Below are 57671 nucleotides of genomic sequence, written 5' to 3'. Positions count from 1 at the left end.
AGCCCGAACATGCTACACAACAACAATTATTTTAACTTGTAATCCACCCAATTTATGAAAATGAAAGAAATCCCCTACTTCACTCGGTCAGTAGACCGCGCAGAAAAGCGATTCGCCGACTATAAAGCCCGCACCGAAGCGCAAGCTCGCAACCTCGGTTTTGTCTGCGCAGGAAACTTGGGGAAAGGTAGCCGCAACCGTTTGAATACCATAACCGACAAGAGTGTACGCCTATATTCGGCGTACACCCTGCGGCGGCTGTTTCTGAAAATGTATCGGCTGGAGGATAACGGCACACGTATATTCTGGGCGGAATTGAACGACATTCTGCGAATCTGCCAAACAGAAGCGTCCCCTTTCCATAATTACGATTATTCGTCCTTTGCTTGGGACGATAGCGATCTTGAAGATAAATACAACGCGGTGCGACACTTCATCGACCAATACGGCACGGCAACCGACAAAAAATATTTACTCCCCAAATTCATAATTTAGGCCGATGAAAGATCAGCAAATAGACGCTCTTGCGTTATACAAAGCCTATTATCGCTTTTTGCACGAGGAACCCCGCGACAATGCCGGGGACATCTGCGAAACGAATCCCCATCGTATAAACATCCGGCACTTCGAAAACATGGTCGGGATAGAAAAAGAGAACTTTTTAGGGCAGTACGGGTATGCAAAGCACATCGGAGCCATGGCCGAGCGTATGCGCGTTATGGTGGACGATCCTCGGCTGGGCGGTCATTACGAGGTGATGATCGACGAGCAGGGAGAAATCAACCCAGACCGTTACGCCGAACTTTGCCGCCAATACCGCGAGGAAATGCAGAAAGCCGCCCGGATATACGCCTCGATACTCCAGTACGAGGAATGGATAAACGAGGAACTGCGGGCCATCGACGCGGAACGGGCAGCCGCTGCGCTGGATAAAGTGAACCTTCAACGGGCACGGAACAGCATCGTTTATCCCGCATCTCCTGGCATTGAGCAAACCCTATTTTAAACCATAAACATTTTAACCATGCAAAAATATTTCGAAGAACAACCGACAACACGGCCCGAACAAGTGGCCCTTTTGAAAGAAAAACTCAAAGCGCAGTTCAAAAAACGTTTCCCCACCCTCGACGACATAGCTCCCGGATGGAAGAACGTGAAAGCCCCCGACCCCTATGCTTATGCGATGATGAACTATGTATATACGCGGCTATTCCGATTTATCCGGGTGGAAGATAATAGCATTGTCGGGTTTAAGACCCGCTGCACAACATCGTTTTACAGTAAGCCCGAAATCGTAACCGAGCAACCCAAACCCCGGAGTGAGTGAGCAGCGCCGGGGCTGCGGCCCCGGCCTACTTTCGAACTCGATCTGCAATTCCCGCGTCTGACCGAAGTTATCCATAACGATATTATCTAAACCTCACTTCTTTCTCCGATTCGTTCCGCATCAAAGAGATAAACCCAATATTTCACATCACCCCATATTAACGGACATTCTACAAATTTTTGAATTTTGATAAAAAAGTTTACCTTTGAATTAATCTACACGCATGTCAGAACTGGATGAACATATCACGCTCGAAGATTTCGAACGATTATACTCCGAGTATAAACCTCGTTTTATCATTATTGCCCGGTCATACATCCGCAATAATATGGCCGCGGAAGACATCGTTACCGACAGTTTCCTTTATTTTTGGGAAAACAAAGACAAGCTCAATATTACTACGACTATTCCCGCATATATTTTAGGTTCCGTAAAGCATGGTTGTCTTGAATGGCTGCGCAACCAGAAAAACAGACTCAAAATCCAGCAACAAATACATACGACGGCTTACCGCAGCATCAAAGCTAAAATCACCGTTTTGGAAAGCACCAATCCGCAAGCATCCTTTACAGCGGAAATAAAATCCATCATCGAAAGCCAGATCAACAAAATGCCCGAACCTATGCGGCAAATCTTCCTATACAACCGCTTCGAGGGCAAGACTTACCAAGAAATCGCCGAAATTACTGGAATCAATGTGCGCAACGTCACAGCCAATATCCAACGGGCTTTGGCCATAATGCGAATCGCACTGAACGACTATCTCATCATTTTAATTATCGTCCTGTATTCCAGCGTTATACGATAATTAAAAAAAATACCATTTTTTAAGAAAATTTATTTAACGGAAAATGCACTTTTTCGATGTAAATGTCGCGCGCTCACGCACCATATAATTGTAAGCAGACAAAGTATAATTATCAAGAAAATTACCAACAGAAAAATTATGGATTAGCCACGGGCTGCCAAAATTCATAACGCACTCGCCACACAATGTAAAAAAATGGACAAGAAATTATTATATAAGTACATAAACGGACAAACTTCCGAGCAGGAAGAAAAAACGATTGTAGACTGGCTTGATGCCGACCCCAATAACCAGAAAGAATTAAATGCTTTATGGTCTATGCAGGACGCGATTATCGCAAATGCTCCTTATCAGCACCACAATCGTCTGCACCTGCCGACCAGACGCCCGAAATGGTATCGCCAACGCTTTATTCGTATCTGCACCCAGGCTGCCGCAGTATTACTATTGGTCGCAGGCAGTTGGTACGCTTCCAGAACCGTCATTATCGAAGATACCGCAAAACAATATCTGTCCGTTGCCGCACCGGCAGGACAACGTATAGACATTACACTTCAGGACGGAACCAGCGTTTGCCTGAACAGCGGGGCAAAACTGGAATATCCGATACGGTTCAATAGAAATCGCCGTGTGAAACTCTCCGGCGAAGCCATGTTCAACGTGGAGCATGATGCCGCCCATCCGTTCATCGTGGAAACTTTCGCCTGCGACGTGGAAGTGCTGGGAACGAAGTTCAACGTAACGGCAAACGAGCAAGCACACGACTTTACAACCGCATTATTAAATGGTAAGGTAAAAATAACCAACAAATTAGCAAGCGGCGACCAGATTATATTAGACCCGAACGAAAAGGTATGCCTAAATGGGAATCGTCTGGTATTGACAAAGATTAAAAATACGGACGACTATTTATGGACAGAGGGTATTCTGAATCTCGTTGGACACCCGTTTGCCGACATCATCGCCAAAATGGAGAAAACATACGGTGTGAAAATCCAGATCGAAACGGCCGATCTTCCGCAGATCGACGTTATCCGGGGCAAAATCCCCGTCAATATGGGGCTGGATTATGCGTTAAGATCCTTACAGGAAATATCTCCATTTAAATATGAGAAAGACGAAAACAATGTAATCCATATAAAATAACTATGCCAAAATCAACTAATAAGAATCTAAAAAACTGCGATGCCTATGAGATAAGACTATGAATCTTCAAAGTCGCAAAAAAAGCCCGCAGGTGTAGCAACCACCCGCAGGCATAGCGGCTAATAGAATTTGAACCAATCTAACAACCACTAATCTACAAATCTATGAATAATAAATTTATTCAGCAAATTAAATGCTGGTTTACTTTTCTATTCATAATTTGCTCCACGTTCTCCGCATGGGGAGCGTATGCCCAGACCGCGAAAGTAACATTGCAGATGGACAATGTTCGCATGGAGCAGGTTATGAATGAAATAGAAAAACAGACCAGCTATTTCTTCATCGTAAACAAAGGCGTAGATATTAACAGAACCATCAGTATCAATGTCGCCGATAAACCGCTCGGCATAGCGTTACAGGCGATGGTCGCAGGAACGAAAACCGAGTACAAAATCTACCAGCAAAACATTTATCTTTCCGTATCCTCGGACAAGAAAGCCGCAAACAACGGCTCCACAAAGGTCAGCGGTGTCGTGCGCGACACCAAAGGGACACCCGTTGTCGGGGCATCGGTGGTCGTAAAGGGAACGACCATCGGCACAAGTTCCGGACTTGACGGCGCTTTCTCGCTCCAAGTCCCCGCACCTGCCCAAACCGCTGAATTGTATGTCAATTTCATCGGCTATGACCCCGTAACAGTAAAAATCGGCACACAAACCTTTTTTGCCATAACACTCAAAGAAGCAGCAGAGCAGATTGAAGACGTGGTGATCACGGCCCTGGGTATCAAACGCTCGGAAAAGGCACTGGCCTACACCGTGCAGCAAGTGAAGTCCGAAGCCGTAACAACCGTAAAATCCGCGAACTTCGTGAACAGCCTCGCAGGTAAAGTCGCCGGAGCCGTTATCAATACCAGTTCGTCCGGCGTGGGCGGTTCGGCCAAAGTCATTATGCGCGGTATGAAGTCGATTATGCAGACCTCGAACGTACTGTATGTGATTGACGGTATTCCTATGCACAACTTCACCAGCGACGGCAGCATGGAGTTCGGATCACGCGGCACAACGGAATCCATCGCCGATATGAACCCCGATGACATTGAATCTATATCCGTTATGACCGGAGCCGCAGCCGCGGCATTGTACGGTTCTGACGCCGCGAACGGCGCAATGCTCATTACCACCAAAAAAGGTAAGGCCGGAGCAACACAGATACAGGTTTCGAGTAACACGGAATTTATGAACCCGCTGCGCCTGCCGGACTTCCAGACCCGCTACGGCACGGGGCGTAAAGGCAAAGCCAGCGGTTCGACAATCCATAGCTGGGGCGCACCGCTCAACCAAGCGGCACGTTACAACTACTCGCCCGAAGATTTCCTGCAAACAGGTCACATACTGACAAACTCCGTAACACTGTCCGGGGGTACGGAGAAAAACCAAATCTATTTCTCGACCGCAGCAGTAAACTCCAAAGGACTTGTCCCCAACAACAAGTACAATCGTTATAACTTTACATTCCGCAATACGTCGAACCTGCTGAACGACCGTTTGATACTGGACGTAAGCGGAAGCTACATCATCCAGAAAGACCGCAACATGATAAACCAGGGCGTGTACTCAAACCCGCTCGTATCGGCTTATCTCTTTCCCCGCGGCGATGATTTTTCGCTCGTAAAGGCATTCGAGCGCTGGAACCCAGCACGCAAAATCTATGCACAGTTCTGGCCGCAGGGCGAGGGCGGCGACCTGCGCATGCAGAATCCCTATTGGATCGCCTACCGCAATCCTCGCGAAAACAGCCGCAAGCGCTATATATTTACGGGCGGCATTACCTATAAAATCACCGACTGGATGAATGTCGCAGGACGTATCCGCATCGATAACACCAATAGTTTATATACGGAAAAACTGTACGCAACATCGAACCCCACGCTGCTGGAGAACAGCAAAAAAGGTAAATATACCGAAACCCGCGGCGAAGAACGTCAGACCTACGGCGACGTAATGCTCAACATCAGCAAAACGTTCAAAGAGAAATTCGCGCTCGACGCACATATCGGCGCGTCGATCAAAGACAACCGCTTCGACGAACTCTCGGTATATGGCCCCATTGCCGGCGCTCCCAACATCTTCAATGTCGTGAACCTCGATAAGAGCCAGAAGAAAACGCCGAAAACCGGCTGGCACGAGCAAACGCAGTCGTTTTTCTACTCCCTGGAACTGGGCTGGAAGTCGCAACTGTTCGTAACGACGACCGGACGTAACGACTGGGCGTCGCAGCTTGCCAACTCACCCCAAAAGTCGTTTTTCTACCCCTCGGTCGGCGTATCGTGGCTGCCCAGCAGTACATTCAATTTCCCGGAGAAGTTTAACTACCTGAAAATCCGCGCTTCGTGGGCTTCGGTAGCAAACCCCTTTCCGCGGGAACTGACAATCGCCACACACCCCTACGACGACACCATTTCCGGTTGGGACGACAAATCGAACTACCCCATCGGCCAGCTTTACCCGGAGCGGACGAAAACATGGGAATTAGGATTCGACGCCCGGTTCCTCAATGGATTCACACTCACGGCATCGTGGTATCGCGCCGACACCTATAACCAGACTTTCAACCCGAATCTGTCCGCATCGTCCGGCTACTCCGACATTTATATTCAGACCGGCCACGTGCGCAATACGGGTGTCGAGGCAAGCCTGGGTTACAACCACCAATGGAAAAACTGGAATTGGAACTCGCAGTTTACTTTCTCCTGGAACAAAAACAAGATCATCGAACTTTGCAAGGAGTGGTACAACCCGATCACCGAGGAAACAATCAGCATGAATAGGCTCCAGATCAGTAAGCTGGGGCGCGCTAAATTTATTCTCAAAGAGGGCGGTTCGATGGGCGACCTTTATTCCACGACCGACCTGCGGCGCGACGACAAAGGCAACATCGAGATCGACGAGGGCGGCAACGTCGTCGTAGAGGACAACCTGCCCGACATGAAACTCGGTTCCGTATTCCCGGACTATAACCTCGCATGGCGCAACAGCGTATCGTGGAAGAACCTGAACCTCGGATTCCTCGTAACGGCACGCATCGGCGGCATCGTCAATTCACTCACGCAAGCCAACATGGACCTATTCGGCGTGTCCGAAGCAACGGCTGCCGCGCGCGATGCCGGAGGTGCTTTGGTAAACGGCCGCAGCCTGGTAAACCCGGAAACCTGGTATACGGCCATAGCGTCGCAGGGCGGAATACCCCAATATTACACCTACTCGGCAACCAACGTCCGCCTCCAGGAACTTTCACTGGGCTACACGATTCCCCGCAAATGGCTGCACAACGTATGTTCGATCACCGTATCGTTCGTAGGCCGCAACTTGTGGATGATGTATTGTAAAGCGCCGTTCGACCCCGAAGCCGTGGCATCGACAAACAATTTCTATCAGGGAATGGACTATTTCATGATGCCCTCGACACGTAACCTGGGATTCAATATTAACATTAAATTCTAACGGCTATGAACAAAATAAAGACAATAATTCGTGCCGTTGCTCTTATCGCAGTAGTAAGCGCATCGACGGGATGCCTTGACAACTTCGAAGATTACAACCGTAATCCGAACGAAGCGACAGACGACGAACTGGAACGCGACAACTACCTCGTGGGGTCGAAACTCACCAAACTGCAAAATATGGTGATCCCCTCGGAAGAACACCTATACCAATTTGTCGAAGCACTCGAAGGCGGCAGCTACGGCGGCTACGTCGAAGCGACGGTAGACAGCTGGGAAACGAAATTCTCAACGTTCAATCCCACCACCGACTGGCTCAAAGCGCCGTTTGTGGATGTCATCACCGAAACTTACCCCGCTTACCGCGGCATCATCAACAAAACCGACGACGAAGTGGCGGTAGCCCTGGCCAACGTCCTGCGCGTGGCGATTATGAACCGCCTGGCCGACGCTTACGGTTCGATACCCTACTCCAAGATCGTAGAGGACAAAAAAGAACGCCTGACCGTCCCCTATGACACGCAACAGGAAGCATATACGCAGATGTTCAAAGAACTGGACACCGCGCTGGAAGCGCTGGAGCGCAACCGGGATTTGAGTACGGAAGCCTTCGGCGAATACGACCAGGTTTACAACGGCAACCTTAAAAAGTGGATCAAATACGCCAATTCGCTTAAACTGCGTATGGCGATGCGCCTTTCCTATATCGACGAGCAGACCGCAAAGGCAAAAGCTGCGGAAGCCATCGCCGCCGGGGTCATCACCGAGAATGCCGACAATGCGAAGCTTCAGCCCGAACTCAACCGCACGACATTGCTTTGGAACAGTTGGCAGGACCACGCCATCGGAGCCGACATCCTCTGCTACATGAACGGCTACAAAGACCCGCGCCGGGCAAAGATGTTCACACAGGGAACCGTCGGAGAGGGCGATGCCGCAGTGAAAGGCTATTACGGCCTGCGCATCGGCACGACACCGGCCAACAAGTCCAAGGCCGTAACGGCATGTTCCTCGATGCTCATTACCGACACCGACCCTATTTTATGGATGAACGCAGCGGAAATCGCGTTCCTGCGCTCCGAATATGAACTACGCTGGGGAAGTGCGGTATCGGCACAGAGTTTCTACGAACAAGGCATTCGGCTTTCATTCGAGGAACGCGGCGTAGCCGGAGCAGAGGATTATATCGCCGACGAAGCGAACGTCCCCGAAGCCTACACCGACCCTCTCGGCGTTATCGAAAACAACACCGCATTACCGCAAAGCCGCATCACGATCAAATGGAAAGAAGATGCACAGTTCGAAGAAAACCTCGAACGCATCATCACCCAGAAATGGATTGCGATTTTCCCGCTCGGAAATGAAGCGTGGGCGGAATACCGGCGCACGGGCTATCCGAAACTGATGCCGGCCAAAGACAATAAATCCGGTGGAACGGTGAACTCCAAGTACGGCATGCGCAGACTTCCCTACCCATCCGAGGAATATTCCGAGAACCGCACAAATGTCGAAGCGGCGATAACTTCGCTCGGCGGCCCCGACAACGGCGGTACGCGCACATGGTGGGATTGCAAACCCTTAAATTAAACCGAAGCTATGAAACAGACTATAAAATACCTGATTCTGGCGCTGCTCATTCCCGCGGCCTATTGTTTCACGGCCTGCGACACGGACATAGAGCCGATAGACCAGCAGATCATAAAACCCGACCAGCAAGACCCGGCACAGTATGCCGCATATCTGGCAGCCCTCAAAGCGTATAAGGCAAGCGAACACTACGTCGTTTACGCAAGCCTGGCAAATGCTCCGGCCGTACCGGGTTCGGAAAAGGCATTTCTGCGCTCACTGCCCGATTCACTCGACATCGTGGCACTTGAAAACGCCGGTAACCTGACCGAATACGACATCGAGGATATACCCCAGGCGCAGGCCAAGGGCACGAAAATCCTCTATACCGTAGATTACAACACACTCGCGGAATCTACGGACGCCGCAGCGCTGGGGACATATCTCGACAAGGTGATCGAGGTCGTAAACCGGTATAAGTTCGACGGCGTAACGGTACGTTACGGCGGCGCTATGGATGCCGCAGCGACCCAAGCCGCTGCAACGATTGTCAGCAAACTGTCGTCCCTGACCGGAAAAATTCTCATGGCGGAGGGTAACCCGCTCTTTATCGCAAAGGAGAATCATAGTGCCGTAACCTATTTCGTACTCACGACTACGGATGCCGTCAATACGTTCAATATCCGCAGCCAGCTTGCATACGCGACCGATTATGCCGGCATTGCGCTCGAAAAAATCATCATCACGGCCGAGCCGGGCGGGAAACTCACGGATGAAAACCTTGTGCAGCAACCCGCAATCGCCGAAGCGGCAAAAAGCGTAATTACAATGGGGCCGTTAGCCGGGCTGGGTATTTACAACATTGGGGACGATTACTACGACGCTTACATAAATTACAAACAGACCAAGCATGCCATCGGCCTGCTGAATCCGGCAAACCCTAAATAATGCGCCTTATGAAATTGAGAAGAATATATCTGTATTTTGTATCGGCTGCCTTTATCCTGCTGGCCGGGTGTGAATCGGACTATGAAAACCGTTACCCGTTCGACAACGCAGCATATATCGACGCAGCCGAAACGTCGAGCGACAACAACGTAACTTTTAAAAAGACTGTTACGCAGCTCGACCGCGAACTCTCCGCCGTACTGATCTCCCCGGCAAAAGAGAATATCGAGGTGACATTCGCCATCGACCCGTCGCTCGTGAACACCTACAATGCCAAACACGATACGAAATATGCGGTACTCGATGACAGTTACTACGAGTTCCCCGAACGGACGGCAACCGTAGAAGCCGGGAAATCCGTATCGGAACCTCTGACTATCCATTTTAAGAACCTCGACCGGCTCGATATAGATGCAACACAGTTACTTCCGGTAACTATCGTTTCTGCGGGGGGGGGACTTTCGACCCTCTCCGGTTCCCAAACCGTCTATTATCTTGTGCGCCGTTCTTCGGCCATCACGACCGCCGCCGTACTCACCGACAACTGGATAGACGTACCCGCGTTCGACAAAGCCGGAACTGCCGACTGCGTAAATGGACTGACAGCCGTAACCTATGAAGCTATCGTCCGCGTTCACGATTTCCACTATGCAGGTCCTACCTCGTCCTACATCGAAGAAAAGCTCTCTACGATCATGGGTGTGGAGCAACACCTGCTGCTGCGTATCGGCGACACGAATTTCTATGCCGACCAGCTCCAGGTAGACGGATCGGGCGTAAGCCTGGGCAAATTCCCCGAAAAGAACAAGGGTAAACTTCTGTCGCTCGAAGAGTGGTATCATGTCGCTTTCACATACGACCTGGAAACCGGTATCGCCTGCATCTATCTGAACGGACAACTCCAAAGCCAGACGCAGGTAGCGCCGACCGTGAAGGTCATAAATCTCGGACTTCGCGCCATAGACCCCGACCCCGAAACGGATGCCCGGCAATTCTTCATCGGGTACAGCTACGACGCTTTCCGCCAGCTCTGCGGCGATATTTCAGAGGTGCGCGTATGGTCCGTCGCACGCACGCAGGCCGACATCTGGCGTGACATGTACGACGTGGAAAACCCGGCCGAAAAGCCCGAATTACGCGCTTATTGGAAATTCAACGAGGGAACGGGAAACATCATCAAAGACTGGTCGCAGTACGGAAACGACGCCGTAGCGCATACCGATCTGAAATGGAATACCTCGGTGGAAATTCCGCAGCTCAACAAGCAAGAATAAACCGTAAATCTTGAACTATGAAAAACATGAATAATATATTAGGTCTACTGCGCACTTCGGCACTTTGCCTTACGCTCGCAGTGATGGCCGCGTGCGACGCCGAGGACTTCACCCGCACGGCCGGGGATATTCCCGGTAAGGACGACCTTGCTAATGTCGGCGGAGTGCTGCGCCGGGAGAAAACGCCCGATCAGATTTCAGCACTCAAACTCGGCGAAGAGCAGACGACCACAGACGCCGTGTTCTACCAACTGACCCAGCCTGCAGCCGTAGACGTGACGGTTACGGTCGATGCGGACGCAACGCTTGTGGACGAATACAACAAAGACAAACAAGGTGACGCAAAACTGGCGCTATTTCCGTTAGAAAAGGTGACTTTTGAAGAGGGCAAGACGGTGACGGTCAAGAGGGGAGAGAAAATCTCTCCTGCTCTTGCCGTCACGTTGAGCCGCGAAGGAGTCGAAAAAGGCGCCTACCTGCTGCCACTGCGGGCGACCGTTGCCAATAACGACATTTCCCCATCCGCGAAAGGCCAGGTAATCTACTACCGAATCCTGGTCGGGGAGATCGTACCCGAAACGCAGCTCGATGCCTATGCTTTCAAAGTCGTCGGATATGTCAATACCGAGGAAATGTCCCCGCTGATGGGAACCAAATTTTATGTGGAAACATTTGATCTCGATTTCAATACGATAATCCAAACATGGATCGACATCGAAGTACTCCGCCCCGCGGCGCTAAAATTCGACAAGACGACACGGCGGGCCATGCTCGACATCGGGCCGGATCTGCAATATGTCTTGAGCAACCGCGACAAATACCTCACGCCTTTGCAGAAAAGCAGTCGTAAGGTACTTATTTGCATCACCGGCGGAAATACGGGGCTGGGGTTCTGCAATATGACCGACGAGCAGATCGCTGATTTTGTTTTTCAGCTTAAATATGTCGTGGAAACATATAAGTTGGACGGCGTAAACTACTTCGACATCGAAGCGTCCTACGGCAAAGACGGTATGCCCGGTGTAAATCCCGCATCCTACGCCAAACTGATAAAGGCGACAAAGGAAGCATTGGGCGACGGCAAACTCGTCACCGTGGCCTGCGACGCGGAGAGCACCGACCTGCTCGCTACGGCACACGACGGCATCGAAGCCGGAAAATACATCGACTATGCCTGGTCGGGAATTTTCGATGAAGTCGTGGATGCTTACACCGACGGTGCAAAGCTCAAACCCATTGCCGGGCTGGAGCAATCCAAATACGGCGGCGCGCTGCTGAAAACGCACAATACGCAGGAAAGCGCACAATTAAATCCAATTTTGACTCCAGCGGTTAAATCGCTGTACCGCGAAACCCAATCGGGGAACGTATTCGCATTCTGGGATATGCCGACAAACTCGGCAGGATATGAAGAAGGCCCCAAAAGCGCTTTCAATATAGTGGCAGATGCAGTTACCGATTGGGATTGGGAATACGACGGAATGATACTATTGATAAACGTAAATTTGGATTTTAACAATTACGGGAACTTCAGAAAAGACTGGTAAAAAACCACTTTAACTACAACCTATAATTCTCAAACCTCAACCTTTTAACCAAAATTAGCCTTATGAAAAGGCAATTCTTATTCGCAGCCTGCACCTTGTTCGCTGCATCCGCATTGTTGATGACCTCGTGCCAGCAGGCCGAGGAACCCATCGCAAACGACCCGACCGATCAGGCCGGCCCGATGACCCGCGCGGCAACGCTCGGCAACTTCTACCGCGTTGTTTACGTGGAAGTAAACGACGTCAATCCTCTCAACGCAGGAGAATATCTCCTGTCGGACGGCACTCCGTTCTTTACGCACGTCATTCTCTTTGCATCCAACATCCGCGGCGACGCATCGGGCAACGTTCACAACTACAACAACCCGAACAACGCCGCAATTCTCGCAAATCCGTCAACCTACATTGCTCCGCTTCAAGCCAAGGGCATCAAGGTGATTATGGGCAACCTCGGCGACCACACCGGAGCCGGCTTTGCAAATCTTACCGCAGCACAAATCGGCACTTACACGGATGATCTGGTTGCCTACGACAATATCGTAGACGGCTACGATTTCGACGACGAATGGGCGGAGTACGGAACCCGCGGCTATCCCTATGCTAACAGCACTTCGTACAGCAACATGATTATCGCGCTGGCAGGCAAGACCAACAAGTCGATCAGCGTATTCGATTGGGGTAACACCGGTACGCTCTCATCCACGGCTATCAGCCATCTCGATTGGGGCTGCCAGGGTTCGCTGAACGGCTATGGGTTCAATTCGTCGTTCGCGGCTGGCAAATACCTGCCGCTGTTCGTAAACCTGACCAGTCCGCTTTCGGACACCGCAATCAGATCTCGCACAACGCAGGCCAAGAACGCCGATGCACGTGGTATCTGTTTCTTCAACCTGCCGATGTCGTCCTATCGCCTTTCGTCGTTTAACGCAGCAGCCCAGGCTTTCGGTGAAACCGTTACGCACACCGGAACGACCTACACGAAAGACTATGGCAATTAATGTTTTACGCAAAATGAGAAGAAATAGGTTGTGATTAAAGTGTCCGCGCACCGCGAAAGTGGTGTGCGGTTTTTCATCCTAAACGAACTACGACTATGAAAAGAATGATAATAGCGTGTATGCTGTTCGCAGCAGCGGCATACACTTTTACAGCCTGCAATAGCGCAGAAGAACCCGTCATAGCCCAACCGGACGGACAAACTACCCCCATGACCCGCGCGGCGACAATAGAAAACTTCGCCCGGCATCTGATCGTGGAAGTCAACGATGTTAAATATCCTCAATGCCGGAGAGTATTACCTTTCCAACGGCGAACCGTTCTTTACCCATGTGGTGATCTATTCGTCCAACATCCGTGGAGATGCCAACGGGAATGTTTATGCCTACAACAATCCCAATAACGCAGCTATTCTCGCCGATCCCGACAAATATATCAAACCGCTCCAGGCAAAAGGTATCAAAGTCCTGCTCGGCTATCTGGGCGACCATACCGGAGCCGGGTTCGCAAACCTCACGAATCAACAAGCAGAATCGTTCTGCAACCAGATTATCGAGGTCGGGGAGGCCGCCGGTGTGGACGGCTATTTCCTCGACGATGAATGGTCGGAATACGGAACCCGCGGCTGGCCACCGGCAAATTCAACCTCATTCAGCAATGTTATTCTGAAATTGCGAAACAAAACCGACAAAATAATTACCCTGCTGGATTGGGGAAATACCAATACGCTTTCACCCGAAGCCGTAGCATGTATCGACCTGACGCACCAAGGTTCATTGAACGGTTATTACCTATCTTCAATGTTCCCGGTATCACACTATCTTCCGTTCAGTATAGATTTAAGAGGCCCATTAAGTGATAGTGCGGTCAAAGTTCGCACGATACAATCAATGCGAGCCAATGCCGGGGGTATCGGTATTTATGATTTGCGTATGGAACCTACGCGCCTTTCAACATTCAATGCCGTAGCGTGGGCATTCGACCTGACCTGTACACATACCGGAGTAACTTACCCCAAAGATTACGGCAACTGACCGTAATTACACCCCGGAAACAATGCACGTGAAGAAAATAGGAGAAGAACGGCAAAGATAGCCGTCCTTTCTTGTTATCATTGGCTTTTAAAATCACTCTGACACATTTTTATATTATTCGAGCCATGCACGAAAAAAATTCAGTCCTCAAACATATCACAGGTATTTGAAATTCAACAAATAAAAGCTATATTTGTTATACTGCTTTCTCTTTTTCATAAAACTTGTAACGTATGAATCTCAAAAGAAAATATGTGTTCGTGTACTTCAATAGAATTGAACTATGCAGCACACCGGAACAAGCTATCTATTTCATCAATTCCCTTATAAATCCGAGAAGTGCGAAACAACTGAAATGCAGCGAAACAGCAGAGTGTCGGATATACGCTATTTTCTTTGGCGAAATCGTGGGAAACGAAGCCGGAACCGTCGATTATTTCATTTATAAAACCAAAAAATATTCGGGATTGAACATGCTCCAAACAACGGGCACAGGTTCAACGCACATAAACTATTACCCGGCATTGGCCGACACTCTGGAAGAACACAACCGGCTTTATCAGACACAACTCGAAAAAATAAATCTGGAACGATTCGAACAGAATAAGGAATTAGTAAACAAGCGTCGGCAGGAGTTATCCGAAATCCGGGAGGGAATATATGCTGTACGATATTATTTCTATTTGACAGTATACACGAATGAACGCGGCACGATCAAAGGAATAGAATTGTATAAGGGAAACTTTTTTGCCAAAAGTGGCTACGATGCTTATGAAAAAATGGTGGAATATCTTACTAATAAATATAAATACAATCCTCGTGTAGCCCATCTCCGGCTACCCCGTGCCGAATGTGGTGATTTTCAATTTGAATATATTAAATACCACCTCGATTATGCGCTATGACAAATCAACGGCAATATTCAAAGGGCAACAAACGAATAAAGAGGGCTTTAAACAACATGAGCCCGGTGCAGTACCGAACTCATGCTATCTAAATTAATATTAATCCGGCCAATCTTTGGGGTGCACTTCATACCGGCCGCCTTTTCCCTTATATTTCACTTTCAAATTCGATCTGCAATTCTCGTGTCTGGCCGAAGTTATCCATGACGATGAATTTCAGCGTTGAATTTTTGTCCGACAGGCTCCGGTAATAGAGCGTGAAAACCCCGTCCTGCAGGTCGGATATTTCCTGCAAGGCACAGAACTCCCGATTTATAAGCCGTGAGTTTCCGGTATCATACACCACGCCGTCACCTTCGATCTGAACATAGCCGATTGAGAACTCCGCATCGGCATAATACCCCTCACGGGTCAGATAGAACCGTATTTCGACGGGTTGGCCCGGTTTGATCGTTTTTTGAAGATACCAGGTCGTTATACCGAAATCATAGGCTTGCTGCACGTCGATCTTATCGTTACACGAGAACAGCGACAGCAGCGCGGCAAAAATGCCGCAGATTTTTATTTTTCGCATAACTGTTCATTTTATTTATTATATCCCTTGAAAACTACTACCATGCTCGGAAACGGTGCGGGATTATTCTGACCTCCGAATTTCAGACGGCCCTTAATAAACCGTATTTCTGTTGCCTGGTGGTAAATAAAATCGTGAAAATAGCGCGTATCCGTGCGGGCCGGAATCAGCATTACGACAATTGTTCCCGGTTGTTTCGCTTCCTGCCAGCACTTGATAACCCACGCCGCGATATTACGGCCGTAAGGAGGATTACAAAACACCGTTTCGCCCTTTCAGCTCTGTAATAATCCGTTTGTCCGCTCTGTATAGTATTTCTTGCACTTTGCATTTTCAGGACTTGCACAAGGATCAAGTGTGAAGTGAAATTCCGCGTCGAGCGCATTGAAAAAATCCATAGGCGTAGCCCAGTCCATCCGAACGGATGAAAACATTGTTTTTCTTGTTGCTTCTTTCATAAATTGAGATAATAAATTACAACAATGTCGTTTGTTTGATTCTCGCAGCCACCCTTTCTACAATAGGCGGGCTGACAGCATTTCCCAGCAACGAATACCGCTGCGTGCGGGAAATCTCCCGCACCTCTCCGTCATAGACGCCATAGCGCGTAAAACCGTCCGGAAAGCCCTGCAACCGTTCGCACTCCGTTTCGGTCAGCAGCCGCAACTGTCCCTCGTGGATCGCCCGGAGCTTGCCGTCGAATTGTTCTCCCCGTTGGAGCTGCAATACGTAGGTAACCCAATTCGCAGTCCGGCCATAGGTTTTTATAAGCGTACCACAACAATCTTTGCTTTCCCTGTTGTTTCCAGATTCCTTTTCAGGCGAGAAAACGCTTTCGCAGACAGGAAATACTTTGTCCCGGCATTTTTCTGCAAGACGCCCGACAAGGTAGATTCTCTCCCGATTTTGGGGTAATATCCATGCAGTATTAAGCAGTTGCCATTCGATCTGATAAACCCCAATGTCGGCAAGGGCCTTGACGATAGCCCAAAAATCCCGGCAATGTCGTTCGAAGAGGACGCCCTTAACATTTTCCCAGATAAAAATGTCAGGTCTAAAGTAGTCAATGGCCTTAATCGCGTACCGTATGAGTGAACTTTCTGCTCCTTGCAATCCAAGGCCGTTTCCAGCAGCGCTGAAATTCTGGCAAGGCGATCCGAAAGTGATAATATCGGGACGTTCAATGGAAGTTCCTGTAATGTCGCAGACTGATCCGACGTGTTGTGCATGTGGAAAATTGTGTTTGAAGTTAGCAACGGCATGACGGTCTATCTCCGAAAAATAGACCTTATCAAAGGTAAATCCCGCTTGCCGAAGCCCCAGCGAGAAACCCCCGATGCCTGAAAATAATTCCAGTAGATTCATGCGCGGTTAATTGATGATGAATTTGAACCCGAACCCGATCTGCGTGTGAAAGGTCCCGACCGTGGACCCGGCCAGCACCCGCTCCCGGACGCTCACCAAGAACACGACCTTATCGCACAGATAGGTTTCGACTTCGGCCGTAAGCGCCCCGCCGTACAGGAAACAATCGGCATCCCGGAGCCGCGCCCCGTCATGCAGCAGTTTGTTGCCCCAATTCGAAGATTCGTACCCGGTCAGCGCCGAGAACCCCACCGACAGCACGACGTTTCGGCCCCGGTCTGCTGCAAGCGGAACGAAATATCCGGCTTCGCCCGTGAACTGCGCTTTGGGCACGACCTCGCCCCGGTAGGTGTAATCCTTTTGCAGATATTCCAGCCCCAGGAGCCAGCGCGTCGAATTGCGGTTGTATCTGGAGAACGCAACACTACCGTAGAAGTTGGCCCGCCGTCCGGCTTTCACGAACGAAAAACCGTCCACCCAGCCCGCCGTGATTTGGATTCCCTTTTGTTTGGGAAGCCCCCGCTGCGCGTGTGCCTGGCCGGGCCACAGCCCGAAAAGGCACACCGCCGCGAGTGCTATGATGATGTACTTTCGCATGACTACCGGGTTTTCAGGTCGTTAATGAGTTTCGCCCCGATCAGTTCCCCGTTGGCGATGTTGAACGACTGATGCCGTCCGCCGCCCTTTTCGAAGATTTCGACCGTCAGCACCTTGTCGTCCGGGAGCGTCATTTTCGGGAACACGAACACGTTGCGAACGGTTGCTTTTCCGTCCACGGTGTTCTGCTGGCTGAACACCCGCACCGGATTCACATAGGTTTCCTGAACAGCGGTTCGTTTGGCGACTTTCTTATCCACAACCTTAAAGCGGATGAAATCTATGTCGTAGGACACATTCGACATGTTACGCACGGCGATATGGAAATACATGAGGTCCTTGTGAATGTAGACCCCTTTCAGGAGGGTTTGAATCCCGAACTGTTTGGAGCCGACGGACTTAATGTCCGCAGCGTTTTTCTTGTAGATAGAATACATGATTCGATTTACCAGCACGGGTGTTTCGCCGCCCAACTCCGAGAGCCTGACGAACAGGCGGTCGTTGGCATACTCCGCCGTAGGGTTCTTGCGCAGCCAATCGTCCATTTCCACGGATAGCTGCCCCGGCTCGTCGGCGTAGGTTACATTGAACGTGTAGAAACACCCGTCGGCGGTTATGACCGAGAAATTCGTTTCGCCCGGAAATCCCGCGACGGCGGATTTGATGCGCACGACATTTTCCGCGCCGCTGGCACGGCCCGCGATGATGTCGTTGCTGCCCAGATCGACATACTGCACAGCCGCCGGGAACAGGACATGCACGGTTTTGTTATACGTTACTTCGATGTCGTAAGGTGCGACGATCTGGCTGGAGCGGAATGCTTTTGATTCGGTGCTTACACTTTGTGCGAAGCTGCCAAGCGACAGGCCCACGGCTGCCGCGAATGTCATAATAAGATTTTTCATGTTTGCTTTACTCTTTTGAAATTAATAATAGCTGATAACCTGCTTTGAGGTTGATTTTTACTTCCCGCATCTTTGCGTTCAGGTATTGGCTGCCCGCGGACATTGCACCCCGCACAAGGTCCATTGCGGCCTGCTGCCCGGCGTTGTGCGTAACCGATATGCTCGATATGCCCGACGAACCGACGCTTGCCACGGCTTCTTTGGCCGCTTCGCGCTCTAACGAGTTCGGGATATTAAGCCCCGGTTGTCCGTCCGTGTCGTGCGCCGTGAGTTGTACGGGGATGATGCTGCCCCCGCTTTCGATACTTCTCACGGTGATAGAAAGCCGCTGCCCCTCGATGGCCGCCACGCCGAACACGACCGTATTGGTCGGCAGGACATAGCGTGCAACCTGCATCGGCTCCAGCAGCCGCAGCCGGACAACGGCCCCCGCCGTTATGACCTGATCGGCGTCAATAGCCGCGCGGATTGCGTTGCGGTTCTCCGCGACACCCTCTCCGACGGCGGTGTTGAATCCGTAGTTGCGGGGCTTGCCGTATTGCGCCATGAACGCCGAATCGCTCACAGGCTGCGACAATCCCGAAACTGTTCCGTCCGCCGTGCGGTGCGCTCATGCCGCGCGGTCTTTCGACTTCTCGGAGGTCGTCCCCGGTTGCGGTTGCGCCTGCGGCTGGCCGCCCAGATACTTGGACGCAAGGGCATAGCTGCGTTCCATGTAGTCCAGCGGGTCGGGCTTTTTGCGTGACTGTTCCAGTTCGGCGGAGAGTTCCGCGACCTGCTTTTTCAAAGCCGCGATCTGCGGGTCGGGCCGTGGCGTGGCATAAAACGAGTTCATTTCCCGCGTCAGGTCCCGGTAGGTGTTGCGCGACTGCGCGATCTGGTCGGGCTGGGCCTGTTCACGCTTCGGGGCCTGCACCGTATCGCCCGACAGCGAGAAAGTACTTTCGGCCAGCGTCCGCACACGGGCGTCGTGCTGTTCGTTCATCTGCTCGCGCTCCATCGCTTTCTGCTTGTTGCCCTCGATATTCTGTGTCCGGCCGTCCGGGATGTTGAAATTCAACCCGCCGACCGTGGCGGGGGCTTGCTCCCCGCTGCCGCCGAAGATCAGGTACAGGCACAGCACGAACGGCAGGCACAGCAGCGCAATGACGAGATATTTATTTTTCTGCGGGGCGGATTGTCCGCCCGGATTCTTGGTCTTACCTAACATAGTTTACGGTTTTAATGGTACTGATACTTCGATGTGTTCCGCAGGCAGCGGTTCGGAGTGCCCCGAAAGGCTGCTGACGATCATCCATATATCCACGGCTGCGAACAGCAGCAGCGCAGTAAGGACGATATACAACCGCTGGCGCGGGGTGCGTTGCTCCAGATAGTTCTTCAGACGCCCCAACGCCCGGTCTTTCGCCCCGGCAAGGGTCGTGATACAATGCCTACCTTTCATAGCGTCCGAGGTCTTTATTCTCCAATACCATGAACCGCTCGATAATGAAACCCTGCGGGTTGTTGTCCGAACGAACGGTGTTGATAAGCTGGCACGAGGTGACAAGGCTGCGCTCGGTGATATAGCTTTCGCGGATGATCTGCTGCCGGGCATAGGTTCGAAGTTCATAGGGATAGTCATTGAAGTTCCCGGCGATGCTGTCTACCACGATGCGCTGGCTGACGTTGCCCGCGATCAGGCGATTGAAGAACCCCTTTTCCGAGAGGTCCCGGTAGTACGCAATCGCCGACTTGTCGGCCAGCATCATGGCACGGTTGACGTTGCTTTCGATGGCCGCCTTATCCGGGGCGAGCGTGAAGAACAGTTCGTGAAACCGTTTGACATGCTCGCGGGCTTCGACGGGGCGGTTTTGCCAAAGGTCCTGCGATAGGGCCAGCATCAGGCTTTTGCCGTTGTCCAGCACGTAAATCTTCTGACGCTGCTTTTCAGCGAAGCTGTACGACCTCCATACGGCGACGACCGTAATCAGGGCACACAACCCCAGAAACGCCATCGAATAACGACGTAACTGCTGGTAGGCTGTTTCGATGTTTTTTAATGCTTTAAATTCCATGTTTTACAAGTGTTATTATTTCATCAGTCCCCCGGACACATTGCCCGTGGCGGCTCCGGCGGCTCCGGCCGCGACGTTGGTAACGGTATTGCCAGCACCCGAAATCTTTTTGTTGTACGCTCCGGCTCCCGTGGACTGCACAATCCAGCTTGCAACGGTCGGAATCGTGAAATAGCCGATTATCGAGATAAGCAGGAAAATCAGGTAGACCGAGTTTGCCGAATCCGGCAGGAACGAGTGTTCGCCGATCAATTCGATGTCCCGGTCGAGCGACAAAACCTGAATCTTCGCAAGCATGGCGCTGAACAGGTCGGCAATAGGCAGCCACAGGTAAATCGAAATGTACCGCGAGAGCCAATAGGTCAGCGTAGATTGGAAGCCGTCGTAAATACTGATTGCAAAGGCAATCGGCCCCAAAATCGTTAGAATCACCAAATAGAAAGTCCGCAGCGTGTCGATCACCAATGCCGCAGCCCCGAACAGGATTTCCAACAGCCACCGGAAAAATTGAAGCACCCAATATTTCGTACTGAAAATATGCGTTACCTCATACAGCGCATCCATGACACTTTGCGTCGGAACATCCAGCCCCAGCGCCCGCAATTCCGCGTCGTAATCCTCGTTTGGGTCGATAACGCCGTATGTCTTGCGGCGTACAGCTTCCTCCCATTCCAAACGGTCTTTCTTCTTTTGAAGTTCTTTCATATCCAGCAGTTGATCTTTTAGAATCTGGTTCGTGCCGACGACAAACGGTTTTAATATCCCGTTGATCGAGTTGATAACGATGGGCCGGAAAGAGATAATGCACAAGCCGATAACGAACGGCCGCAGCAGACTGAATACGTCGATAGCTTCGGCCCGCGCAAGGGCCTGCCAGACCCGGTAGCAGATATAGAGCAGCGCACCCAGCCCGGCGACGGCCGTAGCGAACGTGGCAATATCGTCCGTAATAGGCGTCATCTGGTCGTACAGGTTCCGTAGGATTTTGTGCAGGCTGGTGAAATGAATATCCATCCCGTCAGATAAAGGCATTACCATAGCTACCAATATTTTTCGTCCGCTGAACCGTACAAATCCAGCACCCGCTGCGTGTCGTTTTTCCGCTGCGAACGCAGGTACGAAACGGAAATGTTCTTTCGCGTGTAGTAGACCATCAGATCGCGCGTGTGCGTGAGTTCGCCGTGCGCCTGGTCGATACGGTCCAGCCGTTCCTTGTCGGTCATGGAGTAATCCGTAGGATTGACGATTTCTTTCAGGTCTTTCAGGGAGTTCATGCCCCGTTCCATAAGTTTATTATACCCCGCGGCAATGGCCGAAAGTTCCTGCGACGAAAAATTGTCGTCCGTGAGCATTTTGTCGTAACTGGTGACGTAGATGTCCGAGAGTTCCCCGACCAGTAGAATGGACTGCTGCACCTTACGGGCGTCCCGGACAAGGTTCGTAACGTCCCGCAGGCGGTCGTAATACTCCTTGCCCTGACGGTAGATTTTCATGGTTTCCTTGAAGTTGCCGATCATATTCTCCGCCGTGGTCGAAGTCTGCACCAGCTCCGTAACGGAATTGACAATGCTTTGTGTAATGTTGGCCGCATCCGTCACCGGAATCTGCGCCCGCGCCACTCCCGACAGGAGCAGCGCGGAGAGAAGTGATAATAGGATTCTGCGCATGGCTATCCGAAAATTTGATCGTCCCGCAGGAATGTCCCGTAGCCGGGAAAGGTAATGCTGTCATGCAGCGGGTTCGTGGTGATCGTATGCTCCACACCGTCGTAGCAAGCTTTCAGCACGTCGCCGTCCACGCGGACGAAGACCCGCATCAGGCGCGTCCGTTTGCGGTTCAGCGGCGGCGTATAAATCGCCGCATTGTACCCCTCCGGCAGCTTGGAGATGATAAGTCCCCGGTTCAGGTCCGGGGTCGTCCAACCGCCGCAGATGTAATCCCGGCGGATTTCCGCACGGCTCACCCGCACGTCGTCGGCGACGGCGGCAAGGCTTTCGGCAGCATGGCGAAGCGTCGCCGAAAGATGTTCTATGGCCGATTCGATTGCTCTTTTTTTCTTACTCTTAAACATAATTTTAATTTTTAGGTTCGTGTTTTTCTTTGTTTTCGGCGAGTTGTTTGATCGCCAGTTCGATGTCCCCGTCCAGCTTGTCGGTGAGCGTGAACAATTCCATTTTCTCCCTTTCTTCCGTGGTGTAGGTGTAGTACTCGGCCGCGCTGACCTCCGTAGCGTAGACCGCAGACTGAACGCCGCCCATTCCTATCCAGACCTCCTTATACTTGCGCTTCGGGTCGTTCGCAAGGTTGATAGACAAGATTTGCGATTTCTCCTTATCGGTCAGCCCCAGCAGGTTTTGGATTGCGTCGAACTTATTCATGTACTTGCGCATGTCCAGCAGGATTTTCGTGTCGGAGTTGTTGATGATCGCCTCCTTTACAATCGGCGAGGAAACAATATCGTCGATCTCTTGTGTTACGACGAGGATTTCGCCGAAAAATTTGCGAATCGTTTTGAATAAATACTTGATGTACTGGCTCATAGATGCGCTTGTCAGGGCTTTCCAACATTCTTCGATCACGATCAGTTTGCGAACGCCTTGCAGCCGTCGCATTTTGGAAATAAAACACTCCATGATAATCAGCGTCGTAACGGGCAACAGTATCGGGTGATCCTTGATATTGTCCAGTTCGAACACGATAAAGCGTTTGTTCAGCAGGTCGATGTTCTGTTCCGAGTTGAGCAGGTAATCGTATTCGCCGCCCTTATAGTAGGGTTCCAAGACGTTCAGGAAATTCTCGATGTCGAAATCCTTTTCCCGAACCCGCTTGCGTTCGAGCAATCCGCGATACTCCTTGTCGATAAATTCATAGAACGTGTCGAACGACGGGCGCAGGTCGTCACGGTTCTGAATTTGCTGAATATACAGGCTCACAGCGTTCGACAGCGCGACTTCCTCGGAGCGGCGCGGGGGTTCGTTGTCCCGTTTCCACAGGGTAAGAATCAGCGTCTTGATACTTTCGCGCTTCTCAACGTCGTAGATATTATCGTCGCTGAAAAACGGGTTGAAACTGATCGGATTGTCCTCGGTATAGGTAAAATAAATTCCGTCCTGACCGCCCGTGCGATGGTTGATTAATGCACACAGCCCTTTGTAGCTGTTTCCCACATCGACCAGGACAACGTGTGTGCCCTGTTCGTAGTACTGACGAACCAAGTGATTGACAAAGAAAGATTTGCCACCTCCCGATCCTGAAATGACGATACGATTCCTGTTGCAGATTACACCCCGTTTCATCGGCTCGTCGGATATGTCCAGATGCAGGGGTTTACCCGTAATCCGGTCCACCATTTTTATTCCGAACGGCGACGGCGAATCCCGGTAATTCGTTTCCTCCACGAAAAAGCACAGGGCTTGTTCCAGGTAGGTATAGAAACTTTCCTCTGCCGGGAAGTCGCTTTCATTGCCGGGAATACCCGCCCAGAACAGCGCCGGAACATCGACCGTGTTATGCCGCGGCTTACACTCCATCGTCGCAAGCTGCGACCCCACATCTGCCTTAATGCGTTTCAACTGCTCCGCATCGTCCGACCACGCCAAGACATTACAATGACACCGCACGGGCGTAAGACCCCGGCTATGTCCCTCGTTCAAAAACTGATCGAGCCATTCCTTGTTGATCTGATTGGCGCGGCTATACCGCGAGAGCGATTGCAGGTTCCGGGTACGTTTCTCGAACTGCTGGAATGTTTCGGCAGGATTGTCCAGAAAAATGTCGAGTAGGTCGGGAGCATTACTGCTCCCTTCCCCTCTAAGAACCGTACGTGATACTTTCGCATCATACGGCTCAAGCAACTCAAAGTTTCTATTATGAAACCGGCTCATAAGCTCTAATTTTACGGGTAAGTGTACGACTGCATCTGTCATGGGCGATGATTTTGGATTTGCCGGACTTGTCGGATAACTCCGCAATAGTCCAGATTTTATCCGCGTCGATTATCTCGCCGCACAACGGACAACGCTGATTTTGTTTCTCCCACATTCTGAGAAAGCCCTGTTTGCCTTTGAGAGAGCTTAACATTTTCATCCTGTTACGCATCTCAAAGTATGGTCGCCATTCCGGGTCGAATGGGTTGGCTTTGCTGCGGATTTTGATAGGCTTGGTCTTCGTATCAATATCGGATAGATACTTCAGTGTGTACGGAAATGGTTTCCCGTTGTTCTTCAGCATCGTACCGAATGTCCACGCCCGGCCTTTCTTCGACAGAAAATACCTGTTGTAAACCCACTTCTTACCCTTGTGGCGGTGGCGGCGTAATGCCCACGCCCACAGTTTGTAGAAGATTTGTGCGTCTGCGTTCTTGAAGGTTTTGGCGGCTACGCAACCCTTGTAATAGTTGCCCCAACCGGTTATGACGGGGTTCAGAAGTCCGATAAGTTTATCCTGCCTGATGGCCTGATTCTTACGAATAATGGCTTTAATCTTGGCGAGGAATTCCTTAACATTCTTCTTTGACGGCTTGATAAGCAGCGTACCTTTATATTTCCTAACATTGAAACCCAGAAAATCAAATCCTTCGTCGATATGAGTAATCTTCGTCTTTTCTTCTGATAGGGTAAGCCCCCGTGCTTGAAGAAACTCACTGACTGCAGGTCTGACAAGTGTTTCCAGTGTTTCCCTGTCGGAACAGGTAATTATAAAATCGTCTGCATATCGTACCAGATTCACCATAGGATTGAAATATCCCATTTTGGTACGTCTCAGTTTGAAATTCTCTGCAAGCATTGCTTGCAGGCCGTCGAGTGCCATATTCGCGAGTGTCGGCGATATGATACCGCCCTGCGGCGCACCTTCCTCGGTGGGAAACAGTTGCCGGTTGAATACGAATCCACTTTCCAGCCATTTACAGAGCATGACCTTATCCGTAGGGATATTGTCGAGTAGCCACTGGTGGCTGATGTGGTCGAAACAACCTTTGATGTCTCCCTCGAGTATCCATTGCGGAGATACCTCTTTTGAAAGTATCGTATGGCATTGTACTATCGCATCGACCGTACACCTTTCCCTACGGAAGCCGTAAGAGTGTCTGTCGGCGGTAGTTTCTGCTACCGGGTTCAGAGCCATGAGGTATAATGCCTGCATGGCCCTGTCTTTCATTGTGGGTATTCCTAACGGACGGAGTTTGCCGTTACTCTTCTTGATATGTACCCTTCGTAACGGTTGCGGGTTGTAGCCACGTCTTTTCAGATCGGCGACAGCACCCATTTTTGCGTTGGGAGTAGTCCAGAGAACTTTATCCACTCCCGCCGTGTTCTTACCTTTGTTAGAGGTAACTCGTTTGACCGCCAACGCTTTGGCGTAAAACGAGTGGGTCAATGTCCATTGCAGGGCTTTTACCTTGCCCGGACGACCCTCTTTCTGAGCCTTTACAATACGTCCTTGCAGCTTCTGAACCGCAGCTTCGCATCCGGCCCAATCAATGTCGGTCCAGTTGTTCCACTGCCTACGGTCAGCAGGCGCACACGATAAATTAATCTCGTTCATTTGCATTCCTTCTTTTAGAAAGTTCTACATAGTTTCTTGTAAAGAGTCACCTCGCAGAAGTCTGCCCGCTTTCGCGGCGGAGTGACGTTGAAACTCCTATCCGCCCCGTTACAGGACGGCATTCGCTTTTTCTGCGTTCCCATACCCGCACCTCATTCGGCTTTCCTTGCGGTCGGCTTACCTGCCCGAAGGCAGGAGAGATACGGGTTTACCAAGTTTCGCGTAAGTAACAAATGAGCGGGTTAGGTTCTGTCCGTTGCGCCGGCAGTGCTTTGTCCGTGTAACCCCACAATACAAAGGGTTATCCGACTGCGTTACCTTTTGGTTCAAGCCTCTCAGCAACTTTGGCTTGTTCGTACATTACGACGCTTATAACAGTTCGCTTGTGCTAACCATACCGCCCAGCCTCGCTCCCCGACTCTTTTGTGCTAAGAGCAGTTGCCGTTCCCTCGCGGTTCGGGCTTCTCCTTGCGGAAGGGCTACTTTGTCCGGCCAGCTTCGCACCCCGCCTTTTGAGCGACGCACGTGACCGTAGGCTACTATTGACGGAACAATAGGTTTAATCTGATCTGAATGATATTTGTTACTTCATTTGATTGTTAAACAATTACTTACACGACCTCTTGTCGCACGTACTGGTTGTAGATATGGTCGCACGACAGCAGCAGACCCACCGGAGCCGCGAACGACAGGCGGCAGTCGCTTCGGTCCGTCGAGAGCCGTTCGAAACGGCTGTCCGTCGAAACCTTTTGCGGCAGGTCGTCCAAATCCGAGAGCGTGTGCAGGCACAGCGTATTGTCGCCGACCTGCATCCGTCCGGGGTCCAGCCGCATGTCCTGCAACGTGGCCGTGTCGTCCTGCGTGAGTGCGAAGTACTTTTCCAGAATCCCGGCCTTTTCCGCCGTGCCGACGATCTCCGCTTCCGTGAGCCGTTCGACCTTGAAAAGCCCGCTTTCGTTGATGATGCTTTCCGCCTGGCTCACGGCATCCAGAAACAGCCCCACGGCATCCTTATCCCGCACCTCTTTCGGGGTCAGGTAGCCCCGGCAGAGGGTGTTGAACGTAGATTGTTGCCGCGTGCGCTCCCGTGTGGTTTTGGTGATGAACAGGTAGCAGGTGTGATTCAGGTACGGACGTTCGTTGAAATGCCGTTCATAGCTGCGGCTTAAAAAACTCATGTCCTCCGAAATCTGGGGTACATACCGCTCGGAGATAAACCAGTCCTGTTTATGCACGACCGTAAAATCCGGCAGCACACGGATTGCCTTTGCTCATGTCGCGTGCATGGCTTCGTAATCCTCTCCTGTAACGGTGAACAGTTCCGGCAATTCGACACGAAACGCTACTGTAATGTCGGCTTCCTTGCTGACGATGCAGCCCTGTTCGACGGCCAGCAGCGGAAATTTCCGCTCCAGCGTGGTAGTTTTCAGCGTGCTATACATGGCCCATGCGGATTAGGCGCTGCACGCGGCGGCGGTTGGTGATACGGCGGGGATGCAGTTTTACGGCCAATGCTTTCATAAGCCCGTAGGTCCCGTATTTCTCATTCAGGCGGTAAGTGAGCATCACCGTACCGCCGCACAGCGCACCCCCGACGAACAGACAGGTTAATTGTCCCACGCCGCTCATATACAGAATGACGAGCAGCAGAAAGGACCCGATCAGGCCCCCGGCACAGATGAACAAGTACTGACTTTTCAGCCCCTTAAATTCGACGGGCGCATCCACGCCCTTATGAATTTCGAATGTTGCCATATACTAATACGTTGTGCCGAAAAATGATTTTAAGACCGTAGCGCAGACGATCAGAAAGACGCACGCACCCATCCAACTGGCACAGGTTTTTGCCGTGTCCGGGTCGCCGGACGAGAATTTGCCGTAGACCTTTACGGCCCCGATCAGCCCCACGACGGCCCCGATTGCGTAAATCAGCTTCACGGCAGGTTCGAAGTAGCCGTTTACCATTTGCGCAGCCTGACGGATGCCCGCCGAGCCGTCGCCCGTCTGCGCCGAAGCTGCCAACGTTCACAGCATGCCCCAAGCCGCGAAGAACAGAGCGGTAAGACGTTTGCGGTACGGAGGCCGGGCCGGATTAAGCGGAGTATTCATAAATTTTCTGTTTTTACTTTTCATAGATAATTTGTTTTCGTTTCGGTGAAAAACTGCCGACCGCCCATGACGGCCGGCAGCGAATTATGGAAAATGTTATCTGACGTATTTTCGCCGTTCATAAACGGCACTTCCGTCGTCAGCCGGAATCAAAAAAATCCTTTCTCATAGGCATTTGGTTTAAGTTAGACATCCGTTATACAAAATCTTCCAGACGAAAAGCCCGGTCAGATTTTTTATTCTCCCGCGGGGGTGTATCGTCCTCCGCGTGCAGGTCCTTTGTAATCATGTCGAGCATGACCGCAACATAGCCGTCTTTGCCGTTCAACTGGTCTAAAATCGACTGCTCGATCTGCGAACCCGAAACGGCCCGCATGGCCCGCCGTGCCGTGGCGATCTCCTGCGGCGTGGCACTCTTGCCTTTCGAGAAAACCGAGAGCAGAACCAGCAGGTCGTCAGCATCGACAGCCCCCGGCTGCGGCCCCTCGTCCGTATTTGCCATGTGCCGCATATATTCCTCGTCCTCGTTGTAATTGTCGCCCTCCGGAGGCGGTGTCGGGTGCGAAACGGCAGGAGCCGAATCATCCGGAGCGTCAGCTTCCGGGGTCGCAGTCGGCGGCGCTTCCGCTTCCGGTGGTTTCGCAGGCTCCGGAGGCGGTGTCGGTTCCGGTTCAGTTGCAGGCGGCGGATCGTACTGATAACTCCGGTGTAACGCAATATCTTCCGTCGGCCCGGCTTCCGGTTCCGGTTCCGGCTTCGCCGCCGGAGCGGGAGGGGCGGTAATACGATGCAGCCAGCGTTTCACCTTTTCCACCCGACGCCCGAAAAGCAGGTAGTTCAAACGTCCCCGGTACACGTAGCGGTCTAAAAACAGATAGACCGAATAAAGCAGTCAGCAGGCAAGCATTGCCTTAAAGTATATCGGCATGGCGGCGGCTGATTTCGTTAATGTCCGACTTGTGCGCTTCCAGGTGTTCACGCAGGATATTGTCGATATATCCGGCGGTGGTAAGTTCCCTGCCGCCGATACGCTTCACGATAACCTGCAAGGCATCCCGCACCTCTCGCTCCATGTAGACCGAAACCCGGTTTTTCAGGTTGTGCGGACGTAGGAATTTCGCAGCATATTCCGGGACGTTGTGTTCCACCTGCATCCGGACGCAGGTACAGCCCTCGTCCCGCGTATCGGGCGGACGCTTCTCTTTGCGTCCCGTGAAAAAGGCGATTCGCAGCAGTCCCCGCCGCATTCGTTTGTTCATGTGTTTTTTCGTCATAACTTAAATTTTTTTGTGGTTTCAATTAGTTCGTTTATCTCGTCCCGGTATTGTTCCAGATGATTGTCCAAAATATTATTTACATAGGCTTTCACGGACATATCATTAGGTCCGAGCATCCGGACAATCCATGCCAATTTTTCCCGTGTACTCCGTTTTATCCGGCAAGAGGTGTCCGGTAAGCAGTTTTGAGGACACAAGAAAGTACGTTTGTATTCGTTTCCGCGATCTTTACCTTTATTATGTCCTGTGTTTGTTTCGGATTGCCTAACGGACCGTGTGATTTGGGATTCCGTCTGAATTTCCGGTGGGGGAGTTTCCGGTGGGGGAGCCGTTGGCACTTGTTTCGGAACCAACCGCGGCGGTGCATCCACTCCGCCGATCAGGTTGCGAATCATATCCTCGTCAATCGGCTCATAGCGTCCTTTTTTCTTTGCCATAGCTTATATGCCGATTGTAGTACATATTTCATCCATCAGAGCGGCCATACCGCTTTCGCGGAGGAAAGTCCCGTCCGAGCGAAATAGCGTCGAGCGGTACACCGTGCCGTCCGTGTCAGCCAACTCCCGGCTGAACTTCGAACGCATTTGAATCCGCGACGTGTAAACTTTCATATCGAGCGTTCCCAGCATCCTTTCGTAGAGGTCATAGATGTTGGTCTTTTCGCGGCGGTCCTCCATGTTCCAGAACAGAAATACCTCTTGAATGTTCGTGGCCGGGTTTCCGACGAATTTATCGTAAACCGTCTGTGCGAAGTTCAGCGTACTTTGCATCACAAGACGGTCGGCCCGCATAGGGATAAAGAGATAGTTCAGCAACGAAATCGTATAGATTACGCCCTTTGTGCCCATAGTGCCCGGCAGATCATAAAGCACCACGTCATAGGGTTCCGATTCGCTGGTGAGGAATACCTGCACGTCGTTCTCTGCGTTTTCCGGCGTTGAGCGGATCACCGGGTAGGCTTTCTTTTGGAGCCGTTCGAATTGTCGCTGGAGCATGAGCTTGTAGGCATCGTTTTTCATAACAGCCTTTTTTTCGCGCTCCCGCAATTCGACGATACTGTTTTGTGGAAAGTCGCAATCCACGACCAGCACATTCAGGCCCCGAACGTAACGCAGCCAAGAAGCGGCCAGAATCGTAAGGGTCGATTTTCCAATGCCGCCTTTTTGGTTGGCGAATGAAATAGAAATAGGTTTCTTGTCCATAATTTTATTTTGGTTAAATTCTGTTTGTTTCACGTTTTAGCCGTTTCTGAATCTTCCCGCCCCGGCATCTTTTCGGCTCTTGCGTCTTGCCTGACCCTGCGTCTTACAAAACCCGGCATCTTTCCGGCTCTTACGTCTTGCCCGACCCTGCGTCTTACAAAACCCGGCATCTTTCCGGCTCTTGCATCTTGCCCGCCCCTGCGTCTCACAGAACCCGGCATCTTTCCGGCTCTTGCATCCTGCCCGACCCTGCGTCTCACAGAACCCGGCATCTTTCCGGCTCTTGCATCTTGCCCGACCCTGCGTCTCACAGAACCCGGCATCTTTCCGGCTCTTGCATCCTGCCCGCCCCTGCGTCTCACAGAACCCGGCATCTTTCCGGCTCTTGCATCCTGCCCGACCCTGCGTCTCACAGAACCCGGCATCTTTCCGGCTCTTGCGTCTTGCTCGACCCTATGCCTTGCAATATTTTAATGCTATTACTGCCAGAACCCGGCACAAATAAAAGGGTGAAATCCTCGAAAAGATACCCTTTACGCCCTCGTTCTACCTCGTTCGCCCTAATTGGCCCGTACCACGAGCCGAAAAAGTCCTTACCTTTGCAGCGGGAGGATTACCAATTCGGTATACAGGTTTTAGGATGGAAAGTCGTTGCCCGCGGCAACTCCTTTTTGTCCCGTGGGGACGGATTTTATTTGCGTAGAGCAAATAGCAAGATGTACTTTTGTCCGACAAACTGCGGTTTGTCCGACGAAAAGTTAAAACCGGAAGTCCGAGTAGGTTATGCTCCCAAGTCGCATAAACCTTAGATTTTTTTAAACATGGCAAAGCCCAAGAAAGAAACCCTATTGGCGGGAGGGAAGATTTACCGCCACACGTTCCGTTTGGACGAACAACAGCAGATGCAATTCGAAAACATGATGCTTAAAGCCGGGGAACCGAACAAATCGAAATTCATCGTCGGTCGTATTTTCGGCTGAACCTTTCACGTTGTCAAAATTGACAAAACCGCGCAGGATTACTATGCCCGCCTAACCTCCGTTCTTGCGCAAATCCGGGCCGTCGGGGTCAATTACAATCAGACCGTCAAAGCTATCCACACCAATTTCAACGACCGCCGGGCCGTGGCTTTATTGTCACGGCTGGAAAAGTCTACACGCGAACTAACCGCTCTTGAACAGCAGGTTATCGACCTTACCCGTGAATTGAAATCCAAATGGTCGCACGAATAACCTCCGGCAGCAACTTATCAGGCGTTTTAAAATACAACGCCGACAAGGTGAACTGCGGGGAAGCCGATCTGCTGCTATGCAATCGGGTAATAGATATGGAGCGCCCCGACCGTTTCAACCTCACGGATGCAATGCAAAGTTTCGCGCCCTATCTGGCCGTAAATCGCCGCACAAAAAATCCCGTATTCCACGTATCGCTGAATCCAGCCATCACCGACTGTCTGACCGATGCCCAACTTACGGAGATTGCCCGCGAGTACATGGAGCGCATGGGCTTCGGCGACCAGCCCTACTATGTATTCAAACACCGCGACATCGACCGCGAGCATATACATATCGTATCGGTGCGGATTGATGAATATGGTCGTAAACTCGACCATAATTTCGAACGCCGCCGTTCCGTGGATGCGTTGCAATCCATCGAACGCAGATACGGCTTGCGGCCCGCCGTCAAAGGCGATGAGCAGCGGGAGTTCGACACGGCCCGCCGGGTCGAGTACGGACGCGACAACCTCAAACAGCAGATGAAGTCCACCGTGTGGCTTCTGGCCGAGCAATATAGGTTCGGCTCGATCACCGAGTTCCGAACCCTGCTGAACCTCTATAATGTCGATCTGGAGGAACGCAAGGGCGAAGCCGACGGCAAGCGGTGGAACGGCATCGTCTACACCGCGACCGACGAACAGGGCAAGTGGGTCGGCACACCGATCAAATCCTCGGCCCTGACCCCCAAAGGCGGCTACAAGTTCCTGCAAAAGCAGATCGCCAGAAACGACGCCGACATCAAATCCGAGCAAATTAAGGGTCCCATTCGTGGAACCGTGGCCCGCGCCATGCACCGCGCCCGGACGCAAGACGAGTTCGTGCGCCTGCTGAAAGCCGACGGCATCGACGCCGTTTTCCGGCAAAACGCCGCAGGCCGTATCACGGGCGCGACGTTCGTAGACCACCGGACGAAAACCGTGCTGAACGGCTCCCGGCTCGGTAAGAGTTATTCGGCGAATGTATTTCAGGAGTTGTTCAATAATCCCCGTGCGGACCGGGCATCGCTGCTGCCGAAACTCTCGGCCCCGGCTCCAGCTCCGGCAACGCTTCGCCAGCAGACGCCGCAGAAACCCGAAGCGCAACGGCCCGAAACAACCGCACGGCCGCATGCCGTGCCGCCCGCAGCTCCGGCGGCGGAACAGCCGCCGAAGCCCGCCCCGACACCTCCGCGGCAGACGGAGAAGATCCGCACGGAACCGCGCGGATTATCCCCGCAGCCGCACCCGGCGCAGCCTGCACCCCACGGCATCGGCGAAAGCCTGTTCCTTGCCGCGGGCGACCTGCTGGGACAGATCACCGAGGACGGTCCCATGTCGCAGGAGGAGTTCGAAGCCATGCGCCGCAACCTTTCGCGCAAGCGAAAGCCACGGCGTAAAAGGACTATATCACGCTAAATGAACAGGCCGGAACATTTATTCCGGCCTGTTGCTAATGTGAAGTGTGCGTCATCAACGGAGGAGCTACAAAAGAGCAATGTCCTCCGGGAGAATATTAAAAACCCACGAGAAGTTTAATTGATCGCTATGACTATATTTTTTCGTATATAGCCGCCAAAAAGATTCATTGAAGAATTGTCTGCCCTCTGCGTTCCGGTCTATATATTTCCATATTTTCAGTAATTGGCCATCTTTGGAACAGATACTTATACACCATTCTTGTTCCGGCTTACCGTTCCACGCATCGTAAAATGTGTCAAAAGTGGGTTCTCCTAAATATTGAAACGGATTGAAGCTATGAACTAATACCGAATCTCCGGGGTCAACAACAGCATCAGTATCAATGAACGGTGACGTAGTAATAATTAGAATCTGATCGGTATTGTTTTTTGCATACCATGAAGTTGCATGTGTAGCCACCCATTTCTTCGGGTCGCATGATATGCTAATTAGTGTAATCGCAAATATGAAAGCAATCTTTTTCATGGCATTTGTAAGTTACTTGTCTTTAATTTATTACAAAGATATAAATGTTCAGGGATTATTCCCTGAACATTTAAAATAGACATCTATATACTTTAATGTACCAACCTAAGCATACGATGATCTATATGCAAAAGTAAGAATTTTAAGTATTTATACAATAAAAGCGACCCAAATCATTAGGTCGCTTCTTATATATTCCACCATTAAAACTGGCTATTTTGCTGGCACAGCAATTATTCCACTTGGAACAGTTGTTATAATGCCTCCATTTTCATCTTTAACTATTTCTGTGGGTGTCCATGTTTCACCATCTATTGATGTTGTTATCATATTAACATATTTGGAATAACTATTATTCCAAGAACGGCCGACAGCAATAAACATTTCACCATTATATATGACATCCATCCAATTACCATTAACATCTGTGGTGAATTTTGTCCAAGTTTGTCCATCATTGGATGTAAAAATATGCCCGTTAGAACTACTACATACGAATTTACCATTGCCAAACGCCATTCCATATCCTATAAGCATACTCGACGGTACTGCATATTTTGACCAAGTTGTACCATCAGTAGACACTCCAATATATGTACTACCATTGCCCATTGTAACAAACCTGCCATTGCCATACGCAATTGACAACAAACCGTGACTTGAATCAAACCATTTCGGCGTTGTCCAACTTGTCCCATTGGCGGAGGTTGATATACGGCCACTACTACCAACCACTACGAATTTACTATTACCGTATGCAATATCAGCCCAATTATATGTAGCAGAGGAATCTACTTTATAAGTTGTCCAATTTGTACCATCAGTGGATACTGCGATATAACTATATTGGCCACAGACAACAAATTTTCCATTCGCATATATAATTCCATTCCATGTATAAGAAGAACCTGCTATTTGTTTCGGCGTTGTCCAATTCACGCCATCGGTTGACGTTGTTACATATCCATTCGCACCAACAGCTACGTATTTTCCATTACCATATGCAATGGCATTCCAACCATTTGTACCAACTACTGCCATAATGTTTTCTTCGATTTTAATTGTTCTTAAATCTTCGGTCAACGGCGGAGTAGTCGGTTCTTCCGGCTTTTCAATAGGTGGTTCTACCGGCTCATCAAATCCCCCCCCCGTCATTTTTCTCGCAGGATGCACACATCCAAGCACATACCGCAATGCAAATCATCTTTTTAATCATAACTGCGTTTTTTAAGGTTTGTATAAATCGACATTAAAAGTAGTCATTTCAGATGATATTGCAAAATCGGAATTTCAGCAATCATTTCGGTTGTACGGTCGTTTTTATGGAAAAAACGGTTAAAGTGACCCCTAAAAAACGGAGGAAGATGACCCCCAAAAGTTGAAGCGTAAAAAGAGTTCAAAGTTGTTGTCCGGATTAGGGTCTAAAAGGATATGATTTTGCCCGGGTTAAACAACTTTTTTTTGTAGGTCTTTCGTCCCGATTTTATGCGAGAACCCCACTTAGTTCTCGCCCATAAAACGGTCGGGATTGTGTCGACCAACACTGCAAATATAACTATTTGTTCTAAAAGAACAAAAGAGTAGTTTTGCAGCTGCAGGCGTCTATCCATAGGCATTTTCAGATTTAGATTTTCTTTTCCTTATCGACTCGCCGAACAGTTCAACGCGCAGCGAGTGGTGTACGATGCGGTCGAGTACGGCGTCGGCGATGGTTTTCTCGCCGATCACGTCGTACCAGTCCTTTACGGGGATCTGCGAGGTTATCATGGTCGAGCGCCTTTGATGCCGGTCTTCGATGATGTCCATCAGTATGCCGCGCGATTGGGCGTCGAGCGGCTGCATGCAGAAGTCGTCCAGGATCATCAGGTCTACGCGTTCGATACGCTTCAGGTCGGCCAGTATCGTGCCTTTGGCCTTGGATATTTTGAGCTGGCTCATTAGTTTGGCCGTGCTTGCATACATTACTCGGAAACCGTCCTGGCAGGCCTTATAGCCGAGCGCGGTGGCCAGATAACTCTTGCCCGTTCCTGTCGGTCCGGTAATGATAAGGTCTTTGTGGTCGCGCACGAACTCCATAGCGGCAAGCCGCTCGACCTGATTACGGTCGAGACCCCGCTCGAAGGTATAGTCGACATCATCCAGGGTGGCGTTGTAACGGAACTGGGCGGCTCTGACAGCCCGTTCAACAGCTCGGTTCTTGCGGTTGTCCCATTCACTGTGAACCAGGTGCGATACGAACTGGTCCTGGGTCATCTTCTCTTTGATAGTGTTCTCCAGCGAGGTCTTAAAAGCGTCGTGCATACCAAAGAGGCGCATCTGGCGCAGTTTCTCTAATGTCTGATTGTTCATAGTTTTATGGATTAAGTATTTATTTATAGTACTCTTTGCCTCTGATGTTCTCGTGTTCAGGCATATCGGCAGGCTCCTCCGGAAGGTCTATCGCCTCGGATTTATTCTGAAGTATATCCTGTATCTCCCGGAAACTGTACTTGCCGTAACTGTCGGCCAGTCGGCAGGCCGCTGCCAGACGGTCGGGCCCCACTTTACGGGCGAAGTTCAGGATGCCCGAACATATCTTGTTGGCCTGATCCTGATAGCGGGTCTTCTCCAGTATCCTGCGGATATAATGCTCCACGTCTTCATGTATGGCGGCAGCCTGCTGGAGGAACCGCTCCGGCGACCACTCCATCACCGCGCGATGCTTTGGACAAAGGTGTTCGGTAACGGTAGTGTAGCGGTAGTTATGGCGGTCGCGGGTATGATGGGCTATGATGTCGTAGTTGTAGCGGATCTCCACGTCGGCCACCGTATAGGACAACTGTACTTTCTTGCCGATGTAGGTGTGTGGAACGCTGTAGTAGTGGATGTCTTCGTGTAGGCGCGCATAACCGTATTTATCGACCGTAGTGACGATATGCTTCTTCATCTGGTAACGGATCGGGTTCAGAGGCCCGAGAGCTTCCTGTTCTACATCCTCGAAGTAATCCCGACGGGAGTAGTTGCGCCGCGGACGGTTCTGGTTGTTATGTTTCTCAAGAGCCGCACGGATAGCTATGTTAAGTGACCGCAGATCGGGACAGTGTAACGGCTCGATGACAGTAAAGATATCCTTGTAGGTAAGCTTAACCGCATTCTCGACATGGGCCTTATCCTTGGGACTGCGGGCCCGGGTAGGATATACCGTCACGCCATAGTGTTCGCCGAACCGCTCGAACTCCGTGTTCAGAATCGCTTCATAACGGCTGGCTTTCGTAACCGCGCTCTTCAGGTTATCCGGAACGATAGCTTTGGGTACGCCGCCATAATAATAAAAGGCGTTCTCGCAGGCCGAGATAAAGTCTTCCTTGCGCTGACTCTCGACAGCTTCCACATAGGTCAGCAGACTGCATCCCAGGATCGCCACGAACACCTCCACTTCGCGGGGTTGTTCACCCGGAGGGTAGATCCACAGCTTGCTGCCCGTATAGTCCACGAACAACTTATCCCCTGCCTTATGCTCCATACGCATCGACGGGTTGCTGATGCGTTCGTAGCGACGCAAGGCGACACGGAACTGCGTCAGACTGTAACCGTCCGGATGGGCTGCGCGATAACGCTCCCATTGCTTGTGGCTGGTCATACCCTTACGCCCCATCTCTTTGCTGGCAGAAGGAAGAAAAGCCTCAAGGGCGTCTATACGGGGATTGGACTCCACCGGAGTCTCCTCGATGCAGAACAGAGCGTAAAGCTCGGCATCGCTCTTGGAAAGGAACTCCTTATAGGTAAGGCTGAGGGTGTTCCACTTGTTGACATACTTTTTTACCGTGTTGCGCGAAGTGCGGGCCATCTCGGCGATAGCCCTTAAACCAACGCGATCGGTGTACAATCGAATGATCGTGCGTAATTTATTCATTTTCAAAGGTCTGTTAGGCATAGTCTCTGGATTTTGGTTTGCTTTTGATAGTCAAGCTAACAAAATCCAACTCCTTTTAAACCTCTGAACAACTACTTTTTACTCAAATTACTGACTGGGGCAGCTTGCTCCGTTTTAGATGGATCACTTTCGACCGTTTTAAGGTGGTCAATTTAAGCCGTTTTTACCGGGTCAATTTCATCCGTCCCTACTGGGTCAATTTTACCGTGTTTTCCAGTTTTTACAATCGTGCCCTTTGTTCCGACAATAATTACATCCACAGTTTTTTTCGTCTTGGCTGCATTCTGTGCCCAATACCAAAGTGTCGTTACATTCATATCATTCTATGTTTTTGTTTGGTATATGTATATATGCACATTGACAATTACAATATCAACATCTGGTATCTTAATCGGTTTTTGGCAAAGGACAGGAATTGGCTGAATCTTTCCCCATCCGTCAAATTCCTCGTATTATATCGGTATGCAAATTCATCGCAGTACAATTCCAAATGTTTCCGAGTAACCAAATGATAAACTCCTATTATGCCACGTTTCAGTTGGCTCCAAAAACCTTCAATCGAATTTGTATGATAACCGCCTTTGACATATTCTCCTCTATGGTGGTCTACTACTTTATGCACATAATTTTCCGACAAACCCTTGTAGCCATACCAGCCGTCGGTAACAACAGTAGTTCCTTTCGGCACAAGTGAATTTATCACACCATGCAATATCCATTTGCTGGCTTTCGGAATAGGCTCTACATAGACTTTTCCATCGGATAACAGACCCATTACAGGTGCTTTCAATTTAAGACTACGGCCTCTTGTATTCTTCAACCGTTTGCCTGCATTCCGATTCTTGTTCTTGCCTCCGATATACGTTTCATCGACCTGCGTAATATCGCCAAAGTCAATATCCGCATTATATCTGATGCTATAACGTATCCGACTCAACATAAACCAAGCAGTTTTCTGCGTAACTGCAATATCTTTATGCAATTGGGTACTGCTTATGCCTTTCTTATGAGCCAAGAATACGTATATCGCTATAAACCATTTCTGCAAAGGAATATGCGAACCCTCGAACATGGTTCCTACCGTTACGGTAAATCGTTCCCGGCAATCCTTGCATTTGTATAGCCCTCGGAATACACCGCCATTGGTCAGTTTGTAATGTTCTTCCGACTTACTGCCACAATGAGGACAAACCGGAACACCATGCCACCTGATATTTTCCAAGAAAAGCCTACAATCCTCCTCGGATTGCAAGTTTCTCAATAAATCTATCAGCGACCTTATCATTGTGGCATTTGGTAAATCGAATCCAATTCCGGTTTGGATTAAATGAATCCCAATGAATTTGGCGTATAGGTCATTTCGGGTGCTAAAATCGTTGTAATACTGGTGTCTGTCAGTATGATATGACCATTCAAAACTTTTGAACACATATTTGATGCGAGCGCTTTCGCTCTATAGGTCAAAACGGGTGCTGAAAATGGCACCCGTTTTTGGTGGATTCATCTGTATTTTGTTATTTTGCATTGCGGCTTAAAGCGTAACGGAGCTCTGCTGGGGAGCACCTCCGCCAGGAATAAAGCCGTCCAATATGCATAATGCGATTCAGGAGATGGCCTTAGCGGTTGTCTCCTTTTTCATTATGCAATTTGGCATATGCCAAGAAAAACCCGTTCATCATCCGCTTGCGGTTTTCCTCAATCATTCCCGGATGATTCCGCAAGGCTTTCTTCATGTCGGTGAATGTGCCTTCGATCATATTGTTTGTGTTGGGCATACCTCTGACTTTCTCGTATGTAAACAAAAAAGGAAGGTAGGTCGATATGCTGACCATGGCAGATCTGAGCCGTTGATGGGTATATATCGTGCGTCCGGTAATCTCGTTGACCGTCTTTTCTTTCAGGAAGTCATGCCATTTCCTCTTCCATTTCTCAAATGCACTGACGAATGCACTTTCATTCATGTCTTTTAGACGGTATGCAAGATCCAATAACTCCTTTCCTGCCTCAAGTTGCGGATTCTTGGTCAGTTTTCTTCTTATTATCGCCACCATGTGGAACTGGCACATCTGTATTCTGTATTCCGAAAGGACGGTAAACAGCTTTTGAAAACCATCAATGACAATCCCCTGAATGGCATACCCGCATCCTACTATATGTTTCACAGCGTCCTCGTAATCACTGATGTGCTCGTGGGCGATATGCTTCATGTAAAGAAGTCTGCCGCTTCCGCTTTCCAGAGCCAGCAGCACTCCTGTATTGCGCCCAAAATACGTGGCGTCGAGATGTATCACACCGCTTCCTTTGATCCTAGGCTGTTCCCAGCTGAACGAAATGGAGGCAAGCCGACGTGTCACGGTCGAAGCACTGAGACCTGTAGTTTCACTGATCTGGGCTATTGTCTGCTTGCCGTGCAGGTACATCTCCCAGATGTCTTCTTTTGTAAAATCACGCCCGCCGCTGAAGCGGCGTCCACAAACCATGCACTTGTATCGTTGGACGCTTTTGCGTTTTCCGTCCTTCTTTACAATGGGGGAATTGCATGTCGGGCATTTTTTTGTTCATAATGCAATTTCTATATTTTCAAATGCCAAAATATACTGAAAATCAAATAGAATGCCACGCTATCGGCACCCGTTTTGACCTATAGCGTGGCGTTTTCCTGTTTTTGAGGCGTTTCAGCACCCGTTTTGACTAATAAGTCATGAATTTGGATTATATATGATTATATTACCACACGAAGCCCGATTTTGCACTATTTTCGGAAAAATTTTCAAAGAAAATGAAAAAAGCCAACCATTGTGGCTGACTTTGAATGACTTGTATTTTGCCTTGAATATGGATTTTCAAAGAAAAAACCTATATTTGCATATAAGACATCCTATTTTCAGTTTGGTACATTGAAGTATATAGATGTCTTAAAATAATTGTCAGTTACCACAGGTCATTTCAAGCTGCGCTCCTTGATTAATTGTAAACGGAGAGTTTATAGTAACGGACTTGTTGGCCCGAAAGGTCAGTTTCGCACTATTCGTTACAGTAACATTCCGCGTAAGAATATTATTCCCTGAAAAAATGAAAGACGAAGAAACCGTTTTGTCGGTATAAAAGGCATCATGCGTCAAATCTCCGGTATCAGGTTTGGGGACATTCGGGGTAATACCATTGTCCGTAAATGCCTTTTCGATCTCATCAGCCTTTTCGGGATATTTTTCGTACATTTTTGCGACTAATCTGTCATAGGTATCGACCCCTACGACCAAGCAATCATATATCTGCTTCTTCGTCAAGATACTTTTTCTGCATAAATCCCAGACCACGTGGGGTTTTATCCAACCGCTCGGACTTCCAAAATAGTACACCCGATTTACGATTGATTCCTTATAGTATTCGTGTTCCTGAATATGCCCCATTGAGTAACCCCACATTTCACCAATTCCACAAAGTTCTGCATTCTTACCCGTCCCGTTTCCATAAGAACCGTATGTCATAATATAGCTGATATACTTCGCCCAATGCGCACTTCCTACTTGACTGAAATGACTGGCGTGGGACAACTCGTGATTTACAACGTCATAAACCTTCCGGTAAGAGTGTCCACCTGTTCCTATCGTAATATCAGGTAGAACCTTTTTTAGCATTTGATTCAGCACCGTTGCAAGAGTACCGTAACCGATATTGATAAAAAAGTTTTTCCACGATGAATTACCGTTATACCCAATAGGATGTACGATTCGGCGCAACATAGGTGTCGAGGATGTCGTCCAGCGTTTGAAAACCCAAATTTTAAGATTACGGGGCGGTTTGGCAATTCCTGTTTCCTCGCACATTTTATAGTAATCGTAGGTTGCATTATTAACAGCCGCCCAATCCCAAGCAAAACTTCCAGCATTTATATCGCGTGAGTGTCCTCGGTTACTATGCCACCCCATATTAAGATTGGCCCGTGCAATCGGCCCCCAATTACCCCAGATGTCAAAACCTTTCCTGTTGTCAAAAACAATCGCGTAATGCGGTCCGAATCTGAATTTGCTGTCCATTGTATAATGGCCGCTTTCGTCCGTAAATGTCGTAGACCATTTAATAAATCTATGGCATCTGATTTTAACTCCTTTTACCGGAACAAAAGTACCTGCATAATCATCATAAACTCTGATAGTTCCCTCCGGTCTGCGTTTTCCGCGAGTTTCCGGTTCCTGTTCTTCAAGGGGGTAGCCAAGACTTAAAAAAGCAGCTTCCTCCACATTTATAATACCCCCGCGAGTGGGTGAGATTGTTTCATCTTCTGCCGGAATATAGCATTCTTCAATCACCTCATAAGGTATTTCTTTGGGAAATGCGAAGTCTGGCTTTACGGTTGTATACAACCAAGTAAAACTACCCTCCGGAATAGTCGTGTCTTGATAAACCGCATCTTCCGGAAGTTCGATATTGAGCGGATAGTCGAACAGTTCGAGGTCATAATCGTTTTTCAGGGCAATAAGTTGTAAACTGTCCTGCGGTAAGAATCTGACGTACAAATCCGTCGGTTCAATAGTTTTAGAAACATTATACGAATCGTAAACTCCCTGTATGACATCAACCGTGTACGGATTCGGTAAAAGTTCATATTCTACCATATCACTTCCATCCGAACGGGTTTTTGCGAGTGCCGGCGCGTTGGAATTATCATCGGTCATAATGTCTGTTTCGTCTTTGGTACAAGAGGACAGCATCACTGCCAATAATAATATCACCGAATATATTTTCTTCATAAAACAGTTTTATGTAATTCCGTCAAAATTCAATGATTTCCTATTTCCCGGCAGCTTTTAATTGACTTTCCAATGCAGCGACGCGCGCGGTTAATTCCTGAATGGCGCCCGTCAGAATCGGGATAAGGGCGGAATAATTGACAAGACGGTCACCCTCTTCTGTCATGGCGACTGCTCCGGGAATGATAGCTTCTAATTCCTGCGCCAAAAAACCGTATTCCTCCACACCGCTTTGCACGGGACGAATATTGAATCTTTCGTATTCGCTTTCATCCCTCCAATGATATTTCACGGGATTCAATTTCAGCACCATATTCGTTGACGGGTTAGATTGTGCAGGCGCTATGTTAATGGAAAAAGCAGACCGGGAAACGGGTGTCGTTTTCAATGAGCGAATATTGGTTTTCAGTTTTTCATCCGAAGTCTGATACATCGTGCGGCAATAAAGGTCGATATACAAGGACCTGTCGCTATCCAAAAACACAAGTTTATTGGTTGTAGTAGACATACGGGGATCGGCTGCATGAATGTGCATTTTGATACCGTTCTGGTCCGTGGCCCCCCCCCAATAGTGCGCCCATCCCGCCCAACTCGTCGTATAGGTTTTATACATACCTCGTCCTACGGTGAGTTTGCCGTCCTTGTAGGTCATTTGGGCCAAGCAGTTAATCGTAACTGAAAGAACAAACAGAATGGTGAAGATCGTTTTTTTTCATAAGACAAAATTTTAAGGGTTAAAAGTTATTTTGAGGTTTGGAAATTGGCGTTTTGAATATTGTGGACACGATCATTTTCCGAACGTGCGGGTATATGAAACCGACGGCATGATAGGTATCAGCACCGTTGCCTTATAGCTGCCCCGGTAAGGGTAAATGCTCACGGGGTTTTTGTGCCATGTGGCGTTGATGATCGAGAACTGCCAGTTGCGCACGCCGTTGCGCTTGCGGCGCTCCATGTTGTAGCTGACATCGGCGCGGAAATAGTTGCGCATCCGCATCGTGGGATAGGCCGTAATGCCGATGATCGGATTACCGTCCGTATCCGGATAGCTTTCGTTCGTCAGGCGATACGGAAGCCCGGAACGCCATGCAACATTGAGTGAAAAGGTATGTTTTCGGCCCGGCCGCTTCACCACGTCGTAGCTGACGAACGCATTGAAATCGTGCGGTACGTCATACTCAAACGGGTAGGTTACGCCGTCCGAGCGGCGGCGGGAATCGGTATAGGTATAGGAAGCCGTCAGGCTCAGGCGTTCGGTCTGGTACTGGAGCATTGCTTCAATGCCGAACGCTCGTCCCGTACCGTAGATGAATCCACCGTTATTCAGCAGAAAATCGTCGCTGTCGTAGATCAGCGGCAGGTTGCGCATTCGTTTATAATAGCCCTCTACCGAAAGGGTCAGGTTTTCGTGCAGCTTCGCACGACCTCCGAGCGATACCTGCCATGCGTGTTGTAACCTGCCGTCCCGAAACGGAGTCCAGAAGTCAATCGGCATCGAGTAGTAATAGCGGTTGAATTGAACAAGCGCCTGAGAATTTATCGTCCCCGAAAGCCAGACCGAATTGTCGCGGCCAAAATCATAGGATAGCTGCGCACGCGGCTCTACTGCATATCTTGTCTGCTCCGAATTGTCATAGGCCGCGCCCCGCACGCCCACGTCGGCCCGCCAGCCGCCCCATTGAAAGCGGTTGTTCAGGAACAGCGCCCCCGAAACAAGCAGCTCGGAAGAATAGCCGCGGTCCTTGTGCTGTCCGTTGATGATGCTTTTTGTGTGCATCGGTTCGAACCGCTGGTGCGAAAACGTAGCCCCGTATTCCAGCGACCAGACACGCGAAAGCCGTTGGTCGAACGTCATGCGTGCTCCGAACTCGTGGGTTTTGAAAGTCGTTTTGCCCCAATTACTGAAACCGTCGTCTTTAAATTCTGTTTCCTGACGGTTTTGCAGGTAGGTATAGTAGGCCACCACCGAGGAGCGCAGATTATCATTCCAACGCGATTCCAGCCGCAGGGATGCCGTAGTATTGCCCCAGCCGAACCCGTTTTCTGCGTGATCTTCCTTGTTCTTCATGTGGTCGTCGCCCGAATAGACGCCCAGCGAAAGCGTATGATTCCGGTGAATGTCATAAGTCAGTTTCCCCGTTATATCGTTGAAACCGTATCGTATATCGTTATCGGCGATTGCAAGCACCGCTTCGGGAAAGAAGTAGCGGGCCGAAATGAGGTAGGAACCCTTATCGCGTTTGATAGGCCCGTCGAGGGTCCCGGCCAACGACAAGGTTCCCACCGTGAGCGACTGGCGGTGATTCAGTCGGTCGCCCTCGCGTGTGCGAATCTGCGTCAAGGCCGAAAGCCGGGACCCGTAGGCGGGTGATATGAAGCCTTTCGACACCTCGGCCGATTGGACCGTTTCGCCGCTGAATATCGAGAGGATGCCGTAGGCATGCGCCTGATTGTAAATCGGTACGTCGTCGTAAAGAATTAATGTTTGGTCGTTGCTGCCGCCGCGTACCAGCAGCCCCGACATGCCGTCCTTTCCGGCCGATACGCCCGGAAGCAGTTGCAGGAATTTGAATATGTCTTTTTCGCCCGCGAACAGCGGAGCGTATTTAAGCTGCTCGATGTCCACGGCGATATTACCCGTCTGCTTGTAGACCATCAACGGCCTGCGGGCGGTGACGACTACCGAATCTATCGCTTCGGTGCGTGAAATGCTGTCGGCGGGAGTTTGCGCCGTAAGTAAGGCGGGAATGCAAAGCGCCAGACAGCCTGCGAGCAGTTTCCTCATAATTCGGGCGTCGTGTAATAGTTATATCCGGCGAAGATGCCGATACCGTTGTCGATGTTCGAGTAGACCGTGATCTGCTCGATAAAGGGATTTTCCTGCGCACTTTCCCCCGTATTCAGCTCATGTTTATATCGGGAGCGCATATAGCGGTCGTAGGTATCGGACGCCGCAATAATCTGAAATGTGTGCCTGTTTTCAACGGCTCCGAAAACCGAGAAGCGGAGCGGGAATGCTGCGCTGAGATTTTCGCGGGCGACACGCAGAAAATATTCGAAATCTATGGTGCTTCCTTTTTCGTCGGATTCGTAGGCGTCGTTCGCGCCGTTCACCTGATCGACAAATACAGAAGTCGTATAGAACGCATATATATCTTTTTCTCCGTTATTGTCCCGTTCCGTACCCCGGAGCCAGATAGCTTTGGCATCCACGCCTGCAGTAAGGTCCGTCATGTCGAAATGCCGATACCATCCCTTTTGGTGCGCGAACGATATGCGGGCTGCGGGCGCTTCGGGAATCGTCGTCCGGGCAGATAACTCTCCATAACCGGGGACCGATACAACAAGACGGTATGAGCGCCCGGCAACAGCCCGGAACGTTGTTTGGGTCGTGCCCTCCGGATCGGCCGGACAGCGCACAACCTCGGTATTATCTTCGTACAGGCGGATTTCGGCTTCCCCAACGGGAGTAAACCCGCTTTGGGCCGAGTAGCTGCGGCTCCAATGCAGGCGTACCGCAAAGGGTTCCTGCGGCGAGATCAACGCATTGACAACCACGCGGGGCTTAAAATCCTTTTCGCCGAACGAATAATCGACCTCGCAGGCCCAGCAGATAAAAACTACAAAGAATACCGAAATGCAGCGCAGCATGGTTTATTTAACCTTAATTATCAACTTATCTCCCTTACGGCTTTCCGGACTGCATTCGTCATAATAGCCGTAATCAAGACGTAGCACGATTTTTTTACCGGACGTGCCGCCGCTGATATTTACTCGTAAAGGAAGTTGCAGGACATCCTTATTCCTGAAATTGAAAACCTGCTCGCTGAGAATGAAATCACCGCCGGGTTTTGCCGTGGATAGATTCTCCTCGACAATGACCTTTACCGTCTGTTTGGGATGAGCTTTGGCTGCAAAAGCATTGCGTGTAACCAATAAATCCACCTGCGCACCGGGTCCGACAGTTATTTTCGTAACAGGTTCAACCCAGCCCTCCTGCGATGGATCGTTATGCAGGAAATAAAACATGTCCTCGAAGCTCCAAACATGTTTTTCATCGTTGCAAGAAATGAATCCGATGGCAAACGCAAGCAAGAAAAGAATCTTTTTCATAATAAATTTTAGAGTGTGGAATAATCAAGGAAACAGAGAATTATGTCCCTGTTTCCTTGATATGGAATAGTTAGATACATTCGGGAACCGGCAGGTAAATTCCTTGGCAGCAATTAATATCTGTAACAACTCCGCAATTACCCATCTCACGGCTTCGTGCCCTATGTACAATGCAGTTGAATCCGCTCGGCATAGGTACTTCCGTAGGGGTCATGTTGAATTGACCGTTTCCGAAACCGATGGTCGCATACAGGTTCTTTGTGGATTCCGTTTTCGAATAGTTATTTCTGTATGTTTCGAAAGAAATACGTTTCCCGGCGATGGTTAAATCCCAATGCAGATTCTCAATATAAAAGCGGTCATTGTATGTATTCCATCCTATCAGGGTCTTCTTCTTTTGTCCCGAAACATGCACCTGAATAGCAAAGGAGGTGTTATAGTATTTCTGTCCATTTACCTCTTGCACAGCAGAGTGACGCAATACGTTGGTGCGAGAGAAAACTTTGTACTTTTTTGTTTCACGACGGCGATCCGTATATTTCTGCGAAATCTCTCCTCTGGTCTGGGTTTCATCGAATACAGGCGCAACATAACCTATTTCTTCAACTTCAACAGCCCTTGTTTTTGCATCGGTCCTCTCGATAGTTACGGATTCCGCGTTCACGGTATGTTTGACATCACCGACATAAAAAACTCCATTAATGTCTGCAATGCTGGCATAACCGACAGAAGTGATAACAGGCATCAGGCGGTCATTATCCATTTTAAGATAACCTGCGCAGGTTTCAAAAACCGCTTGGTACTCCTCCGGAGTTTCACAGGCGATAATATCATCCAACATACCATCCGTGAACGAACGCCACGAGGTGAAATTATGCGCTTTCTCGAAAGCGTGCAGAGATTCTTCCGAAGTCAGCGATTCCAAAGTGTTCAGGCAAACTTCACCTGATGAAAAATGCAGTGTGCCGTCAATGCAGACAATATCACCCCCGACGCCCATTTCCTGCGGTTCCGGTGCTGTCTGTTCAGGGGGCGTTTCTTTCGTGCAGGCAAAAGCGACAGCCGCAAGACCTGCCAGTAAAACGATAGAAATATGTTTCATAATCATAATTTTAAAGGTAAATCTAAGAAATTATTCGGTAAACTCGATCTGTCCGGTGTAAATCGTACCGTTTTCATATTCGACGGTAATCAGATAAACCCCGCAGTCGAGGTCCGACACGTCGAGTGTCGCAATCTGATCCCCGAAATTCACCATTTCCGTAAGATAGGTTCCATTGCCGGAGATCGTAACGAATGCCCGGTCGCAATTCTCCGGAGAGTAAAGCGTAATGGTGTTGCCATCCGGAGAAAGCACCGCATTAATCGGCGGCATGACGCTGCGCGGACCTTTGACCGTCATTTTCTTTTCCAGATAAACGGACGTGGTTTTCGGTCGTTTCCGATTTGCATACGCTTCAAAGCAAATTCCGGCTCCGATGCAGCACAGCACAAGTAATAAAAGTAATTTTTTCATGTGATAAGATATGTGGGTTAGAAAATAGCAAAGTTAGGCTTTCGGTTTCTTCCGATAGCAAAATCAGCGCCGATAAAATCTATCACACAAAGTCAATAAATTATTGATATACAGAAAAATAAAAACCGCGAGAATTGCAAAAATCTCGCAGTTTTTATAATGTATGCGATAATTGCCTGAAAAACAAAATATTACATGTTATTTTTTTTGGATTTTTCAACGGGGGGGGGTAATTTATTTGATAATCAGAATGTTATTGCATTTTCTGAATAAAAAAGTCTTTTTCGGCCGAATCCGATGCCGCAATTCGGGCTTTCAATCTCGATTTGCGGTTGTAGATATTCGATACCGAATCGCCGATTATAACGCTGATGATTTGCGCCGAGAATCCGGCGTAGATGTAACATAGCAAATCTATATCCGCAGGTTTGAATTTCGGGAACTGCTTCCGCAGTTTCACGATGATATTGTCATTTACCGTGTTTACGATCTCCTCCAATTCTTTTTTGGTCGCGGGATTGGATGCAAGGTTCGTAAAGAAGTTTCTCACTTGTTTGTAAATGACCTCCTGCTGTGCTTTTGTATTGTTCCGTTCATAGAACGCCCGGCCGAGTTGGTCGAGGAACTCGAAGCGGGACAACACCAATTCTTTAAGTTGCACCTCCTGTCCCTCCTTGACGGCAAGATGTTCGAGGATGCGGTTTTTCGATGCCCGGATGCTGTCAACGGCCAACATGTAGCGTTCAACCTGCTGTTGTTTTCGTTTCATGCGTTCCCGATAGTAGTAGATCAGGAAAATTGCGACGGCGCAGATCAGCAGTCCGACAATATATTCAAAGTAAGTTCGTACTTTCAGGCGGTAACTCGCAAAAGCGGTTTGCTCTTTATAATATTTTCCCTCGGCGGCGGTTGCTGACTGAGATACCACCATGCGGGATACGGAATCGCTCAACCAGATATATTCATTGATCGAATTGGCTGCTTCCTCTGAATTTCCGGATGCCAATTCAATTTGAATAGATAGATATGCCAGTTGTGCATCGTCCCGAATATCCTCCGCCAACTCCGAAGCGATATTGAAATAATATCGTGCGCTGTCTATCTTGTGTTGCAGATAATAGACTTTGGCCAATACTCTATATTGATAAATTGACAGACCATCTGGAGCGGTCCGCTCAATTTCCTTTACGGCCTGCAAGGCTTTTGGATAATCGCCCTCATTTACATAAATATCCCCCAAATTGCTTAAACAAGCAATAACCATATCGTTATCTTCCTGCTGTGCGGCTGCTTGCAGAGCTTGCGAATAGTATTTTACGGCATTGTCGTTATCGCCCAAACTGGAATAGGCATTGGCGATATTAAGTATCGCATTATTCATAAACGCAGGATTGCGTAGTTTTTCCCAAGCGTCATAAGCATTCTGATAATATTCCAGCGCTCCGTTAAAATTCATCTGCTCGGAATAGACCTCCCCGATACGGGAGTATACCAAACCCAGATAATAATTCTTATGCGCCGCGAGAGCGTATTTTTCCGCAGTCAGATAATAGCGCATGGCTTCCTGATAATCGTCGCCGTTTTGATAGATTCGCCCATAGTGATAGTTAATCAGAAACTTCACCGAATCCGAGCAAATCCGGTTGTCGTAATACCGGTATGCAATGCGTATCAGCGAATCATCATCGGCATCCACATAATTTTTATCGAGTGCCGCGGAATACAAGAGAGCGTATTTTGCCCGCGTGCTGCGCCGCAGAATCCGGTCGGGGGCAATGTTCTCGATGATGCGCAACGAGCTGTCCGGTTCGATGCGTAACAATCTTGTCGCAGTAGACAATTCTTGCTCGATTTGCCTGTTGCTGCCACAACCGCATAGGAGCAAAACCATTGAAAGAGATAACAGATATTTCATACAATTACCGGAATTGATCTGAAATATAGCAAAAAAACAGAGAACATGCAACCTTATTCGCTATACTGCGGACCGGAATTTTTATTCCGGTTCCGTTTCCTGCGCTTCGATTCGTTCGATGATTGCGTCGTAATTCTCCACGTCGAAAATATCGAACTCGATCAGGGACCGCCCCGCTTCCCTCATTCCGAAAATGTAATTCAGCAGCAGGATATATACCCTTAAATCCCTGCCCGCGATTTCCATTTCGGCGGCGTCGAATGTCGATATATCCCGGTTGAAGCGTTTTTGTAGAACATGGTCGAATACGAACACGGGAAGTTGAGTTTGGGACAACGTATCGTTTTGGCGGGCAAAACTGCGTTTGTATTCCTCCGCCTGCTTCTCGCCCGGCATCGGCATCAGCCACTTTTTAAGCAGGTCGTCCGGAAGCTCGGTAGACAGCACCCGGTAACGATGCTTCCGCAGATAGGCGTAACTCTTTTGAAGCAGTATCAGGAACTCCCCCAGAGGGATTACGCCGCCCGAAGAAAAGGGGCCGAAAAGTCTGTTCAGCAATTTTCGCAGCATGCAGCGTTCTTGTTATTTCAACTCCTGATATTGGAAAATCCGGCGCATAATCTCCCCGTAGCGGGTGAAGTCGAAGATGTTGAAGTCCGGGATTTCGATGTTGTGCGCTCGCGTAAGCCGGATAATGCGCAGGATGTTTTGGAACGTATCGAAGTATTCGCGGCTCTCACTCCAACACTTTTCCGGCAGGGCGAGATTCGTTATCACCGAGTTCGAAAGCGCATAGAAAAACACCCGCAGGGGCAACAGCTTCGGGTCGCAGACACCCGTATCGCGCAGCAGCACGACGGCGGTTTCTTTGGGTGCTCTGAAATACTTCTTCAACTGGTCCGTGTCAGGCGCAAGCCAGTCCTGCAGGTAGATTCTATCAATGCTGTTCGCCATGACAACCAAATCCCGTTCCCGCATATAGCGTAAGCTGGCTTCCTTTGCCACGAACGCCCGGCCGCTCTTGTCCGACAAGTCGCAGACATTTTTCCGCGGATGCTGCTGTTCCAGATAATAGGATATGAATTTGTTTCGGAAATCGTCGCGCAACTGCGTAGAATAATAGAACAGCAAATCGCTCTTATCGACGATATGGCGGTCGCGGAGCCTTTCGGCTTCCAGCGGAGTTTTCCCCTCGATAATTTCCACCTTGTCGGCTTGTTCGATGATGCGGTGTGCTTCCGAAAGCCGGAGATTGTCGCGTTTATAACGCAGATACGTTTTGTACTTGCCCTGCGTTATGGCTATGTGCAGCTTTATTTTCAATCCCTCGCCGCGCAGCCGTAGGGTCGCAGCCGCACAGCCCATTTCAAAATTTCCCTCGATGCCAGTCAAAACCGTTCTGTAACCCAGCGGAACATTGCCGCGGATCAACTGTCCGAAAGCATCGTCAGGCAGCCGACGCGCATGTTTGGGATTATTGCCGACGAATCCGAGTATCAAGCCTTTTCTCATAATCGAACGTGCGGGAAACAGAAAGCACGGGGAAAGTGCTGTTTACTCCAAACAGGTACGCCCATACCCACCAGATAATACAGACCTAAACCCCGTGCCGTAGCACGAAATTAAATCTGCATGACAATCTGGTCTTACAAAGTGGGCGTTTTGTTGGAGATCAGCAGTTTATTCCGTTATGTAGATTCTATTATCCCATGTTTTACAGTTTGTTGTCGTTATTTCATTTTCATAGCCCCAGCCGCGGTGTTTCAGCTTACCGGCATTTGGGCATCTTCCTCCCCGTTTTGCATTGCGACGATCCGGTCCAATGCTTCTGTCATGTGCTCACTCATGGCAGCCATCACCCGCTCGTCGTAATAGGTGGACAAATCCACGTTCGGCAGCACGTCCGACATAGCCATCGCCATCAGTTTGGAACTTAATACCGTCAGGTAGATAAGCGGGATATACGGGGGCCTGCTTATCCCGTCGGTCCGCACCGTGATCCGCTGCTGCGGAGCCGCCAGACGCCCCGGTTTCTGGCCTTTTTTCTCGATGTTCCACAGTACGTTCTCTTCGGCCTGCGTGACATAAAGGTTGAATGACAGATCATCGACATACTCCGCCCGGTCAACCCAAAAATCGACGCCGTAATCTTCGGCCGTGGGGTCGGCGCAGATGCCGCAGTCGGGCATGTCGCACATAATGGCCCGCAGGATGATGTTTTTGTCGGCCAGCTCCGCAGACCGCATTCTGCCCAATGCCGCGATGCAGATACTAACCTGCGTCGTGTAAAAGTGGTCGATGGCCCGCAGGGTTTGTTCTTCTTCGGTGTGCTGCTCTATCATAATCTGTAAAAAACGGGGCGGAACAAATTTTCGACGTATCAAGCCTTTGTATTATGGAAAAGAAAGTCCCGCCCCGTGCTTATTCGTTTTTAAAACAGGGTGCAGGTCGCTGCGGGGTCTAACCATTATGAAAAAATCTAATTCGACGCTGCACCCTGAACCCGGCCGCGTTACCCCATGCGCCGGGGCGGTTCTTTGGAACGGTACGTATTTCGATTGGTTGGTGGGGCGAGGGAAAGGTCCCAAAAATGGAACAGCCGCAATTCCGTGCCACCCGTCCTACTTGTCGGGTTTGTTACGGCTGTTCCGCCGCCAGTCGGATTACTCCCTTTTGCAATCTTGTGCTTATGATGCGCTGACCGACGGTTTAACGTTTCCCGGCCATCGGACCGGGAATATAGGGATATAGGGTTCTTGGCGAAGAAAGGGGCGGCAATGATCCGGCCGCCCGTAAGTGCCGCGCAAACATGCGTGCCATTTCCATACGGAGCAGGACAGCAAGACCAGATTTTAAAGGGCCAACCTTGCAGGCAGGATTTATTAGCTGCGACCGAAAGGCGGGATTTGTTATTTTGCACGGCAAGACCCGGCGTCCGGTTCCATGCCGGAGCCGCCGAAACATACCGATTCCGCCCGGCCCCAAGTTGGGGACGGGTGCAATCCGCAGGGACGGCGATATTACGCATGGACGGCAGGACGCAACGGGTTTCCATAGATTCGTGTGGATTGTTGGAAATGCGCCCCGGATAGGCATAAAAAGGGGGCGCGGTGTCAGCCCCACACCACAGGTCATAGGAAACCCGAAATTGGTAGCTGTCCTGCGCCCTTGCCGTCCTGCTCGCAAAATGCAAGCAGGACATAACAAGGACTGACAACCATTATACCAATTTCAAACCCTCTCGAAAGAGGTTCCTATGTTTGTGGTGTGGTATAAAGAGTTGTTTACCCTTTATAGCTATGTCCGTCGGCTATGCCGAGCTATGATAATTCCTTAAAGTTTGCATGGTAATTGCCTTTTCAGTTTGTTCTCGGACAACCTATGTTGCCCCGGTTCAACGAAACTGCCTTTAAGGAATCGTAAGGCAAATATACAAAGAAAATCGAATCTAACGCAGTCCGGCCGTGTGTTTTTGGAAAAATCTTGCTAAATTTGTGGGTATGAAGCAATCCATTGATTTTCTGCCCGAACGTAAACAGCGGGATTTACATGAACTGGTCGGCCTGATCCGCGATGAAGTAAAGGATGTCGTAATGATTATCTTGTATGGCAGTTATGCCCGCAACACCTATGTTGAACTGGATATACGGCGGGATTACGGCGGCGGTAAAATCCAATATATGAGCGACTATGATATTTTGGTTGTGTCGAAAAAAAGGCTGGGTTCGCGCACGGTTACGGTATCGAGCCGGGTTAAATCCAATTTCTTAAAAAATAAAAATGCTAATACTCAAACCCGTCCGTCGATTATCAACGAAAGCATAACCAAATTCAATAATGCTCTTTCCGAGGGCCGTTATTTCTATGTAGATATTCTGACCGAGGGAATTGTGCTTTACAATTCGGGAGAGTGTCAATTAGCCACGCCACGCGACTTGAATTTTTCTGAAATCTTACAAATGGCGGAAGAATACTATAATGGAAAACTAAATCGGGCTGTAAGCCATTATGAGTATTATCAATTAGATTATTCAAAAGAAAGGTATACTTATAGCACATACAATCTTCATCAGGTCGTTGAACATCTTTTGAAAGCAATTCCGTTGGTATTTATTCTATACGGACATAAAGAACATGAGCTGGATACATTGATAGAAAAATGTAAGGCTTATACATTGGAATTAGTAAAGGTGTTTCCATTAGACACCGAAGAAGAAAAACACCATTTCGAATTGCTCGAACGCTCCTATATCGAAGCACGCTATAACGACAAATTCGTTGTACCAAAGGAGGTTGTAGACGCGCTTGTCCCCAAAGTGGATTTATTGTTTAATATTGTAGAGGATGTTTGCCGTAAACAATTCGACTACTACAAACAGCAAAGCAAGAAACAACTCCCGAAAGAAAGAGGGTAAAAATGTAATTCTCTTTTAGATTCAATTCTATCCAAATTTGAGCATGAAGAAGTGGACAAAACATGAGGCATTAGGCTATTTAGATAAACAAATAGAGGTTATACATACGCTAAAATTAGGTCGGCGCGGTTCTTCGGAACATGTAAGATGGCTGACTAACACATTAGTCTTTTTGGAAGAAGTATTCGGTTCTGATTCCTATTATTATTGTAATATTAAGAACCTTACTTGGCATTTCCAAGGCCAGCGAATAATAAATGGCTGGGACATTGACGGGGCAATGGAAGCATACAATCAGGAAGCTTATGTAGAGCAACTTGAACAAGCTAATGGATTCTTGTTAGCCGCAAAAGATTACCTTGATGCAAATGATATTGATACTGTTTACTGCGCATCAGTCGAAAAACAAGCTACCGGAGATTTGATGAAAGTTCTTTCATTGTCAGAACATAAATTGAGAAAAGTTATTCGCACCAAGCCTGAACGTGAAAAAGAAATACAAGATCAATTTGAAAATCTTTTAATCGGAGCGGATATTGAGTTTGAGAGAGAGGGACCGCACATAGATTATTCGTCAAAAGCGTATATTCCTGATTTCAGTTTTAATAGCATAGATTTAGCAGTAGAGATCAAATTATGTAAGACAGAAGAAAAGACATTTATTCAACAAATTAACGACGATATTTTGGCCTACAAAACAAAGTTTAACAATCTGCTTTTCATAATATATGATTTAGGGGTCATACGTGATGTTGATACATTTAAGCAGTCGTTCGAGGAAACGGAAAATGTTATTGTTCATGTCATAAAGCATTAATCGGTAAGTTACAAACAGATGACCCAAAAACAAGCTATACAACTTTTCGAGGAACGCAAGGTGCGGACCGTCTGGGACGACGAAACCGAGAAATGGTATTTTGCGATTGTCGATGTTGTCGCAATTCTGACCGAAAGTGCAGATGCCGCCGCCTATTGGCGTAAACTCAAACAGCGACTTAAAGCGGAGGGAAATGAAACCGTGACAAATTGTCACGGTTTGAAAATGCTGGCTGCCGACGGAAAGATGCGTCTTACCGACGTGGCGGACACGACACAGCTTTTCCGCCTGATTCAGTCGATCCCCTCGCCGAAGGCCGAACCTTTCAAACAATGGATGGCGCAGGTCGCCAGCGACCGTTTGGACCAGATGCAGGACCCCGAAATGTCCATCGAGCAGGCAATGGCCGATTACAAACGGCTGGGATATTCCGAGAATTGGATAAACCAACGCCTGAAAAGCATGGAGGTCCGCAAGGAACTCACCGACGAATGGCAGCGCCGGGGCGTAGAGGGCCAGCAATTCGCAACTCTGACGGACATTATCACCCAAGCGTGGGCGGACCGCACGACAAAATCCTACAAGCAGTTCAAAGGGTTGAAAAAGGAAAACCTGCGCGACAACATGACCAATATCGAATTGGCGTTGAATACGCTGGCCGAAGCGTCCGTTACGGAGATTTCCAAACAACGCCGTCCCAAAGGATTCCAGCAGAATGTTAAAGTCGCCCGAAGCGGTGGCAGCGTGGCAAAGGCCGCGCGGACACAGCTTGAAAAGCAGTTAGGCCACTCGGTCGTTTCCCCCATCAACGCCGCACAGGTATTGGCCGCCAAAAAAACCGAGCAGATCGAGGGCGAAAAAGACAAAGATTGACCGACGCAGTTGTTTCCAAATTGGAAATAGCTGCAATAATGTCAAACCGGGACCGCAGGGTTCCTGTTTTTTGTTCAAATAGTTTGTTTCTTATCCAAAATTCTTATCTTTGTAAATGAATACCTTATATTTCGGACGATATGCGCAAGGATGCCGTGCCGAAATAAAAATCGGGAACGCTATTTGATCGTCAAACTGAAAAACCAAAGCTATGAAAAAGATCGTTTGTCTTATCGCAATGGCTCTGTTTACCGCGACGGGTTGTACGTCCGTGGAGATGAATCAAACAAAGACTGATACCCCAGATGATAATACACAGGGAAAGGCTACTACTTTGTCCTGCGCCGATTATACGCTGAATCCTCTTTGGAACTGGGCTGAAACGCCCGCTAATCAACTGATCGTGATTCGCAGCCAGGCGGAACTGGCGGATTTTATATTTCCCAACGACAAATTGCCCGAAGATATAGACTTCGAAAAGAACACGCTCCTTTTGGTTGCAGGACAGGCCACAAACGGAATCGAAAGCGTCAAAAAGAACTTTGTAAAGGCGGATGCTCAATATATATATTCCGTAACCTTTCTGCTGAACGACACCACCGAAGCCCCGAAATGGCGTGTAGCGCAGTTGGTTCCGTCTGTTCCGAACGAAGCGAAAATATCGCTCGATCTGGAGGTTAATTAGCCCCCTCCTGCATTGCCAGCAGACAGTAGCAGGTCGTCGTGAAAAAATTTCTCACATAAGGTATTTTCCCGATAACGGGAGATAGTATGCGCGGTTTCAATCCGAATTTCACCTGATAATTCGGGTTTATGAAATATAGCCGCTGATTCACTATGCGTAGTCCCGTTGCCGTTACTAATTTATGGAAACCCTCGATAGTGATGCGCGTATCCCGGATTTCGAAAAAACATTTCACCGTGCTTTCCTTTTCGCCGCATGCCCTGAACACGAAACGGAAAAGAGGTCGGGGCAGCAGGTGGATGTAAGGACAGTTGGCGATAATCCGGTTCTTCGCCATTTGCTGATGTCCCCCGAACGGCATTTGCCATGCGGGGAATCCCAGATACAAAAGGCCGTCAGCTTTCAGAAAGGATTTTAAATGCAACATCAACCGCTCCTTTTCGGGAATATGCTCCAACGCATCGTGTAGGATAATCAGGTCGTAAGGTTGTGTGTCGCTGTAATCGAAAATATCCGAACAGATAAACGTTCCTTTCAACCCCCTTTCGGCGAAAAGTGTCTTTGCGGTTTCGATTGACGGTTTGTGAATATCTATTCCCGTTACCGTGGCCCCCATTGCCGCAAAAATAGAAAGGATGCCGCCAATGCCGCAACCGACCTCCATTACCCGGCACTTACGACCGAATTTCAAAGACGTATGCTGTTCAATATAAGGCAGATAATAATTGCGGCAGGAGGTGGCTGTTTCTTCAAAATAGGCGGAGCGGTCTTGATGGCGTGTCTGCATGGTG

Annotated in this window: 56 protein-coding genes and 5 pseudogenes (1 of these 61 only partly in view); 21 read left to right on the top strand and 40 right to left on the bottom strand. The window is 49.4% G+C overall.

Features of this window, described 5'->3' with window-relative positions; all coding sequences use genetic code 11:
• The 14 genes from NQ492_RS01770 to NQ492_RS01705 all read left to right on the top strand — a co-directional run.
• A protein-coding gene (locus NQ492_RS01770; RefSeq protein WP_015546345.1) for a hypothetical protein crosses the window boundary here: on the top strand, positions 1 to 35 show its 3' end. 367 nt of this gene lie to the left of the window's left edge; only the last 35 of its 402 coding nucleotides appear in the window; its start codon lies beyond the left edge, outside the window; it ends in the stop codon at positions 33 to 35.
• Between the two features lie 19 nt (positions 36 to 54).
• A complete protein-coding gene (locus NQ492_RS01765) occupies positions 55 to 495 on the top strand; it encodes a hypothetical protein (protein WP_015546346.1) in 441 nt (146 codons plus the stop codon).
• A 4-nt stretch (positions 496 to 499) separates the two neighbouring features.
• Positions 500 to 1006 carry a hypothetical protein gene (locus NQ492_RS01760; RefSeq protein ID WP_015546347.1) on the top strand — a complete coding sequence of 169 codons (507 nt, stop codon included), beginning with the start codon at positions 500 to 502 and terminating at the stop codon, positions 1004 to 1006.
• An 18-nt stretch (positions 1007 to 1024) separates the two neighbouring features.
• Entirely contained in the window at positions 1025 to 1327 is a 303-nt protein-coding gene (locus NQ492_RS01755; protein WP_015546348.1) for a hypothetical protein, read from the top strand.
• A gap of 223 nt (positions 1328 to 1550) precedes the next feature.
• Positions 1551 to 2135: an RNA polymerase sigma-70 factor gene (locus NQ492_RS01750; RefSeq protein WP_015546349.1), complete on the top strand. Its 585-nt coding sequence runs from the start codon at positions 1551 to 1553 to the stop codon at positions 2133 to 2135.
• 195 nt (positions 2136 to 2330) lie between these two features.
• Positions 2331 to 3281 (top strand): FecR family protein, encoded by a 951-nt coding sequence (locus NQ492_RS01745; protein WP_015546350.1) that lies wholly within the window; start codon positions 2331 to 2333, stop codon positions 3279 to 3281.
• A 164-nt stretch (positions 3282 to 3445) separates the two neighbouring features.
• On the top strand, positions 3446 to 6784 hold the full coding sequence (locus NQ492_RS01740; RefSeq protein ID WP_044054047.1) for a SusC/RagA family TonB-linked outer membrane protein: 3339 nt from the start codon (positions 3446 to 3448) through the stop codon (positions 6782 to 6784).
• A 5-nt stretch (positions 6785 to 6789) separates the two neighbouring features.
• Positions 6790 to 8370, top strand: coding sequence for a SusD/RagB family nutrient-binding outer membrane lipoprotein (locus tag NQ492_RS01735; protein ID WP_015546352.1), 1581 nt, complete (start codon positions 6790 to 6792; stop codon positions 8368 to 8370).
• A 9-nt stretch (positions 8371 to 8379) separates the two neighbouring features.
• On the top strand, positions 8380 to 9297 hold the full coding sequence (locus tag NQ492_RS01730; RefSeq protein WP_015546353.1) for a glycoside hydrolase family 18: 918 nt from the start codon (positions 8380 to 8382) through the stop codon (positions 9295 to 9297).
• An 8-nt stretch (positions 9298 to 9305) separates the two neighbouring features.
• Positions 9306 to 10571 carry a DUF1735 and LamG domain-containing protein gene (locus NQ492_RS01725; RefSeq protein WP_149887822.1) on the top strand — a complete coding sequence of 422 codons (1266 nt, stop codon included), beginning with the start codon at positions 9306 to 9308 and terminating at the stop codon, positions 10569 to 10571.
• Between the two features lie 17 nt (positions 10572 to 10588).
• Positions 10589 to 12118 carry a BT_3987 domain-containing protein gene (locus tag NQ492_RS01720; RefSeq protein WP_044054049.1) on the top strand — a complete coding sequence of 510 codons (1530 nt, stop codon included), beginning with the start codon at positions 10589 to 10591 and terminating at the stop codon, positions 12116 to 12118.
• 62 nt (positions 12119 to 12180) lie between these two features.
• Complete coding sequence (locus tag NQ492_RS01715; RefSeq protein ID WP_227042861.1) at positions 12181 to 13116, top strand: glycoside hydrolase family 18 protein; 936 nt, start codon at positions 12181 to 12183, stop codon at positions 13114 to 13116.
• A 267-nt stretch (positions 13117 to 13383) separates the two neighbouring features.
• The gene (locus NQ492_RS01710; RefSeq protein WP_015546358.1) at positions 13384 to 14148 is read left to right on the top strand and encodes a glycoside hydrolase family 18 protein; all 765 of its coding nucleotides are present in this window, start codon (positions 13384 to 13386) and stop codon (positions 14146 to 14148) included.
• 233 nt (positions 14149 to 14381) lie between these two features.
• Positions 14382 to 15053: a hypothetical protein gene (locus NQ492_RS01705; protein WP_015546359.1), complete on the top strand. Its 672-nt coding sequence runs from the start codon at positions 14382 to 14384 to the stop codon at positions 15051 to 15053.
• 148 nt (positions 15054 to 15201) lie between these two features.
• Here the strand turns inward: NQ492_RS01705 and NQ492_RS01700 are convergent, their stop codons facing one another.
• The 21 genes and pseudogenes from NQ492_RS01700 to NQ492_RS01605 all read right to left on the bottom strand — a co-directional run bounded on the left by NQ492_RS01700 (position 15202) and on the right by NQ492_RS01605 (position 30716).
• Positions 15202 to 15627, bottom strand: a complete 426-nt coding sequence (locus tag NQ492_RS01700) for a TraQ conjugal transfer family protein (protein ID WP_015546360.1) — start codon at positions 15625 to 15627, stop codon at positions 15202 to 15204.
• Positions 15628 to 15638: 11 nt separating this feature from the next.
• A pseudogene (locus tag NQ492_RS16240) lies at positions 15639 to 16043 on the bottom strand (DNA N-6-adenine-methyltransferase).
• Between the two features lie 58 nt (positions 16044 to 16101).
• Complete coding sequence (locus tag NQ492_RS01695; RefSeq protein ID WP_015546362.1) at positions 16102 to 16992, bottom strand: DNA cytosine methyltransferase; 891 nt, start codon at positions 16990 to 16992, stop codon at positions 16102 to 16104.
• 6 nt (positions 16993 to 16998) lie between these two features.
• A complete protein-coding gene (locus tag NQ492_RS01690) occupies positions 16999 to 17589 on the bottom strand; it encodes a conjugal transfer protein TraO (protein WP_015546363.1) in 591 nt (196 codons plus the stop codon).
• A 2-nt stretch (positions 17590 to 17591) separates the two neighbouring features.
• Complete coding sequence (gene traN, locus NQ492_RS01685) at positions 17592 to 18494, bottom strand: conjugative transposon protein TraN (protein ID WP_015546364.1); 903 nt, start codon at positions 18492 to 18494, stop codon at positions 17592 to 17594.
• Between the two features lie 7 nt (positions 18495 to 18501).
• Positions 18502 to 19080: pseudogene (gene traM, locus NQ492_RS01680) on the bottom strand (conjugative transposon protein TraM); the annotation flags it as partial.
• A 24-nt stretch (positions 19081 to 19104) separates the two neighbouring features.
• Entirely contained in the window at positions 19105 to 19704 is a 600-nt protein-coding gene (locus tag NQ492_RS01675) for a hypothetical protein (protein ID WP_015546365.1), read from the bottom strand.
• A gap of 3 nt (positions 19705 to 19707) precedes the next feature.
• Positions 19708 to 19938 carry a TraL conjugative transposon family protein gene (locus NQ492_RS01670; protein ID WP_015546366.1) on the bottom strand — a complete coding sequence of 77 codons (231 nt, stop codon included), beginning with the start codon at positions 19936 to 19938 and terminating at the stop codon, positions 19708 to 19710.
• Complete coding sequence (gene traK / locus NQ492_RS01665) at positions 19928 to 20551, bottom strand: conjugative transposon protein TraK (protein WP_015546367.1); 624 nt, start codon at positions 20549 to 20551, stop codon at positions 19928 to 19930. Before traK ends, NQ492_RS01670 begins: the two co-directional genes overlap by 11 nt.
• Before the next feature lie 15 nt (positions 20552 to 20566).
• Positions 20567 to 21565 (bottom strand): conjugative transposon protein TraJ, encoded by a 999-nt coding sequence (gene traJ, locus NQ492_RS01660; RefSeq protein WP_015546368.1) that lies wholly within the window; start codon positions 21563 to 21565, stop codon positions 20567 to 20569.
• Positions 21566 to 21591: 26 nt separating this feature from the next.
• Positions 21592 to 22218: a DUF4141 domain-containing protein gene (locus NQ492_RS01655; protein ID WP_044054052.1), complete on the bottom strand. Its 627-nt coding sequence runs from the start codon at positions 22216 to 22218 to the stop codon at positions 21592 to 21594.
• A 2-nt stretch (positions 22219 to 22220) separates the two neighbouring features.
• Complete coding sequence (locus tag NQ492_RS01650) at positions 22221 to 22622, bottom strand: hypothetical protein (protein ID WP_015546369.1); 402 nt, start codon at positions 22620 to 22622, stop codon at positions 22221 to 22223.
• 4 nt (positions 22623 to 22626) lie between these two features.
• Positions 22627 to 24324: pseudogene (locus tag NQ492_RS01645) on the bottom strand (TraG family conjugative transposon ATPase); the annotation flags it as partial.
• Positions 24325 to 24418: 94 nt separating this feature from the next.
• Positions 24419 to 26095, bottom strand: coding sequence for a group II intron reverse transcriptase/maturase (gene ltrA / locus NQ492_RS01640; RefSeq protein WP_259873416.1), 1677 nt, complete (start codon positions 26093 to 26095; stop codon positions 24419 to 24421).
• 629 nt (positions 26096 to 26724) lie between these two features.
• A pseudogene (locus tag NQ492_RS01635) lies at positions 26725 to 27537 on the bottom strand (TraG family conjugative transposon ATPase); the annotation flags it as partial.
• Positions 27530 to 27850, bottom strand: a complete 321-nt coding sequence (locus tag NQ492_RS01630) for a DUF4133 domain-containing protein (protein WP_015546371.1) — start codon at positions 27848 to 27850, stop codon at positions 27530 to 27532. The gene NQ492_RS01630 and the pseudogene NQ492_RS01635, both read right to left, overlap by 8 nt.
• Before the next feature lie 3 nt (positions 27851 to 27853).
• A complete protein-coding gene (locus NQ492_RS01625; RefSeq protein WP_050794757.1) occupies positions 27854 to 28117 on the bottom strand; it encodes a DUF4134 domain-containing protein in 264 nt (87 codons plus the stop codon).
• A 283-nt stretch (positions 28118 to 28400) separates the two neighbouring features.
• Positions 28401 to 28706, bottom strand: coding sequence for a hypothetical protein (locus NQ492_RS01620; protein ID WP_259873602.1), 306 nt, complete (start codon positions 28704 to 28706; stop codon positions 28401 to 28403).
• A 409-nt stretch (positions 28707 to 29115) separates the two neighbouring features.
• Positions 29116 to 29478 (bottom strand): DUF3408 domain-containing protein, encoded by a 363-nt coding sequence (locus NQ492_RS01615; protein WP_015546373.1) that lies wholly within the window; start codon positions 29476 to 29478, stop codon positions 29116 to 29118.
• Positions 29475 to 29918 carry a DUF3408 domain-containing protein gene (locus NQ492_RS01610; RefSeq protein ID WP_015546374.1) on the bottom strand — a complete coding sequence of 148 codons (444 nt, stop codon included), beginning with the start codon at positions 29916 to 29918 and terminating at the stop codon, positions 29475 to 29477. Before NQ492_RS01610 ends, NQ492_RS01615 begins: the two co-directional genes overlap by 4 nt.
• A 3-nt stretch (positions 29919 to 29921) precedes the next feature.
• On the bottom strand, positions 29922 to 30716 hold the full coding sequence (locus NQ492_RS01605; protein WP_231839866.1) for a ParA family protein: 795 nt from the start codon (positions 30714 to 30716) through the stop codon (positions 29922 to 29924).
• 788 nt (positions 30717 to 31504) lie between these two features.
• On the opposite strand from NQ492_RS01605, the gene NQ492_RS01600 reads away from it, so the two are divergent.
• Genes NQ492_RS01600 through mobB form a run of 3 tightly spaced genes read left to right on the top strand, consistent with a single transcriptional unit; the run spans position 31505 to position 33354 of the window.
• The gene (locus tag NQ492_RS01600; RefSeq protein WP_015546376.1) at positions 31505 to 31663 is read left to right on the top strand and encodes a hypothetical protein; all 159 of its coding nucleotides are present in this window, start codon (positions 31505 to 31507) and stop codon (positions 31661 to 31663) included.
• A gap of 18 nt (positions 31664 to 31681) precedes the next feature.
• Entirely contained in the window at positions 31682 to 31915 is a 234-nt protein-coding gene (locus NQ492_RS16235) for a plasmid mobilization protein (RefSeq protein WP_353505808.1), read from the top strand.
• Positions 31900 to 33354 (top strand): conjugal transfer protein MobB, encoded by a 1455-nt coding sequence (mobB, locus tag NQ492_RS01595; RefSeq protein WP_015546377.1) that lies wholly within the window; start codon positions 31900 to 31902, stop codon positions 33352 to 33354. The genes NQ492_RS16235 and mobB overlap by 16 nt, the downstream gene beginning before the upstream one ends.
• Before the next feature lie 66 nt (positions 33355 to 33420).
• Here mobB and NQ492_RS01590 read toward each other — a convergent pair whose 3' ends face one another.
• The 18 genes and pseudogenes from NQ492_RS01590 to NQ492_RS01505 form a co-directional block, all read right to left on the bottom strand.
• Entirely contained in the window at positions 33421 to 33882 is a 462-nt protein-coding gene (locus tag NQ492_RS01590; protein WP_015546378.1) for a hypothetical protein, read from the bottom strand.
• Positions 33883 to 34095: 213 nt separating this feature from the next.
• Positions 34096 to 35076, bottom strand: a complete 981-nt coding sequence (locus NQ492_RS01585) for a sialidase family protein (protein ID WP_172633806.1) — start codon at positions 35074 to 35076, stop codon at positions 34096 to 34098.
• Positions 35077 to 35484: 408 nt separating this feature from the next.
• Positions 35485 to 36231 (bottom strand): IS21-like element helper ATPase IstB, encoded by a 747-nt coding sequence (gene istB / locus NQ492_RS01580; protein WP_015546380.1) that lies wholly within the window; start codon positions 36229 to 36231, stop codon positions 35485 to 35487.
• 19 nt (positions 36232 to 36250) lie between these two features.
• Positions 36251 to 37774, bottom strand: coding sequence for an IS21 family transposase (istA, locus tag NQ492_RS01575; protein ID WP_229032450.1), 1524 nt, complete (start codon positions 37772 to 37774; stop codon positions 36251 to 36253).
• 173 nt (positions 37775 to 37947) lie between these two features.
• Positions 37948 to 38112, bottom strand: coding sequence for a hypothetical protein (locus NQ492_RS01570; RefSeq protein WP_259873597.1), 165 nt, complete (start codon positions 38110 to 38112; stop codon positions 37948 to 37950).
• A 47-nt stretch (positions 38113 to 38159) separates the two neighbouring features.
• Complete coding sequence (locus tag NQ492_RS01565) at positions 38160 to 39080, bottom strand: IS1595 family transposase (RefSeq protein ID WP_044054160.1); 921 nt, start codon at positions 39078 to 39080, stop codon at positions 38160 to 38162.
• A 331-nt stretch (positions 39081 to 39411) separates the two neighbouring features.
• Positions 39412 to 40350 (bottom strand): annotated as a pseudogene (locus NQ492_RS01560) (IS256 family transposase, variant Zn-binding type); the annotation flags it as partial.
• A gap of 372 nt (positions 40351 to 40722) precedes the next feature.
• Entirely contained in the window at positions 40723 to 42546 is a 1824-nt protein-coding gene (locus tag NQ492_RS01555; RefSeq protein ID WP_015546655.1) for a hypothetical protein, read from the bottom strand.
• Positions 42547 to 42586: 40 nt separating this feature from the next.
• Positions 42587 to 43198: a tail fiber domain-containing protein gene (locus NQ492_RS01550; RefSeq protein ID WP_015546654.1), complete on the bottom strand. Its 612-nt coding sequence runs from the start codon at positions 43196 to 43198 to the stop codon at positions 42587 to 42589.
• Between the two features lie 135 nt (positions 43199 to 43333).
• A complete protein-coding gene (locus NQ492_RS01545; RefSeq protein WP_015546653.1) occupies positions 43334 to 45331 on the bottom strand; it encodes a TonB-dependent receptor plug domain-containing protein in 1998 nt (665 codons plus the stop codon).
• The gene (locus NQ492_RS01540; protein WP_015546652.1) at positions 45328 to 46197 is read right to left on the bottom strand and encodes a DUF4249 domain-containing protein; all 870 of its coding nucleotides are present in this window, start codon (positions 46195 to 46197) and stop codon (positions 45328 to 45330) included. The genes NQ492_RS01545 and NQ492_RS01540 overlap by 4 nt, the downstream gene beginning before the upstream one ends.
• 3 nt (positions 46198 to 46200) lie before the next feature.
• Complete coding sequence (locus tag NQ492_RS01535) at positions 46201 to 46659, bottom strand: hypothetical protein (RefSeq protein WP_014776080.1); 459 nt, start codon at positions 46657 to 46659, stop codon at positions 46201 to 46203.
• Positions 46660 to 46729: 70 nt separating this feature from the next.
• On the bottom strand, positions 46730 to 47761 hold the full coding sequence (locus NQ492_RS01530) for a hypothetical protein (protein WP_231839883.1): 1032 nt from the start codon (positions 47759 to 47761) through the stop codon (positions 46730 to 46732).
• Positions 47762 to 47791: 30 nt separating this feature from the next.
• The gene (locus NQ492_RS01525) at positions 47792 to 48175 is read right to left on the bottom strand and encodes a DUF3244 domain-containing protein (RefSeq protein WP_015546650.1); all 384 of its coding nucleotides are present in this window, start codon (positions 48173 to 48175) and stop codon (positions 47792 to 47794) included.
• 253 nt (positions 48176 to 48428) lie between these two features.
• Positions 48429 to 50090 (bottom strand): tetratricopeptide repeat protein, encoded by a 1662-nt coding sequence (locus NQ492_RS01520; RefSeq protein ID WP_231839882.1) that lies wholly within the window; start codon positions 50088 to 50090, stop codon positions 48429 to 48431.
• Between the two features lie 81 nt (positions 50091 to 50171).
• Positions 50172 to 50660 (bottom strand): hypothetical protein, encoded by a 489-nt coding sequence (locus NQ492_RS01515; protein ID WP_015546649.1) that lies wholly within the window; start codon positions 50658 to 50660, stop codon positions 50172 to 50174.
• A 12-nt stretch (positions 50661 to 50672) separates the two neighbouring features.
• Positions 50673 to 51602, bottom strand: a complete 930-nt coding sequence (locus tag NQ492_RS01510; protein WP_015546648.1) for a hypothetical protein — start codon at positions 51600 to 51602, stop codon at positions 50673 to 50675.
• A 251-nt stretch (positions 51603 to 51853) separates the two neighbouring features.
• A complete protein-coding gene (locus NQ492_RS01505) occupies positions 51854 to 52432 on the bottom strand; it encodes a hypothetical protein (RefSeq protein WP_015546647.1) in 579 nt (192 codons plus the stop codon).
• A 1158-nt stretch (positions 52433 to 53590) separates the two neighbouring features.
• Here NQ492_RS01505 and NQ492_RS01500 point away from each other — a divergent pair.
• From NQ492_RS01500 to NQ492_RS01485, 4 genes are all read left to right on the top strand, one after another.
• Positions 53591 to 54505, top strand: a complete 915-nt coding sequence (locus NQ492_RS01500; protein WP_014776089.1) for a HEPN domain-containing protein — start codon at positions 53591 to 53593, stop codon at positions 54503 to 54505.
• A gap of 43 nt (positions 54506 to 54548) precedes the next feature.
• Complete coding sequence (locus NQ492_RS01495) at positions 54549 to 55322, top strand: PD-(D/E)XK nuclease domain-containing protein (RefSeq protein WP_015546646.1); 774 nt, start codon at positions 54549 to 54551, stop codon at positions 55320 to 55322.
• A gap of 18 nt (positions 55323 to 55340) precedes the next feature.
• Positions 55341 to 56195 (top strand): BRO-N domain-containing protein, encoded by an 855-nt coding sequence (locus tag NQ492_RS01490; RefSeq protein WP_009598564.1) that lies wholly within the window; start codon positions 55341 to 55343, stop codon positions 56193 to 56195.
• Positions 56196 to 56406: 211 nt separating this feature from the next.
• Positions 56407 to 56880 carry a hypothetical protein gene (locus NQ492_RS01485; protein WP_014776091.1) on the top strand — a complete coding sequence of 158 codons (474 nt, stop codon included), beginning with the start codon at positions 56407 to 56409 and terminating at the stop codon, positions 56878 to 56880.
• Here the strand turns inward: NQ492_RS01485 and NQ492_RS01480 are convergent.
• Positions 56873 to 57667, bottom strand: coding sequence for a class I SAM-dependent methyltransferase (locus NQ492_RS01480; RefSeq protein WP_009598561.1), 795 nt, complete (start codon positions 57665 to 57667; stop codon positions 56873 to 56875). The genes NQ492_RS01485 and NQ492_RS01480 overlap by 8 nt on opposite strands.
• Between the last annotated feature and the right edge of the window lie 4 nt (positions 57668 to 57671).

The organism is Alistipes shahii WAL 8301 (genome assembly GCF_025145845.1).
In the GTDB taxonomy this organism is placed as follows: Bacteria; Bacteroidota; Bacteroidia; order Bacteroidales; family Rikenellaceae; genus Alistipes; species Alistipes shahii.
Note: the sequence above shows the minus strand (reverse complement) of the source record. Positions and strands in the feature narration are given on the sequence as shown.

Bases quoted from the DNA above. Each gene is read 5' to 3' on its own strand.
- NQ492_RS01765 (WP_015546346.1), top strand. From the start codon at position 55: ATGAAAATGAAAGAAATCCCCTACTTCACTCGGTCAGTAGACCGCGCA.
- NQ492_RS01760 (WP_015546347.1), top strand. From the start codon at position 500: ATGAAAGATCAGCAAATAGACGCTCTTGCGTTATACAAAGCCTATTAT.
- NQ492_RS01755 (WP_015546348.1), top strand. From the start codon at position 1,025: ATGCAAAAATATTTCGAAGAACAACCGACAACACGGCCCGAACAAGTG.
- NQ492_RS01750 (WP_015546349.1), top strand. From the start codon at position 1,551: ATGTCAGAACTGGATGAACATATCACGCTCGAAGATTTCGAACGATTA.
- NQ492_RS01745 (WP_015546350.1), top strand. From the start codon at position 2,331: ATGGACAAGAAATTATTATATAAGTACATAAACGGACAAACTTCCGAG.
- NQ492_RS01740 (WP_044054047.1), top strand. From the start codon at position 3,446: ATGAATAATAAATTTATTCAGCAAATTAAATGCTGGTTTACTTTTCTA.
- NQ492_RS01735 (WP_015546352.1), top strand. From the start codon at position 6,790: ATGAACAAAATAAAGACAATAATTCGTGCCGTTGCTCTTATCGCAGTA.
- NQ492_RS01730 (WP_015546353.1), top strand. From the start codon at position 8,380: ATGAAACAGACTATAAAATACCTGATTCTGGCGCTGCTCATTCCCGCG.
- NQ492_RS01725 (WP_149887822.1), top strand. From the start codon at position 9,306: ATGAAATTGAGAAGAATATATCTGTATTTTGTATCGGCTGCCTTTATC.
- NQ492_RS01720 (WP_044054049.1), top strand. From the start codon at position 10,589: ATGAAAAACATGAATAATATATTAGGTCTACTGCGCACTTCGGCACTT.
- NQ492_RS01715 (WP_227042861.1), top strand. From the start codon at position 12,181: ATGAAAAGGCAATTCTTATTCGCAGCCTGCACCTTGTTCGCTGCATCC.
- NQ492_RS01710 (WP_015546358.1), top strand. From the start codon at position 13,384: ATGTTAAATATCCTCAATGCCGGAGAGTATTACCTTTCCAACGGCGAA.
- NQ492_RS01705 (WP_015546359.1), top strand. From the start codon at position 14,382: ATGAATCTCAAAAGAAAATATGTGTTCGTGTACTTCAATAGAATTGAA.
- NQ492_RS01700 (WP_015546360.1), bottom strand. From the start codon at position 15,627: ATGCGAAAAATAAAAATCTGCGGCATTTTTGCCGCGCTGCTGTCGCTG.
- NQ492_RS01695 (WP_015546362.1), bottom strand. From the start codon at position 16,992: ATGAATCTACTGGAATTATTTTCAGGCATCGGGGGTTTCTCGCTGGGG.
- NQ492_RS01690 (WP_015546363.1), bottom strand. From the start codon at position 17,589: ATGCGAAAGTACATCATCATAGCACTCGCGGCGGTGTGCCTTTTCGGG.
- traN (WP_015546364.1), bottom strand. From the start codon at position 18,494: ATGAAAAATCTTATTATGACATTCGCGGCAGCCGTGGGCCTGTCGCTT.
- NQ492_RS01675 (WP_015546365.1), bottom strand. From the start codon at position 19,704: ATGTTAGGTAAGACCAAGAATCCGGGCGGACAATCCGCCCCGCAGAAA.
- NQ492_RS01670 (WP_015546366.1), bottom strand. From the start codon at position 19,938: ATGAAAGGTAGGCATTGTATCACGACCCTTGCCGGGGCGAAAGACCGG.
- traK (WP_015546367.1), bottom strand. From the start codon at position 20,551: ATGGAATTTAAAGCATTAAAAAACATCGAAACAGCCTACCAGCAGTTA.
- traJ (WP_015546368.1), bottom strand. From the start codon at position 21,565: ATGGATATTCATTTCACCAGCCTGCACAAAATCCTACGGAACCTGTAC.
- NQ492_RS01655 (WP_044054052.1), bottom strand. From the start codon at position 22,218: ATGCGCAGAATCCTATTATCACTTCTCTCCGCGCTGCTCCTGTCGGGA.
- NQ492_RS01650 (WP_015546369.1), bottom strand. From the start codon at position 22,622: ATGTTTAAGAGTAAGAAAAAAAGAGCAATCGAATCGGCCATAGAACAT.
- ltrA (WP_259873416.1), bottom strand. From the start codon at position 26,095: ATGAACGAGATTAATTTATCGTGTGCGCCTGCTGACCGTAGGCAGTGG.
- NQ492_RS01630 (WP_015546371.1), bottom strand. From the start codon at position 27,850: ATGGCAACATTCGAAATTCATAAGGGCGTGGATGCGCCCGTCGAATTT.
- NQ492_RS01620 (WP_259873602.1), bottom strand. From the start codon at position 28,706: ATGGCAAATACGGACGAGGGGCCGCAGCCGGGGGCTGTCGATGCTGAC.
- NQ492_RS01615 (WP_015546373.1), bottom strand. From the start codon at position 29,478: ATGACGAAAAAACACATGAACAAACGAATGCGGCGGGGACTGCTGCGA.
- NQ492_RS01610 (WP_015546374.1), bottom strand. From the start codon at position 29,918: ATGGCAAAGAAAAAAGGACGCTATGAGCCGATTGACGAGGATATGATT.
- NQ492_RS01600 (WP_015546376.1), top strand. From the start codon at position 31,505: ATGGCAAAGCCCAAGAAAGAAACCCTATTGGCGGGAGGGAAGATTTAC.
- mobB (WP_015546377.1), top strand. From the start codon at position 31,900: ATGGTCGCACGAATAACCTCCGGCAGCAACTTATCAGGCGTTTTAAAA.
- NQ492_RS01590 (WP_015546378.1), bottom strand. From the start codon at position 33,882: ATGAAAAAGATTGCTTTCATATTTGCGATTACACTAATTAGCATATCA.
- istB (WP_015546380.1), bottom strand. From the start codon at position 36,231: ATGAACAATCAGACATTAGAGAAACTGCGCCAGATGCGCCTCTTTGGT.
- istA (WP_229032450.1), bottom strand. From the start codon at position 37,774: ATGAATAAATTACGCACGATCATTCGATTGTACACCGATCGCGTTGGT.
- NQ492_RS01570 (WP_259873597.1), bottom strand. From the start codon at position 38,112: ATGAATGTAACGACACTTTGGTATTGGGCACAGAATGCAGCCAAGACG.
- NQ492_RS01565 (WP_044054160.1), bottom strand. From the start codon at position 39,080: ATGATAAGGTCGCTGATAGATTTATTGAGAAACTTGCAATCCGAGGAG.
- NQ492_RS01555 (WP_015546655.1), bottom strand. From the start codon at position 42,546: ATGAAGAAAATATATTCGGTGATATTATTATTGGCAGTGATGCTGTCC.
- NQ492_RS01550 (WP_015546654.1), bottom strand. From the start codon at position 43,198: ATGACCTACAAGGACGGCAAACTCACCGTAGGACGAGGTATGTATAAA.
- NQ492_RS01545 (WP_015546653.1), bottom strand. From the start codon at position 45,331: ATGAGGAAACTGCTCGCAGGCTGTCTGGCGCTTTGCATTCCCGCCTTA.
- NQ492_RS01540 (WP_015546652.1), bottom strand. From the start codon at position 46,197: ATGCTGCGCTGCATTTCGGTATTCTTTGTAGTTTTTATCTGCTGGGCC.
- NQ492_RS01535 (WP_014776080.1), bottom strand. From the start codon at position 46,659: ATGAAAAAGATTCTTTTCTTGCTTGCGTTTGCCATCGGATTCATTTCT.
- NQ492_RS01530 (WP_231839883.1), bottom strand. From the start codon at position 47,761: ATGAAACATATTTCTATCGTTTTACTGGCAGGTCTTGCGGCTGTCGCT.
- NQ492_RS01525 (WP_015546650.1), bottom strand. From the start codon at position 48,175: ATGAAAAAATTACTTTTATTACTTGTGCTGTGCTGCATCGGAGCCGGA.
- NQ492_RS01520 (WP_231839882.1), bottom strand. From the start codon at position 50,090: ATGAAATATCTGTTATCTCTTTCAATGGTTTTGCTCCTATGCGGTTGT.
- NQ492_RS01515 (WP_015546649.1), bottom strand. From the start codon at position 50,660: ATGCTGCGAAAATTGCTGAACAGACTTTTCGGCCCCTTTTCTTCGGGC.
- NQ492_RS01510 (WP_015546648.1), bottom strand. From the start codon at position 51,602: ATGAGAAAAGGCTTGATACTCGGATTCGTCGGCAATAATCCCAAACAT.
- NQ492_RS01505 (WP_015546647.1), bottom strand. From the start codon at position 52,432: ATGATAGAGCAGCACACCGAAGAAGAACAAACCCTGCGGGCCATCGAC.
- NQ492_RS01500 (WP_014776089.1), top strand. From the start codon at position 53,591: ATGAAGCAATCCATTGATTTTCTGCCCGAACGTAAACAGCGGGATTTA.
- NQ492_RS01495 (WP_015546646.1), top strand. From the start codon at position 54,549: ATGAAGAAGTGGACAAAACATGAGGCATTAGGCTATTTAGATAAACAA.
- NQ492_RS01490 (WP_009598564.1), top strand. From the start codon at position 55,341: ATGACCCAAAAACAAGCTATACAACTTTTCGAGGAACGCAAGGTGCGG.
- NQ492_RS01485 (WP_014776091.1), top strand. From the start codon at position 56,407: ATGAAAAAGATCGTTTGTCTTATCGCAATGGCTCTGTTTACCGCGACG.
- NQ492_RS01480 (WP_009598561.1), bottom strand. From the start codon at position 57,667: ATGCAGACACGCCATCAAGACCGCTCCGCCTATTTTGAAGAAACAGCC.